General features: G+C 72.5%; 54 protein-coding genes and 3 tRNA genes (2 of these 57 cut by a window edge). 26 read left to right on the top strand and 31 right to left on the bottom strand.

From position 1 onward, the window contains the following. The 3 genes from ppdK to AMK18_RS17315 all read left to right on the top strand — a co-directional run. Window positions 1-910, top strand: the end of a protein-coding gene (gene ppdK, locus AMK18_RS17325) for a pyruvate, phosphate dikinase (RefSeq protein WP_073863466.1). Its footprint begins 1802 nt before the window's first position; only the last 910 of its 2712 coding nucleotides appear in the window; its start codon lies beyond the left edge, outside the window; its stop codon occupies window positions 908-910. A gap of 505 nt (window positions 911-1415) precedes the next feature. Then, window positions 1416-2402: an ArsR/SmtB family transcription factor gene (locus AMK18_RS17320; protein ID WP_198957022.1), complete on the top strand. Its 987-nt coding sequence runs from the start codon at window positions 1416-1418 to the stop codon at window positions 2400-2402. A gap of 114 nt (window positions 2403-2516) precedes the next feature. Continuing rightward, window positions 2517-2921, top strand: a complete 405-nt coding sequence (locus tag AMK18_RS17315) for a VOC family protein (protein ID WP_018103286.1) — start codon at window positions 2517-2519, stop codon at window positions 2919-2921. Between the two features lie 16 nt (window positions 2922-2937). Here AMK18_RS17315 and AMK18_RS17310 read toward each other — a convergent pair whose 3' ends face one another. From AMK18_RS17310 to nirB, 3 genes are all read right to left on the bottom strand, one after another. Next, window positions 2938-3858 (bottom strand): oxidoreductase, encoded by a 921-nt coding sequence (locus tag AMK18_RS17310; protein ID WP_073863465.1) that lies wholly within the window; start codon window positions 3856-3858, stop codon window positions 2938-2940. Window positions 3859-3932: 74 nt separating this feature from the next. Further along, complete coding sequence (nirD, locus tag AMK18_RS17305) at window positions 3933-4292, bottom strand: nitrite reductase small subunit NirD (RefSeq protein ID WP_073863464.1); 360 nt, start codon at window positions 4290-4292, stop codon at window positions 3933-3935. Beyond that, window positions 4292-6886, bottom strand: coding sequence for a nitrite reductase large subunit NirB (nirB, locus tag AMK18_RS17300; protein WP_073863747.1), 2595 nt, complete (start codon window positions 6884-6886; stop codon window positions 4292-4294). The genes nirD and nirB overlap by 1 nt, the downstream gene beginning before the upstream one ends. Window positions 6887-7168: 282 nt before the next feature. Here nirB and AMK18_RS17295 point away from each other — a divergent pair, with 282 nt between their 5' ends. Continuing rightward, window positions 7169-7957 (top strand): sulfite exporter TauE/SafE family protein, encoded by a 789-nt coding sequence (locus tag AMK18_RS17295; protein WP_073863746.1) that lies wholly within the window; start codon window positions 7169-7171, stop codon window positions 7955-7957. A 42-nt stretch (window positions 7958-7999) separates the two neighbouring features. Here AMK18_RS17295 and AMK18_RS17290 read toward each other — a convergent pair whose 3' ends face one another. From AMK18_RS17290 to AMK18_RS17275, 4 genes are all read right to left on the bottom strand, one after another. Next, window positions 8000-8623 (bottom strand): class F sortase, encoded by a 624-nt coding sequence (locus AMK18_RS17290; RefSeq protein ID WP_073863463.1) that lies wholly within the window; start codon window positions 8621-8623, stop codon window positions 8000-8002. Between the two features lie 98 nt (window positions 8624-8721). Further along, window positions 8722-9552, bottom strand: a complete 831-nt coding sequence (locus tag AMK18_RS17285; protein ID WP_241836584.1) for a hypothetical protein — start codon at window positions 9550-9552, stop codon at window positions 8722-8724. A 361-nt stretch (window positions 9553-9913) separates the two neighbouring features. Then, window positions 9914-10387, bottom strand: coding sequence for a DUF5990 family protein (locus AMK18_RS17280; protein WP_073863461.1), 474 nt, complete (start codon window positions 10385-10387; stop codon window positions 9914-9916). Window positions 10388-10389: 2 nt separating this feature from the next. Beyond that, window positions 10390-11190 (bottom strand): aminotransferase class IV, encoded by an 801-nt coding sequence (locus AMK18_RS17275; protein WP_073863460.1) that lies wholly within the window; start codon window positions 11188-11190, stop codon window positions 10390-10392. A 93-nt stretch (window positions 11191-11283) separates the two neighbouring features. Here AMK18_RS17275 and AMK18_RS17270 point away from each other — a divergent pair, with 93 nt between their 5' ends. Further along, window positions 11284-11907 (top strand): NADPH-dependent FMN reductase, encoded by a 624-nt coding sequence (locus tag AMK18_RS17270; RefSeq protein WP_073863459.1) that lies wholly within the window; start codon window positions 11284-11286, stop codon window positions 11905-11907. Window positions 11908-11974: 67 nt separating this feature from the next. Continuing rightward, a complete protein-coding gene (gene cutA, locus AMK18_RS17265) occupies window positions 11975-12316 on the top strand; it encodes a divalent-cation tolerance protein CutA (protein WP_073863458.1) in 342 nt (113 codons plus the stop codon). Between the two features lie 24 nt (window positions 12317-12340). On the opposite strand, the gene AMK18_RS17260 is transcribed toward cutA, so the two are convergent. Further along, entirely contained in the window at window positions 12341-13066 is a 726-nt protein-coding gene (locus AMK18_RS17260; RefSeq protein ID WP_073863457.1) for a SanA/YdcF family protein, read from the bottom strand. Window positions 13067-13199: 133 nt separating this feature from the next. On the opposite strand from AMK18_RS17260, the gene AMK18_RS17255 reads away from it, so the two are divergent. The 6 genes from AMK18_RS17255 to AMK18_RS17230 all read left to right on the top strand — a co-directional run bounded on the left by AMK18_RS17255 (window position 13200) and on the right by AMK18_RS17230 (window position 20813). After that, window positions 13200-14003, top strand: coding sequence for a Cof-type HAD-IIB family hydrolase (locus AMK18_RS17255; protein WP_018103298.1), 804 nt, complete (start codon window positions 13200-13202; stop codon window positions 14001-14003). 99 nt (window positions 14004-14102) lie between these two features. Then, entirely contained in the window at window positions 14103-14894 is a 792-nt protein-coding gene (locus tag AMK18_RS17250; protein ID WP_073863456.1) for a sirohydrochlorin chelatase, read from the top strand. A gap of 36 nt (window positions 14895-14930) precedes the next feature. After that, on the top strand, window positions 14931-16253 hold the full coding sequence (locus AMK18_RS17245) for a deoxyguanosinetriphosphate triphosphohydrolase (protein WP_073863455.1): 1323 nt from the start codon (window positions 14931-14933) through the stop codon (window positions 16251-16253). An 89-nt stretch (window positions 16254-16342) separates the two neighbouring features. Then, window positions 16343-17602 (top strand): NAD(P)/FAD-dependent oxidoreductase, encoded by a 1260-nt coding sequence (locus tag AMK18_RS17240; RefSeq protein WP_073863454.1) that lies wholly within the window; start codon window positions 16343-16345, stop codon window positions 17600-17602. A gap of 106 nt (window positions 17603-17708) precedes the next feature. Continuing rightward, the gene (dnaG, locus tag AMK18_RS17235) at window positions 17709-19616 is read left to right on the top strand and encodes a DNA primase (protein WP_073863453.1); all 1908 of its coding nucleotides are present in this window, start codon (window positions 17709-17711) and stop codon (window positions 19614-19616) included. 153 nt (window positions 19617-19769) lie between these two features. Continuing rightward, entirely contained in the window at window positions 19770-20813 is a 1044-nt protein-coding gene (locus AMK18_RS17230) for an RNA polymerase sigma factor (RefSeq protein ID WP_018103303.1), read from the top strand. 38 nt (window positions 20814-20851) lie between these two features. Here the strand turns inward: AMK18_RS17230 and AMK18_RS17225 are convergent, their stop codons facing one another. The 4 genes from AMK18_RS17225 to AMK18_RS17210 form a co-directional block, all read right to left on the bottom strand. Continuing rightward, window positions 20852-22783, bottom strand: coding sequence for an ABC transporter ATP-binding protein (locus AMK18_RS17225; RefSeq protein WP_026171545.1), 1932 nt, complete (start codon window positions 22781-22783; stop codon window positions 20852-20854). Then, on the bottom strand, window positions 22783-24516 hold the full coding sequence (locus AMK18_RS17220) for an ABC transporter ATP-binding protein (RefSeq protein ID WP_018103305.1): 1734 nt from the start codon (window positions 24514-24516) through the stop codon (window positions 22783-22785). The genes AMK18_RS17225 and AMK18_RS17220 overlap by 1 nt, the downstream gene beginning before the upstream one ends. Window positions 24517-24651: 135 nt before the next feature. Next, the gene (locus tag AMK18_RS17215; protein WP_073863452.1) at window positions 24652-26097 is read right to left on the bottom strand and encodes an FGGY family carbohydrate kinase; all 1446 of its coding nucleotides are present in this window, start codon (window positions 26095-26097) and stop codon (window positions 24652-24654) included. A 69-nt stretch (window positions 26098-26166) separates the two neighbouring features. Then, window positions 26167-26472 carry a hypothetical protein gene (locus tag AMK18_RS17210; protein WP_018103307.1) on the bottom strand — a complete coding sequence of 102 codons (306 nt, stop codon included), beginning with the start codon at window positions 26470-26472 and terminating at the stop codon, window positions 26167-26169. A 180-nt stretch (window positions 26473-26652) separates the two neighbouring features. Here AMK18_RS17210 and AMK18_RS17205 point away from each other — a divergent pair. The 4 genes from AMK18_RS17205 to AMK18_RS17190 all read left to right on the top strand — a co-directional run bounded on the left by AMK18_RS17205 (window position 26653) and on the right by AMK18_RS17190 (window position 28390). Beyond that, window positions 26653-26725: transfer RNA gene (locus AMK18_RS17205), tRNA-Asn, on the top strand. 5 nt (window positions 26726-26730) lie between these two features. Continuing rightward, a tRNA-Asn gene (locus tag AMK18_RS17200) sits at window positions 26731-26803 on the top strand. Between the two features lie 167 nt (window positions 26804-26970). Then, a tRNA-Ile gene (locus AMK18_RS17195) sits at window positions 26971-27044 on the top strand. Window positions 27045-27103: 59 nt separating this feature from the next. Beyond that, window positions 27104-28390 carry an MFS transporter gene (locus tag AMK18_RS17190; protein WP_079199300.1) on the top strand — a complete coding sequence of 429 codons (1287 nt, stop codon included), beginning with the start codon at window positions 27104-27106 and terminating at the stop codon, window positions 28388-28390. Window positions 28391-28396: 6 nt separating this feature from the next. On the opposite strand, the gene AMK18_RS17185 is transcribed toward AMK18_RS17190, so the two are convergent. The 4 genes from AMK18_RS17185 to AMK18_RS17170 all read right to left on the bottom strand — a co-directional run bounded on the left by AMK18_RS17185 (window position 28397) and on the right by AMK18_RS17170 (window position 33384). Continuing rightward, the gene (locus AMK18_RS17185; RefSeq protein ID WP_079199299.1) at window positions 28397-29203 is read right to left on the bottom strand and encodes a VOC family protein; all 807 of its coding nucleotides are present in this window, start codon (window positions 29201-29203) and stop codon (window positions 28397-28399) included. Between the two features lie 44 nt (window positions 29204-29247). Then, entirely contained in the window at window positions 29248-30600 is a 1353-nt protein-coding gene (locus AMK18_RS17180; RefSeq protein ID WP_073863451.1) for a carboxyl transferase domain-containing protein, read from the bottom strand. Then, window positions 30593-32053 carry an acyl-CoA synthetase gene (locus tag AMK18_RS17175; protein WP_073863450.1) on the bottom strand — a complete coding sequence of 487 codons (1461 nt, stop codon included), beginning with the start codon at window positions 32051-32053 and terminating at the stop codon, window positions 30593-30595. Before AMK18_RS17175 ends, AMK18_RS17180 begins: the two co-directional genes overlap by 8 nt. 119 nt (window positions 32054-32172) lie before the next feature. Further along, window positions 32173-33384: a nitrate/nitrite transporter gene (locus AMK18_RS17170; RefSeq protein WP_026171548.1), complete on the bottom strand. Its 1212-nt coding sequence runs from the start codon at window positions 33382-33384 to the stop codon at window positions 32173-32175. A 106-nt stretch (window positions 33385-33490) separates the two neighbouring features. Here AMK18_RS17170 and AMK18_RS17165 point away from each other — a divergent pair, with 106 nt between their 5' ends. Beyond that, window positions 33491-33922: an Lrp/AsnC family transcriptional regulator gene (locus AMK18_RS17165; protein ID WP_026171549.1), complete on the top strand. Its 432-nt coding sequence runs from the start codon at window positions 33491-33493 to the stop codon at window positions 33920-33922. 12 nt (window positions 33923-33934) lie between these two features. On the opposite strand, the gene AMK18_RS17160 is transcribed toward AMK18_RS17165, so the two are convergent. From AMK18_RS17160 to AMK18_RS17145, 4 genes are all read right to left on the bottom strand, one after another. Then, window positions 33935-35494 (bottom strand): sensor histidine kinase, encoded by a 1560-nt coding sequence (locus AMK18_RS17160; protein ID WP_018103314.1) that lies wholly within the window; start codon window positions 35492-35494, stop codon window positions 33935-33937. A gap of 19 nt (window positions 35495-35513) precedes the next feature. Then, a complete protein-coding gene (locus AMK18_RS17155; protein WP_073863449.1) occupies window positions 35514-36551 on the bottom strand; it encodes a rod shape-determining protein in 1038 nt (345 codons plus the stop codon). 257 nt (window positions 36552-36808) lie between these two features. Continuing rightward, complete coding sequence (locus AMK18_RS17150; RefSeq protein WP_073863448.1) at window positions 36809-37372, bottom strand: hypothetical protein; 564 nt, start codon at window positions 37370-37372, stop codon at window positions 36809-36811. Window positions 37373-37400: 28 nt separating this feature from the next. Next, window positions 37401-37826: a MarR family winged helix-turn-helix transcriptional regulator gene (locus AMK18_RS17145; protein WP_073863447.1), complete on the bottom strand. Its 426-nt coding sequence runs from the start codon at window positions 37824-37826 to the stop codon at window positions 37401-37403. Between the two features lie 136 nt (window positions 37827-37962). Here AMK18_RS17145 and AMK18_RS17140 point away from each other — a divergent pair, with 136 nt between their 5' ends. From AMK18_RS17140 to AMK18_RS17130, 3 genes are all read left to right on the top strand, one after another. Next, window positions 37963-38982, top strand: coding sequence for an NADP-dependent oxidoreductase (locus AMK18_RS17140; RefSeq protein WP_073863446.1), 1020 nt, complete (start codon window positions 37963-37965; stop codon window positions 38980-38982). A gap of 90 nt (window positions 38983-39072) precedes the next feature. Beyond that, complete coding sequence (locus tag AMK18_RS17135) at window positions 39073-39501, top strand: organic hydroperoxide resistance protein (RefSeq protein WP_018103319.1); 429 nt, start codon at window positions 39073-39075, stop codon at window positions 39499-39501. A gap of 53 nt (window positions 39502-39554) precedes the next feature. Then, window positions 39555-40349: an EI24 domain-containing protein gene (locus tag AMK18_RS17130; RefSeq protein ID WP_073863445.1), complete on the top strand. Its 795-nt coding sequence runs from the start codon at window positions 39555-39557 to the stop codon at window positions 40347-40349. Here AMK18_RS17130 and AMK18_RS17125 read toward each other — a convergent pair whose 3' ends face one another. Next, a complete protein-coding gene (locus AMK18_RS17125; protein WP_073863444.1) occupies window positions 40350-41342 on the bottom strand; it encodes an aldose epimerase family protein in 993 nt (330 codons plus the stop codon). It lies immediately after the preceding gene. An 11-nt stretch (window positions 41343-41353) separates the two neighbouring features. Next, complete coding sequence (locus AMK18_RS17120; protein WP_073863443.1) at window positions 41354-42268, bottom strand: SGNH/GDSL hydrolase family protein; 915 nt, start codon at window positions 42266-42268, stop codon at window positions 41354-41356. 278 nt (window positions 42269-42546) lie between these two features. On the opposite strand from AMK18_RS17120, the gene AMK18_RS17115 reads away from it, so the two are divergent. Then, a complete protein-coding gene (locus AMK18_RS17115) occupies window positions 42547-43041 on the top strand; it encodes a DUF3145 domain-containing protein (RefSeq protein ID WP_026171550.1) in 495 nt (164 codons plus the stop codon). A gap of 131 nt (window positions 43042-43172) precedes the next feature. On the opposite strand, the gene fabF is transcribed toward AMK18_RS17115, so the two are convergent. The 5 genes from fabF to AMK18_RS17090 all read right to left on the bottom strand — a co-directional run bounded on the left by fabF (window position 43173) and on the right by AMK18_RS17090 (window position 48072). Then, on the bottom strand, window positions 43173-44435 hold the full coding sequence (fabF, locus tag AMK18_RS17110; RefSeq protein ID WP_026171551.1) for a beta-ketoacyl-ACP synthase II: 1263 nt from the start codon (window positions 44433-44435) through the stop codon (window positions 43173-43175). A gap of 77 nt (window positions 44436-44512) precedes the next feature. Then, the gene (locus AMK18_RS17105; protein WP_018103325.1) at window positions 44513-44761 is read right to left on the bottom strand and encodes an acyl carrier protein; all 249 of its coding nucleotides are present in this window, start codon (window positions 44759-44761) and stop codon (window positions 44513-44515) included. Between the two features lie 62 nt (window positions 44762-44823). After that, on the bottom strand, window positions 44824-45855 hold the full coding sequence (locus tag AMK18_RS17100) for a ketoacyl-ACP synthase III (RefSeq protein ID WP_073863442.1): 1032 nt from the start codon (window positions 45853-45855) through the stop codon (window positions 44824-44826). A 13-nt stretch (window positions 45856-45868) separates the two neighbouring features. Then, window positions 45869-46783: an ACP S-malonyltransferase gene (locus AMK18_RS17095; RefSeq protein ID WP_073863441.1), complete on the bottom strand. Its 915-nt coding sequence runs from the start codon at window positions 46781-46783 to the stop codon at window positions 45869-45871. 89 nt (window positions 46784-46872) lie between these two features. After that, window positions 46873-48072, bottom strand: a complete 1200-nt coding sequence (locus AMK18_RS17090; protein WP_026171552.1) for a PucR family transcriptional regulator — start codon at window positions 48070-48072, stop codon at window positions 46873-46875. A gap of 110 nt (window positions 48073-48182) precedes the next feature. Here AMK18_RS17090 and AMK18_RS17085 point away from each other — a divergent pair, with 110 nt between their 5' ends. Further along, window positions 48183-48839, top strand: coding sequence for a pirin family protein (locus AMK18_RS17085; RefSeq protein ID WP_073863440.1), 657 nt, complete (start codon window positions 48183-48185; stop codon window positions 48837-48839). Window positions 48840-48865: 26 nt separating this feature from the next. Here AMK18_RS17085 and AMK18_RS17080 read toward each other — a convergent pair whose 3' ends face one another. Together AMK18_RS17080 and AMK18_RS17075 are read right to left on the bottom strand one after the other, a co-directional pair. Further along, complete coding sequence (locus AMK18_RS17080; RefSeq protein WP_018103330.1) at window positions 48866-49057, bottom strand: hypothetical protein; 192 nt, start codon at window positions 49055-49057, stop codon at window positions 48866-48868. Between the two features lie 104 nt (window positions 49058-49161). Then, complete coding sequence (locus tag AMK18_RS17075) at window positions 49162-49743, bottom strand: GNAT family N-acetyltransferase (protein ID WP_073863439.1); 582 nt, start codon at window positions 49741-49743, stop codon at window positions 49162-49164. Window positions 49744-49994: 251 nt separating this feature from the next. On the opposite strand from AMK18_RS17075, the gene AMK18_RS17070 reads away from it, so the two are divergent. Further along, window positions 49995-52073: an alkaline phosphatase family protein gene (locus AMK18_RS17070; protein WP_073863438.1), complete on the top strand. Its 2079-nt coding sequence runs from the start codon at window positions 49995-49997 to the stop codon at window positions 52071-52073. 18 nt (window positions 52074-52091) lie between these two features. Here the strand turns inward: AMK18_RS17070 and AMK18_RS17065 are convergent, their stop codons facing one another. Then, complete coding sequence (locus AMK18_RS17065) at window positions 52092-52907, bottom strand: serine hydrolase domain-containing protein (RefSeq protein WP_073863437.1); 816 nt, start codon at window positions 52905-52907, stop codon at window positions 52092-52094. Window positions 52908-52998: 91 nt separating this feature from the next. On the opposite strand from AMK18_RS17065, the gene AMK18_RS17060 reads away from it, so the two are divergent. From AMK18_RS17060 to AMK18_RS17050, 3 genes are read left to right on the top strand one after another with little or no spacing between them, the layout of a single operon-like run. After that, entirely contained in the window at window positions 52999-53460 is a 462-nt protein-coding gene (locus AMK18_RS17060; protein ID WP_018103334.1) for a MerR family transcriptional regulator, read from the top strand. Beyond that, window positions 53460-54476 carry an aldo/keto reductase gene (locus AMK18_RS17055; protein WP_073863436.1) on the top strand — a complete coding sequence of 339 codons (1017 nt, stop codon included), beginning with the start codon at window positions 53460-53462 and terminating at the stop codon, window positions 54474-54476. Before AMK18_RS17060 ends, AMK18_RS17055 begins: the two co-directional genes overlap by 1 nt. Window positions 54477-54521: 45 nt before the next feature. Next, window positions 54522-54968: a VOC family protein gene (locus AMK18_RS17050; protein ID WP_073863435.1), complete on the top strand. Its 447-nt coding sequence runs from the start codon at window positions 54522-54524 to the stop codon at window positions 54966-54968. 15 nt (window positions 54969-54983) lie between these two features. Here the strand turns inward: AMK18_RS17050 and AMK18_RS17045 are convergent, their stop codons facing one another. Further along, window positions 54984-55686, bottom strand: partial view of an alpha/beta hydrolase gene (locus tag AMK18_RS17045; RefSeq protein ID WP_073863434.1) — the 3' portion only. It continues 350 nt past the right edge of the window; the window shows 703 of its 1053 coding nt (coding positions 351-1053); the start codon falls outside the window, past its right edge; the stop codon is at window positions 54984-54986.

Genomic DNA, 55686 nt, shown 5'->3' with positions numbered 1-55686 from the left:
CACCGACCAGGAGCGCGAGACGGCCCTGGAGCAGCTGCTGCCGCTCCAGAAGGCGGACTTCATCGAGCTGTTCGAGGCGATGGACGGGCTGCCGGTCACCGTGCGGCTCCTCGACCCGCCGCTGCACGAGTTCCTGCCGGACATCACGGAGCTCTCGGTACGCGTGGCCCTCGCCGAGGCCCGCAAGGACGCCAACGAGAACGACCTCAGGCTCCTCCAGGCCGTGCACAAGCTGCACGAGCAGAACCCGATGCTGGGGCTGCGCGGGGTGCGCCTCGGCCTGGTCATCCCCGGCCTGTTCGCCATGCAGGTGCGGGCCATCGCCGAGGCGGCCGCCGCCCGCAAGAACGCCAAGGGCGACCCGCGCGCCGAGATCATGATCCCGCTCGTCGGCACGGTCCAGGAGCTGGAGATCGTCCGCGAGGAGGCGGACCGGGTCATCGCCGAGGTCCAGGCCGCCACGGGCACCGACCTCAAGCTGAAGATCGGCACCATGATCGAGCTGCCGCGCGCCGCGCTGACCGCCGCTCAGATCGCGGAGGCGGCGGAGTTCTTCTCCTTCGGCACCAACGACCTGACCCAGACGGTGTGGGGCTTCTCCCGCGACGACGTGGAGGCCTCCTTCTTCACCGCCTACCTGGAGAAGGGCATCTTCGGGGTGTCGCCGTTCGAGACGATCGACAAGGACGGCGTCGGCTCGCTGGTGAAGAGCGCCGTCGCGGCCGGCCGGGCCACCCGCCCGGACCTGAAGCTGGGCATCTGCGGGGAGCACGGCGGCGACCCCGAGTCGGTGCACTTCTTCCACGAGGCCGGTCTCGACTACGTCTCCTGCTCGCCGTTCCGCATTCCGGTGGCGCGTCTGGAGGCGGGCCGGGCGGCGGCCGGGGCGCGGGCGAGCGACAGCCGCTGACGCGTCATCCCCTACCGATTCCGCTTCCGCCGCCGGTGATCCCACCCTCACCCGAACCGGCGGCGGACGCGGAATTCCGGAGGCGGCGGCACCCTGTGCGGGGGTGCCGCCGTCTTGGCGTACGCGGCCGGTCGGCGCACAACGTTGTCATGTCCCGGTAAATGCGATGACCGGTGTCCATTGCTTCGTTTAATGCGCAAAGAAATCGAGTTGAACGGACCGGGGTGCGGCCCGTGGATCCCCATCCACGGGCCGCACCCGGCTTACCCCCATCGAGTGCGGAGCCGCACCTTTGCCAACCGCCGCCGAACGAGCAAAACCCCCCACGGCCTTCACTCGCTCTTCCGGTGGCTCCGGAATCGCACCCGACGCCGTACAGCTTTTCGTCCGGCGGGCGGTCCCGGCGAGGCGTTTCACCTCTGGCCGAAACCCCGTGGTGACGTGCTGTTACGATTCGCATACTCTTGCGAGGGGGGAAATTGCAGGTGCAAGGGGTGGGAGTTCGGTGCTGCGTATCCATGTCTCCGGATGGGACCTTTCCAGGGTGCGGATGGCCTCCGGGCCGGACGCGCTGTGGGAGACCATTCTCAGCTTTCACCGGCTGAGGGACCGGAGGGCTTCCGCGGTCTTCGGGAAATGGCGCACCGAAACCCGCCCACGGTTGAGCGGTGAAGTACGTCTGCTGTCCGCGGTGGTCCCGCAGCGCGGATATTTTCCCGACTTCCTGACGCCTTCTCAGGAAAGCGCCGAACCGCTCGGACTCGACGCCGGAATGGAAGCCGTGCGCGCCACCCCGCCCGAGCGTCTGAGCGCCGAGATCGCCCTCCTCGGGGACCCCGGCGCCCGGCGGGCCGCCCGCCTCGACCCCCTGCGCGAGGGCGGCGCCGAACCCGTGGGCCGCCTCGTCGCCGCCTTACGGGACTACCACCGCGCCGCCGTCGAGCCGTACTGGCCGCACATCCGCTCCGCCGTCGAGGCCGACCGGGCGATCCGGGGCCGCGCCCTCCTGGACGGCGGCACCGACGAACTGCTCGCCTCGCTGCCCCCGGTCATCCGCTGGCGGGCGCCCGTCCTGGAGGCGGACTACCCAGTGGACCGCGATCTCCACCTGGACGGACGCGGACTGCTCCTCCAGCCGTCCTACTTCTGCCGGGGCGCCCCCGTCGTGCTGCGCGACCCCCTGCTCCCGCCGGTCCTGGTCTACCCGGTCGCCCACCGGGCCGCCCCCGCCTTCGCCGACCCGGGCCCCTCGCTCGGCCGGCTCCTCGGGCAGACCCGCTCCACGGTCCTGCGGGCCATCGGCGACGGCTGCACCACCAGCGAACTGGCCCGGCGCGCCGGGGTCTCCCTCGCCTCGGCCAGCCAGCACGCCTGCGTCCTGCGCGAGGCGGGGCTCGTCCACACCCTGCGGCACGGCAGCTCCGTCCAGCACACCCTGACCCCGCTGGGCGGCTCGCTGCTGAGGGGAGGGGCGCCGGTCGCGGTTTCGTGAGGTGCCCCGTACGGAAAGGATCCGCGGCCCGCACCGATGAGTTCCGGGCGGCCCCGGCGTCTACCAGTCGAGAAGACGCACACGGAACCAGAGCACCGAGAGAGCGAGACGGCCATGCCCCAGATGATCTTCGTGAACCTGCCGGTCAAGGACCTGGAGACGTCGAAGAACTTCTTCGCGAAGCTGGGCTACTCCTTCAACCCGCAGTTCAGCGACGAGCGCACCGCCTGCCTCGTCATCAGCGACACGATCTTCGCGATGCTCCTCCAGGAGGAGCGCTTCAAGGACTTCACCAAGAAGGACATCGCCGACGCGTCCGCGTCCACCGAGGTGATCCTCGCGCTCAGCGCCGACAGCCGGGAGAAGGTGGACGAGCTGACCGAGGCCGCCCTCGCCAACGGCGGATCGCCCGCCAACGAGACGCAGGACCTCGGCTTCATGTACGGCCGTTCCTTCCAGGACCCGGACCACCACATGTGGGAGGTCATCTGGATGGACCCGTCCGCCGTCGAGGGCTGAGCCGCCGAGGGCCGGGCTACAGCCCCGCGTACGTCACCCCGGTCAGCTGCTCCGAGGCCACCCACAGCCGTTCGCCCGCCACATCGCCGCGCGTCCGGGCCGCCCGCCAGGACGGTCCGGGCGCGCCGCGCCAGCCCAGCACCCGGGGGCCGGTGAACGAGTCGGGGCGCACGCCCGGCGCGGTGGCCGCGTACAGCGTGGGCAGGGCCCCGGCCGACGCGGGCTGTGCGACGACGTTGGCGAGGCTCATGACGCGCTCCGCCACCCTGCGCCGCTCCATCCGGGCCGCCGCCGTGTGCAGGTCGGTCGCGGCGAGGCCCGGGTGCGCGGCGGCGGCCACCAGTCCGCTGCCGGCCGCCGCGAGCCGCCGGGCCAGCTCGTGGACGAAGAGCAGGTTCGCGGTCTTCGAGCGGCCGTAGGCGGTCCAGCGGCGGTAGTTCCGCTCGCTGTTGAGGTCGCCCATGTCGATGTCGGCCAAGGCGTGCAGCCCGCTGGAGACGGTCACCACCCGGGCGCCCCCGGTGGCCGTCAGCCTCGGCAGCAGCAGCCCGGTGAGCGCGAAGTGCCCGAGGTGGTTGACGCCGAACTGGGTCTCGAAGCCGTCGGCGGTCCGCCCGTACGGCAGGGCCATCACCCCGGCGTTGTTGATCAGCAGGTCGAGCCGGTCCGCCCGGAGGCCCTTGGCGAACGCGCGCACCGAGGACAGATCGGCCAGATCGAGCGGGGCGAACTCCACGTCCGCGCCGCGTACCGCGTACCGGATGCGGGCCGCCGCCTCCTCGCCGCGCCGTTCGTCGCGGCAGGCGAGGAGCACCCTGGCCCCGCAACGGGCCAGCTCACGGGCGGTGATGATCCCGATCCCGCTGTTGGCCCCGGTCACCACGGCGGTGCGGCCGCTCTGGTCGGGTATGTCGCGCGCGCTCCAGCCCTGGGTCATGGATCAAGCGTACGACCGGGCACGCGGATGGCCGGAAGCACCCGTTCGGGGGTACTTCCGGCCGCCGGTGCGCGTCAGTCCGCGCGTACCTCGAAGACCGGTACGGAGACCTCGTCGTCGTCCAGGCAGGCCCCCGTCGCCAGGTCGAAGCGCTGCTTGAGCAGGGGCGAGGCGACGAAGGGCTGCCCGCCGTCCGAGCCGACCAGGCCCCGCGAGAGGACGTAGGCCCCGGTGAACGGGTCGCGGTTGTCGATGGCGTACGTCCGCCCTGCCCGGTCCAGGAAGAGCGCGACCTGCCGGCCGTCCGGGAGGAGGGCGGCGACCCCGCGGCCCGGGGTCAGCAGCGAGCGGTCGCACACCGTGAGCCAGCCCTCCCCGGCGGCGAGCCGGACGGTCCGGGTGTCCTGCGCGGTCTCCAGTGTCTGCGTGGTCATCAGGAGGCGGTCCCTTCAAGAGTGCGGATGGCGAGAACCGGGCCCGCGAGGATGTCCAGGTCGGGCTTGACCTGGTCGCGTTCCGGGACGAACTTCACCGACGGGTCGGGCGCGTCGGGCGCGTTGACGAAGGTGACGAACCGGCGCAGCCGCTCCGGGTCGTTGATGGTCTCGGCCCACTCGTCGCGGTAGCCGCGCACATGGTCGGCCATCAGCCGCTCCAGCTCCTCGCAGAGCCCGAGGCTGTCGTGCACGACGACGTCCCGGACGTGCTCCAGGCCGCCCTCGATCCGCTCCAGCCAGGCCGAGGTGCGCTCCAGCCGGTCCGCGGTGCGGATGTAGAACATCAGGAACCGGTCGATCAGCCGGACCAGTTCGGCGTCGGACAGGTCCTGGGCGAGCAGGTCGGCGTGGCGCGGGGTGGCGCCGCCGTTGCCGCCCACGTAGAGGTTCCAGCCGCCCGCCGTGGCGATGATCCCGAAGTCCTTGCCCCGGGCCTCCGCGCACTCGCGGGCGCACCCCGAGACCGCCGACTTCAGCTTGTGCGGGGAGCGCAGCCCCCGGTAGCGCAGCTCCAGGTCGATCGCCATCTTCACGGAGTCCTGCACGCCGTAGCGGCACCAGGTCTGCCCGACACAGGACTTGACCGTCCGCAGCGACTTCCCGTACGCGTGCCCGGACTCGAAGCCCGCGTCGACGAGCCGCGTCCAGATCAGCGGCAGCTGGTCGACCCGGGCGCCGAAGAGGTCGATGCGCTGACCGCCGGTGATCTTGGTGTAGAGCCCGAAGTCGCGGGCCACCTCGCCGATCACGATCAGCTTCTCCGGGGTGATCTCGCCGCCGGGTATGCGCGGCACGATCGAGTACGAGCCGTTGCGCTGGAGGTTGGCCAGGAAGTGGTCGTTGGTGTCCTGGAGGGCCGCCTGCTCGCCGTCCAGGACATAGCCGCTGGCACCGACCGTCGGGGCGAGCGAGGCGATGACCGAGCCGACCGTGGGCTTGCAGACCTCGCAGCCGTCGCCGCCCCGGGCCTCCTCCCGCCCGTGGGAGTCGAGGAGGTCCGCGTACGAGGTGATGCGCAGGGTGCGGACGATCTCGTACAGCTCGCTGCGGGTGTACGGGAAGCAGCCGCACAGGCCCGCGTCCTGGCTCTGCGGGAGCAGCTGGCCGATCACCTTGACGCAACTGCCGCAGCCGGTGCCCGCCTTGGTGCACTTCTTCACCTCGGGGAGCGTGGTGTGCTCGCAGATCGCGCCCTTGGTGACGTTGTGGCAGGAGCAGATCACCGCCTCGTCGGGCAGCGCGGACGGGCCGAGCGCCACCGGACCGCCCGCGCCCGCCGGGAGCACCAGCTGCTCGGGGGCGACGGGCAGCACGCTCCCGGTCATCGGGCGCAGCGTGCCGTACTGGTCGGCGTCCCCCACCAGCACCCCGCCCAGCAGGGTGCCGTCCGCCGCCATTACCAGCTTCTTGTAGACCCCGGAGCGGGCGTCCGAATAGACCACGTCGAGGCAGCCCTCGGCGGTGCCGTGCGCGTCGCCGAACGAGGCCACATCCACGCCGAGCAGCTTCAGCTTGGTCGACAGATCGGCGCCGGTGAACGCGGCCGCCTTGCCGGCGATCACCTCGGCGGCGGTCAGCGCCATCTCGTAACCCGGCGCCACCAGCCCGTACACCCGGCCGTCCGAGGCGAGCGCGCACTCGCCGATGGCGAAGACCGCCGGGTCGGAGGTCCGGCACTCCTCGTCCACGACGATCCCGCCGCGCTCCCCGACCGCGAGCCCGCACTCCCGGGCCAGCTGGTCGCGCGGACGCACCCCGGCCGAGAACACCACCAGGTCCGTGGCGAGCGAGGACCCGTCGGAGAGCGCCATCCCGGTCACCGCGCCGTCCCCGCCCGCGGTCACCTCCTGCGTCCCGACCCCGGTGTGCACGGTCAGGCCCATGTCCTCGATGGTGCGCAGCAGCGCCGCGCCCCCGCCCTCGTCCACCTGGACGGGCATCAGCCGGGGCGCGAACTCCACGACGTGCGTCTCCAGGCCGAGGCCCTTCAGCGCGCCGGCCGCCTCCAGACCGAGCAGCCCGCCGCCGACCACCGCGCCGGTCGTCGCGTTCTTCGCGTACTCCTCGATGGCGAGCAGGTCCTCGATCGTCCGGTAGACGAAGCAGCCGGTGCTGTCCCTGCCGGGGACCGGCGGCACGAACGGATAGGACCCGGTCGCCAGCACCAGCGTGTCGTACGCGAAGACCTCGCCGGACCGCGCGGTGACCGTACGGGCGGCGCGGTCCACGGCCACCGCCGGGTCGCCGAGCCGCAGTTCGAAGCCGTGCCGCTCCATGAAGCCGTCCTCGACCATCGACAGCTCGTCCGGGGTCCTCCCGGCGAAGTACGAGGTCAGCTGGACCCGGTCGTAGGCGGCGCGGGGCTCCTCGCACAGGACGACGACCCGGGCGGTCCCGGCGGCCCCGGTCAGGCCGCGCTCGGCCAGGGCCTCCAGGAAGCGCTGGCCGACCATCCCGTGTCCGACGACCACGAGCGTCGGCACGGCGGCAGGGCCTGAGGTGGGGGCGGTCGGGGGAGTGGACACCGGCATCTCGGGGCCTCCGTCGTCGGTGAGCAGATTCGGCAGGGCCACAGGCGCCGGGCCTGTGTGCTCATGACCACAAGCGTGTCCGGGCGGTGTTACCCGGCCGGTTCCCCGCTGTTTCCCGGGAGGAACCTTGCGCTCAGCACCCGCCCGAAAGGCCTGTGAGGCGGCCGGCGGAGGCCGGAAAGGGGGCCTTGTCCTGCGGAAACCTCAGAGTTGGCTCAACTTTCCCGGTGCGGCCCCGGAACGGTTGGACGGTGCACGCATCCGCTTCATAGGGTCGTGCTCATGCCGGACATCACCCTGACCACCCTTGTCGTGCTGTGCCTCGCCGCCGCCGCGGCGGGCTGGGTCGACGCGGTGGTCGGGGGCGGCGGACTGCTCCTGCTGCCCGCGCTGCTGCTCGGTCTGCCGCACCTGCCGGCCGCGCAGATCCTCGGCACCAACAAGGCGGTCGCCATCGTCGGCACCTCGGGCGCCGCCGTCACCTACGCGCGCAAGGCGCCGGTGAAGGTGGGCACGGCGGTCCGGATCGGGCTCGCGGCCCTGGCCGGGTCGATGACCGGCGCGTTCTTCGCCGCCGGGATCAGCAGCGAGGTGCTGCGGCCGGTGATCATGGTGGTGCTGCTGGCGGTCGCCGGATTCGTGATGCTGCGGCCCCAGTTCGGCCGGGCCGCCGGGGACGGCGTCCCGCCCCAGGTCACCCGGGCCCGCAGGATCACCGCGATCGCCCTGGTGGGCGGCGGCATCGGCCTGTACGACGGGCTGTTCGGACCCGGTACGGGCACCTTCCTGGTGCTCGCCCTGACCGCCGTGCTCCACCTCGACCTGGTGACCGCGTCGGCCACCGCGAAGATCGTCAACGTCTGCACCAACGCCGGGGCGCTCGCGATGTTCGCCTACCAGGGCAACGTGCTGTGGCAGCTGGCGGCGCTCATGGCGGTGTTCAACCTGGCGGGCGGACTGCTGGGCGCACGGATGGCGCTGCGCAAGGGCAGCGAGTTCGTGCGCGGGGTGCTGTTGGTGGTGGTGTTCTCGCTGGTGGCGAAGCTCGGGTTCGACCAGTGGCAGAGCTGACTCTTCGTGCGGTGGCAGAGCCGATTTTCCGTACGGCGGGGCTCAGCGCACGCTCGTGAGGTGGGCGTACGCCACCACGTTCCCCCGGTAGCCGGTCGCGTCGGAGTAGCCGCCGCCGCAGGTGATCAGGCGCAGCGAGGCGTGCTCGGAGGCGCCGTAGACCCGCTGGTCGGGGAAGTCGTCGTTCTCGTACACCTCGATCGCATCGAGCGCGAAGACGGCGGTACGGCCGTCCTGCCGGTCCACCTCGACGGTGCTGCCCTTCTTCAGTGAGCCCAGGTCGTAGAAGACCGACGGGCCCTCCGCGTTGTCGACGTGTCCGGCGACGATCGCGGTGCCCTTGGCGCCGGGCGGCGTGCCGTCCTTCCACCAGCCGACGATGTCCGTGTTCCCGGCCGGCGGCACGTCCAGGCTGCCGTCCGCCCCGAGCCCGAGCCGCATCATCGGCGCGTCGACCCGGATGCTGGGAATCCGGATGCGGACGGGCGCGGAGGGGCGCAGCGGCTCGGCGACCGGGGAGCCGGGCAGCAGGGCGGGCCCGGCGGCGAACGCCTGGGCGGCGGCCGGGCCGGGCGGGGTGAGCCGGGTGTCCGCGCCGTTCTGGATCAGCCAGACACCGGCCAGCGCCACGACGACGAGCAGCCAGCCCTTGGCCTTCTGGGACACGGTGGTCCTCCGGGGTGCGGAAGCGGAAACGGTCCCGTCCCGGTGGCGCGGGGCCACCGGGACGGACACCGGGCGGTACGGAGGGGTGGATGCCTCCGTCAGCCGGCGTCCCGCGTGCCGCTCGCCCGGCGACGCAGGAGCCAGGCTCCGCCGACGGCGGCAGCGGCGAGGACGCCGGCTCCCGCCGCGATCTGGGTGGTGTCGGGGCCGACGCTGCCGCCGACTCCGGTCTTCACGTGCCCCGAGGGGGCGGTGGGCGCGGCCGAGGTCCGGTGCCCGGAGGGCGTCTCGCGGCCTGCCCCGGTCTCGTCGCGGCCGGAGCCCGTCTGGTCACGCCCGGACCCGGTCGGGCGCTCGGTGGGCGTGGAGCGGCCGGCCTCGGCGGGGGCGTCCGGGATGCGGGCGGCTCCGGCGGACTCGGCGTCGAGCCCGTCGAGGCTGTCGAGGCCGTCCAGCCCCTCCGTGTCCTCGTCGTCGCCCAGCCCGTCGAGGTCGGAGAAGTCGTACGTGGGCGCGTCGGTGGTCCCGGTGGGGGCGGCGTCCTCGTCGCGCGAGGAGCCCGCGGCCTTCACCTCGATCTCGCCGGTGGCTTTCTTGCCGTTCGCGCAGTCCACGCCGATGCCGTACGACCCGGGCGCGACGCCGCCGGGCACCCGGAAGGAGCCGGCCAGGGCCTCTTCGAGGGAGGCGGGCGCCAGCGGGAACTCCGGGGCGTCCAGCGCGCTCGCGTCGCCGGTCGCGGCGCTGTCACCCCCGCAGGCGGTGGTGTCCACGGTGACCGTGGCGCCCGGCGCCGCGCTGGCGGGGGTGATCGTCAGTGGCGCCGTCTCGTCCCCGTACGCGGACGGGGCGGCGGCGCTGAGGCCGAGCGCGGCGGCGGCCAGGGCCGCGGCGGCGGTGCCGGTCACGAGTCGGGCAGGACGGCGCATGGGGGTTTCCTCCGAGCAGGGGGCGCTGGCGGGTGTGTCCTGGCTCCGAGCCAACAGCCGGACCGGCCCCCATGCCTGCTGACACCGAGTCAGCTCTCACCCGTCCGGCCCGGCGTGGCCCCCTTGCCAAACGGTGTCGTCGCAGGTCACGGGTGTGGCGGAGGGTGGGGTGCGCGGTCCGCGGCCCCCTGGTGCCGTTCGGGTGACGGACCCGCCCGGCAATGTGGCGTACATCACATGCGTGAGACGTCGTTGAGCGGGAACACGCATCACAACCCCCCACGGGACGGTGCGCACAGCCGCCCCCGGCCGACGCCCCCTCCGGACCTCTCCCCCCTGGGTCCGGAGGGGGCGGACTGCGTCAGGGGCGCCCCGAGGCCGACCACTCGATCACCGGCGGCCGGACGCGCGCGCAGAGCGGCCGCCCCTCGGCGTCCGAGAGCGGAAGCCGGGCGGTGAGATGTCCCGAGCGCACGGCCGCCGCCAGGACGGCCGGGTCGACGTCGGCGAACATCAGCTTGGCCCGCCGGAACATCGTGAACAGGCCGTCCGCGTCGACCGTGCCCCAGGACAGGTACACGAAGCGCCCGCCCAGCCGGTTCTGCACGTACGGCCCCCGGACCGCGACCCCTTCCGCGTCCTCGGCCGCCGTGCACTCCAGGGTCCAGTGGGCGCCCGGCGCGTCCCCCGGGGTCGGGCCGAGGAGTTCGCCGGGGCGGTCCTTGCGCTGGACGCCCACGTGGATGTTCTCGTAGCCGGGGAAGCCGGGCCCGGCCGGGCAGGAGCGCCCGGGCAGGCGTGATCCCTCGATGTGGAGCAGCAGGGGGGCCTCCATGGTCAGACCGCCTCGCCCGGTGCCGCCTCGTACGCCGCCGCCAAACGCTTCATCAGCTCCGCGTCCACCGTGAACGCGGTGTCGTCGATCCGGGCGACCGGGGCCATGCCCAGCGAGTTGGTGAGGAACGCCGAGCGGAACGCCCCGAGCCCGTCCAGGGTCACCGGGCGGCGCAGCGAGGTCAGGCCCGCGCCCGGGAGCTCGCGTTCCAGGACGCCCATGGTCACGCCGGACAGGGCCGGGGCCTGCGGCCAGGTGACCGCCGTGCCGTCCCAGAAGCCGATGTTGGTGACGGCCCCCTCGGTCACCGAGCCGTCGGGCAGGGTCAGCAGCGCGTCGTCGTAACCGGCGCGGCGGGCCAGGTTCGCGTAGTAGGTCTGGCCGAACTCGCCGGGCCGCTTGAGATGCGCGGCGGTCCGGGCGAACGGGACGGACTTGAGGCTCTTCGGGCCGGGGTCCATCCCGCCCGGCTCCCGCACCGTCACCATCACGGTCGTCGCGGTGTTCCCCGGCGGCAGGTACGCGTGCACCCGCACCGAGGCGTCCGCCGTGTCCGCGCTCTCCAGCGCGTGCCGGATCAGCCGGCGCACCAGCTCCCCGTCCAGGGGGAGTTCGAACAGCTCGCGGTTGGCCGCGTCCAGCCGGGCCAGGTGGAGATCGAGACCGCGCACCCGGCCCTCGCGTACCTGCATCGCCGTGAAGTGGCCGTAGTTGAAGAACAGCGCCCGGCCCAGATCGTCCTCGGTGGCGGGCCGTCCGTCGAACTCTGCGTACGGGAGGGCCGTCGCTGCTGGAGTCGTCATACGGCCACGGTATGCGGCCGCCGCCGTCCGGCGGGAGGCCCGTTCCCGATCGCGCTTGACCTCAACCATGGTTGATGGTCGAACGTCTTCGCCATGGACCTCATCACCGCGGAATCCACCGCCTCCGCCCTGCCCGCGAACGCCCCCCTGAAGGTGGCCGTCATCCTCGCCAGCAACCGCGAGGGCCGGTTCGCCCCCGTCATCGCCGACTGGTTCCTCGCCCACGCCGACGCCCATCCCGCGATCGACACGGACGTGGTCGACGTCGCCGGTCTCGATCTGCCCACCGCCCTCTCCTACCGCCTGGAGGGCGACGCCCGGGAGGTGCTGGCCGGGGTCTCGGCCCGGCTGGCCGAGGCGGACGCCTTCGTCGTCGTCACCCCCGAGTACAACCACTCCTACCCGGCGCCCCTGAAGAACCTCATCGACTGGCACCGCGACGAGTGGCAGGCCAAGCCCGTCGCGTTCGTCTCCTACGGCGGGGTCTCCGGCGGACTGCGCGCGGTCGAGCACCTACGCCAGGTCTTCGCCGAGCTGCACACCGTCTCGATCCGCGACACCGTCTCCTTCCACAACGCGGGCGCCCAGTTCGACGACGCGGGCAGGCACCGCGACCCGGCGGGTCCGGACGCCGCCGTGAAGACGCTGCTCGACCAGCTCGTCTGGTGGGGCCGCGCGCTGCGGGACGCGAAGCGGGCCCACCCGTACGGCGGCTGATGGCGCGGCGGGAGGCGGCACCCCACAATCGGTGGGGAACCGCCCACCACCGCGAGGAGAGGCCGACGTGACGACGACGCCCGCATGGCTGACCGTACTGACCACGACGGACAGCGAGGAGAAGGCCAGGGAACTGGCGCGGGGAGTGGTCGAGGCGCGGCTCGCCGCGTGCGTGCAGATCTCCGCGCCCGTCACCTCCGTCTACCGCTGGCAGAACGCCATCGAGGCCACCGAGGAGTGGCAGCTCTTTTGCAAGACGACGGCCGAGCGGTACGAGGAGCTGGAGGCCCACCTCCAGGAGGCGCACGACTACGACACCCCGGAGATCATCGCCCTGCCGGTGATCCGGGGCAGCGCCCGCTACCTGGGCTGGGTCTCGGCCGAGACGGCCCCGGTCACCTCGGTCTGAGGCCGGGCCGGCCCGGCCCTCCGGTCAGCGGGAGGCCGCCGCCAGCGCGTCCTCCACGCCCCGTTCGCGGGGGCCCAGGAAGTGCGGGTCCGGCTCGAACAGGGCGTCGAGCGCCGCCTTCCCCGCCGCGAACACCTCCCGCGTCCCGCCGTAGTACCAGGTGACGTCGTGCTTCGCGTCCACCCCGACCCCGTACGCGTCGATCCCCGCCGCCCGGCACAGCGCGATGGCACGGCGGATGTGGAAGCCCTGGCTCACCAGCACCGCCCGGTCGACGCCGAAGATCTTCTTCGCCCGCACGCACGAGTCCCAGGTGTCGAAGCCCGCGAAGTCGCTGACGATCCGGTCGTCCGGCACGCCCTTCCCGACCAGGAACGCCCGCATCGCGTCCGGCTCGTCGTACTCCACGCGGCTGTTGTCCCCGGTCACCAGGACGACCTTCACCTTGCCGTCCCGGTAGAGCGCGGCGGCCGTCCGCAGCCGGTTCGCCAGGTACGGGGACGGCTTCCCGTCCCACAGCCCGGCCCCGAACACCACCGCGACCTGCCGCGCGGGCACGTCCTCCACGGTCCTGATCCGGGCATCGGCCACCACATGCAGCCAGGTCGCGGGCGCGAGCGCCAGCACGCACGCGGCCATCACCCCCTGCACCGCCCGCCGCCGCCCCCGCCGCGACTTCGGGAGCCGGGGCCGCAGGGCTCTCAGCAGCCGGACGCCCCGCGCCCGCTCGGCCCCCGGTGTCCGCCGCATCCGTACCCTCACTCGCCCGCCCCTGGTTCCCGGGGCCCAGCCGCCCCTGCCCTACTGGACGATCCGGCGGCCGAAAGGGTTCTCGGACCGGCCCGGGCGGTCCGCGTACCATCGGGCGATGTCGCTTCCACGGTTGATCGCCTCCGATCTCGACGGCACCCTTCTGCGCGGGGACGGCTCGCTCTCGCCCCGCACCCTGCGCGCCCTGCGCACCGCCGAGGAGGCCGGGGCGGAGATCGTCATCGTGACCGCCCGGCCGCCGCGCTTCGTGGACCGGCTGGCCGAGGCCACCGGCCTCGTGGGCACGGCGGTGTGCAGCAACGGGGCCCTCGTGTACGACATAGCGAGCCGCAGCGTCGTCTCCTCGCAGATGCTGTCCCTGGCCGTGGCGCAGCAGGTCGCCACCGCGCTCGCCGCCGCCGTCCCCGGCGTCGGCTTCGCCCTGGAGACCGGCAACCAGGTCTTCTACGAACCGGCCTACCGGCTGCGCCTGTCCGAGGACGAGGGCGCCGAACTCCCCGTCGCCTCCCTCGCCGAGCTGTGGCTCACCGAGGCCCCCGTCACCAAGCTCCTCGCCTGGACGGAACGGCTCGACGCGGACACCCTGCTCGCCGCCGCCCGCCAGGGGGCCGGCGACACCGTCCAGCTCACCCACTCCGGCGGGCGCGGGCTGCTGGAGATCAGCGCCCCCGGCGTCACCAAGGCCGGCGCCCTCTCCCTGCTCTGCGCGGAGCGGGGCATCGAGGCGGCGGACGTCATCGCGTTCGGCGACATGCCCAACGACCTCACGGTCCTCGCCTGGGCCGGTACGGGCTACGCCATGGCCAACGCCCACCCGTCGGTGCTGGCCGCCGTGGAGACGCACGCCCGGACCAACGAGGAGGACGGGGTGGCCCAGGTCATCGAGCACCTGTTCGCGGGACGGGGGAGGGGCTGAGGGCCCTCCCGGCCGCCGCGCTTCCCCCGTGAGGCGGCGGAAAACCCGCGTGACCGACCTGCAACGCCCCGGCAACGTGCGTCCGCGACCATCGACCCCATGCACCGCATCCGGCACCTTCCCGCGAACCGCCCGGCGTCCGCCGCCCCCGCCCTGGTCGCCGTCGCCCACGGCAGCCGGGACCCGCGCACCCCGCAGGCCGTCGCCGCGCTCCTGGACCGGGTCCGCGAACTGCGCCCCGGGCTCGACGTCCGCCTCGGCCACATAGAGCTCAACGCGCCGCTCCTGCCGGACGCCCTGGACGCCCTCGGTGCCCGCGAGGCCGTCCTCGTACCGCTGCTGCTCGGACGCGGGCACCACGTCAAGCACGACATCCCCGCGTCCGTCGCCGCCGCCCCCGCGCTGCGGGCCCGCGTCGCCGCGCCGCTCGGGCCGCACCCGCTGCTGGTGGAGGCGCTGCACGACCGGCTCGCCGAGGCCGGCTGGCACGCGTCGGAGCGGGGGAGCGCCGTCGTCCTCGCCGCCGCCGGGTCGCGCGACCCCGAATCGGCCGCCGACGCCCGGCATACCGCGCTGCTGCTCGGGGAACGGCTCGGCGGCGTGCCCGTCGTGCCCGCGTACGCCTCCGCCGCCTCGCCCACCGTGCCCGCCGCCGTGCGCGCGCTCGCCGCCCGGGGCCACCGCCGGATCGCCGTCGCCTCCTACTTCACCGCGCCCGGGCGGTTCGCCTCGGCCGCCGCCGCCCACGCGCCGTGGATCGCCGCCGCCCCGCTCGGCGCCCACCCCGCACTGGCCCGGCTGGTCCTGCACCGCTACGACCAGGCGCGCGCGGCGGCCGGAGCGGCGCTGTGCGACATACCTGTGAACACCCGCTTCGCAGCCTCCGCCTGACCCGCCCTGTCGGCGCGGCCGATTAACCTCGGACGCATGAACGGCACGGATGGCACACAGCACCCCGGTACGGCCCCCTACGGTCCGGCCGACGCCGAGCGCTGGGACCCCGAGCCGGACAAACGGCCCGGCCGCACCGCCTTCCAGCGCGACCGCGCCCGCGTGTTGCACTCCGCGGCGCTGCGCAGGCTCGCCGGGAAGACCCAGGTCGTCACGCCCGGCACCCGCGGCCCCGCCTGGGACGCCAGCCCCCGCACCCGGCTCACCCACTCCCTGGAATGCGCCCAGGTCGGCCGCGAGCTGGGCGCCGCCCTCGGCTGCGACCCCGACCTGGTGGAGGCGGCCTGCCTCTCCCACGACATGGGACACCCGCCTTTCGGCCACAACGGCGAACAGGCGCTCAACGACTTCGCGTCCGACTGCGGCGGCTTCGAGGGCAACGCCCAGTCGCTGCGGCTGCTCACCCGCCTCGAACCCAAGCGCTTCGTCCCCGACACCCGCACCGGCGACCTGGTCAGCGTCGGCCTCAACCTCACCCGCGCCGCCCTCGACGCCGCCACCAAGTACCCCTGGCCCCGGGGCGCCCACCCCACCGACCCCGGCTCGCCCAAATTCGGGGTCTACGAGGACGACCTGCCGGTCTTCCGGTGGTTCCGCGAGGGCGCCCCCCGTGACCGCAAGTGCTTCGAGGCCCAGGTCATGGACTGGTCCGACGACGTGGCGTACTCCGTGCACGACTTCGAGGACGGGCTGCACGCGGGCCACATCGACCCCAACTGTCTGGAGGCCGAGCCGGAGCGCCGCGACATCTGGGACGTCGCCATCGGCCGCTACGTGCCCGCCGACACCGACCCGCAGGAGCTGGCCGACGCGCTCGACCGGCTCATCGCCCAGGAGTGGTGGCCGCACGGCTACGACGGGTCCGCCGTCGCCCAGGCCCGCCTGAAGGACGCCACCAGCCAGCTGATCGGCCGCTTCTGCCTCGCCGCCGAGACCGCCACCCGCCAGGCGTACGGCACCGGACGCCTCACCCGTTACGCCGCCGAGCTGGTCGTCCCGCGCGACGCGCGCAACGAGTGCGCGGTGCTCAAGGCCATCGCCGACCGTTACGTGATGCAGCGCGCCGAGCAGGAGGAGATCCGCGCCGACCAGCGCATCGTCATCGCCGAGCTGGCCGCCGCGCTCACCGCCCGCGCCCCCGAAGGGCTCGAACCGCAGCTGCGCGCGCTGTACGAGGCGGCGCCCGACGACCGCGCCCGCAAGCGGGTCCTCGTGGACCAGATCGCCGCCCTCACCGACGCCTCCGCCCGCACCCTGCACACCCACCTCACCCGGGGGCCCGGCCGCCACCGGGAGTGACCTGATCGGGCCACACCCCCTTCCCCCACTACGCTGCGTGCGGGACGCTCGCAGTTGGCGCCGCGCAGCAAGCACCGAGGAGGCATCACGTGGTCGACGCACATCGGACGTTCGTCATCGTCGGCGGAGGGCTGGCCGGGGCGAAGGCAGCCCAGACGCTCCGGTCGGAGGGATTCAGCGGCCGGGTCATCCTGATCGGCGACGAGCGCGACCATCCGTACGAACGCCCGCCGCTGTCCAAGGGGTACCTGACCGGGAAGGAGGACCGCGACAGCGTCTTCGTCCACGAGACCGCCTGGTACGCGGGCGCCGAGATCGAGCTCCACCTCGGCCAGTCCGTGACCGACCTGAACCGCGAGGCGCGCACCGTCGAGACGGGCGACGGCACCGTCATCCACTACGACAAGCTGCTCCTCGCCACCGGCGCCGAACCCCGCCGCCTCGACGTCCCGGGCACCGACCTGGTCGGCGTCCACCACCTGCGCCGCCTCGCCCACGCCGACCGGCTGCGCAACGTCCTCGCCGCCCTCGGCCGGGACAACGGCCACCTGGTCATCGCCGGAGCAGGCTGGATCGGCCTGGAGGTCGCGGCCGCCGCCCGCGGCTACGGCGCCGAGGTCACCGTGGTCGAACCGGAGGCGACCCCGCTGCTCCGGGTCGTCGGACCGGAGGTCGGCCAGATCTTCACCGAGCTCCACAGCGACCACGGCGTCCGCTTCCACTTCGGCGGCCGGCTCACCGAGATCGTCGGCCAGGACGGCATGGTCCTCGCGGTGCGCACCGACGACGGCGAGGAGCACCTCGCCCACGACGTGCTCGCCGCCATCGGCGCCGCCCCCCGCACCGCGCTCGCCGAGGCGGCCGGTCTGGAGATCGCCCCGCGCGAGCAGGGCGGCGGCATCGCCGTCGACGCCTCGCTGCGCACCAGCGACCCGCACATCTACGCCGCCGGTGACGTGGCGAACGCCGCCCATCCGCTGCTCGGGACCCGGCTGCGGGTCGAGCACTGGGCCAACGCGCTGAACGGCGGCCCGGCCGCGGCCCGCGCCATGCTCGGCCAGGACGTCGCCTACGACCGGGTGCCGTACTTCTTCTCCGACCAGTACGACCTGGGCCTGGAGTACTCCGGCTGGGCCCCGCCCGGCTCCTACGACCAGGTGGTCATCCGGGGCGACGCGGGCAAGCGCCAGTTCATCGCGTTCTGGCTGAAGGACCGCACCGTGCTGGCCGGGATGAACGTCAACGTGTGGGACGTCACGGAGCACATCCAGAAGCTGATCCGGGCCGGCCGCCCCGTCGACCCGGACGCCCTGGCCGACCCCTCGGTGCTCCTGGAATCCCTGGTCTGAGCGGTCCCGGGCCGGTGCGCGGGATCCCGCTCCCGCCTCCGCACCGGCCCGGGGCGGACCCCCGCCCCGGCCGTTCCTGTCCGAGCCCACCCGTAGACTTCAACGCGTGGCAGGCAGGATCAATGACGACGATGTGAAGGCGGTACGGGACGCGGTCCCGATCGACGCCGTCGTTTCCGAGTACCTCCAGCTGCGCAACGCGGGCGGAGGCAACCTCAAGGGCCTCTGCCCCTTCCACGACGAGAAGTCCCCCTCCTTCCAGGTCAGTCCGAGCAAGGGTCTCTTCCACTGCTTCGGCTGCCAGGAGGGCGGCGACACGATCGCCTTCGTGCAGAAGATCGACCACCTGACCTTCGCGGAGGTGGTCGAGCGGCTCGCCGCCAAGGCCGGCATCACCCTGCGCTACGAGGAGGGCGGCTACAACCCCTCCCACCAGCGCGGCGAGCGGATCCGGCTGGTCGAGGCGCACAAGGTGGCCGCCGAGTTCTACGTGGAGCAGCTGAACGGCCCCGAGGCCGAGATCGGCCGGAAGTTCCTCGCGGACCGGGGCTTCGACCAGGCCGCCGCCGCCCACTTCGGCGTCGGCTACAGCCCGGCCGGCTGGGACCACCTCACCCGCTTCCTGCGCGGCAAGGGCTTCAGCGACAAGGAGCTGATCACCTCCGGCCTCTCCCAGGACGGCAGGCGCGGCCCCATCGACCGCTTCCGGGGCCGCCTGATGTGGCCCATCCGCGACACCGCCGGGGACGTCGTCGGCTTCGGCGCCCGCAAGCTCCGCGACGACGACAACGGCCCGAAGTACCTCAACACCCCCGAGACCCCGATCTACAAGAAGTCCCAGGTGCTGTACGGCATCGACCTGGCCAAGAAGGACATCGCCAAGTCCAGCCGGGCCGTCGTGGTCGAGGGCTACACCGACGTGATGGCCTGCCACCTCGCCGGGGTCACCACCGCCATCGCCACCTGCGGCACCGCCTTCGGCGGCGACCACATCAAGATCCTCCGCCGCCTCCTCATGGACAACGGCAGCGCTCGCGTGATCTTCACCTTCGACGGCGACGCGGCCGGCCAGAAGGCCGCCCTGCGCGCCTTCGAGGACGACCAGAAGTTCGCCGCCGAGACGTACATCGCCATCGCCCCGGACAACATGGACCCGTGCGACCTGCGCCTGGTCAAGGGCGACGACGCCGTCCGCGACCTGGTCGAACCCCGCACCCCGCTCTTCGAGTTCGCGCTGCGCCAGATCGTCGGGCGCTACGACCTGGAGACCCCGGCCGGCCGCGCCGCCGCACTGGACGAGGCCGCCCCCGTCGTCGCCAAGATCAAGACGGGCAGCGTCCAGCGCGAGGTCGCCGTCCAGCTGGCCGGCTTCATCGGCATCCTGGACCAGGAGTACGTCGTCCACCGGATCAACCAGCTCGCCCAGTGGGCCCGCGGCCGGGGCGGCGACCGGCGCGGACCCGCCCCCGCCGCCCGCGGTGGCGCCCGGCACCAGCAGGTCCAGGCCGCGCCCGTCCCCTCGGGGCCCGCGCTCAACCTCCGCAGCCCCGCCCACCGCACCGAGCGCGAACTGCTCAAGCTCGCCCTCCAGCGCCCCGAGCTGGTCGCGCCCGCCTTCGACGCCTACGGCTCCGACGAGTTCACCGCACCGCCCTACACCGCCGTGCGCGAATGCATCGCGGAGGCGGGCGGCGCCGAGCAGGGCCTCGCCGACAGCCGCGAATACCTCGTCCGGGTGCTCGACGCCACGCCCAACGAATCCGTCCGCAAGTTGATCACCGAGCTCGCGGTCGAGGTCTTCCACGGCAAGTCCATCGACGAGACCTACGCAGGCGAGCACCTGGTCAAGGTCCGCCTGCGCGCCGTCGACCGCCGGATCAACGACGTCCAGAGCAGCCTGGCCCGCCTCGGCAGCAACGTGGCCCCCGACCACCTCGCCGCCGCGCAGAACGAGGTCTGGGTCCTCCAGCAGTACGCCCAGACCCTGCGGAACCACGGCGCCGACGCGCTCTGACGTGACCTCCGCGTCACGGCACGGATTCAGAAAGTCACCGCACGCCCCTCGTGGCAGCTGTGTGTCGTACCCCACACTGAAGGCGGTGCCCTGAGTCATCGGAGCGCGGCCCCACCCCCGCGGTCCGGCAGCGATCACCTGGAGGTCGCCCCCGTGCAGACCCGGACCGTCACCGAAGCCGAGCGCGCCCCGGCCGTCCCCGTACAGGCCCGGGCGGCGCACCACCCCGAGGGGGTCATGGAGGAGCCGGACGAGCCCCCGGAGCCGCGCGGGAGACCGGAGGCCGGGCCCACCTCGGACCTGTTCCGCCAGTACCTGCGCGAGATCGGGCGCATCCCGCTGCTCACCGCCGCCGACGAGGTGGAGCTCGCCCGGCGCATCGAGGCCGGCCTGTTCGCCGAGGAACGCCTCGCCCGCACCCCGGACCCCGACACCCGCCTCGCCGTCGACCTGGACCGGCTCGTCGTCATGGGCCGCATGGCCAAGCGCCGCCTCATCGAGGCCAACCTGCGCCTCGTCGTCTCCGTCGCCAAGCGCTATGTGGGCCGCGGCCTGACCATGCTCGACCTCGTCCAGGAGGGGAACCTCGGGCTCATCCGCGCCGTCGAGAAGTTCGACTACGCGCGCGGCTACAAGTTCTCGACGTACGCGACCTGGTGGATCCGGCAGGCCATGTCCCGCGCCCTCGCCGACCAGGCCCGGACCATAAGGGTCCCGGTCCACGTCGTGGAGCTGATCAACCGCGTCGTCCGGGTCCAGCGCCGCATGCTCCAGGAACGCGGCTACGAGCCCACCCCCGAGGAGGTCGCCGCCCACCTCGACCTCACGCCCGAACGGGTCGGCGAGATCCTGCGCCTGGCCCAGGAACCCGTCTCGCTGCACGCCCCGGTCGGCGAGGAGGAGGACGTCTCGCTCGGCGACCTCATCGAGGACGGGGACGCAGCCTCCCCCGTGGAGTCCGCCGCCTTCCTGCTGCTGCGCCAGCACCTGGAGGCGGTCCTCTCCACCCTGGGCGAGCGCGAACGCAAGGTGGTCCAGCTGCGCTACGGGCTGGTCGACGGACGGCCCCGCACCCTGGAGGAGATCGGCCGCATCTTCGGCGTGACGCGCGAACGCATACGCCAGATCGAGTCCAGGACCCTCAGCAGACTCCGCGACCACGCCTCCGCCGACCAGCTCCGCGGCTACCTCGACTAGAACTCGCGCCCGAGGCAGCCGCGGAGCGGCCGTACCGCTCAGTCGACCTCGGCGACCGCCTGGGCGAACTGCGCCGCGTACAGCCGGGCGTAGGCGCCCTTCGCGTCCAGCAGTTCGTCGTGCGTGCCCTGCTCCACGATCGAGCCGTTCTCCATGACCAGGATGACGTCGGCGTCCCGGATGGTGGAGAGCCGGTGCGCGATCACGAAGCTCGTACGGCCGTGCGCCAGGCCCGCCATCGCCTTCTGGATCAGCACCTCGGTCCGGGTGTCGACGGAGCTGGTCGCCTCGTCCAGCACGAGTATCACCGGGTCGGACAGGAACGCCCGGGCGATGGTGATCAGCTGCTTCTCGCCCGCGCTGACCCCGGAGCCCTCGTCGTCGATCACCGTGTCGTAACCGTCCGGCAGGGTCCGGATGAAGCGGTCGGCGTGGGCCGCCCGCGCCGCCTCCTCGATGCGCTCGCGGCTGACGTCCCCGGAGGCCCCGTAGGCGATGTTCTCCGCGATGGTCCCGCCGAACAGCCAGGTGTCCTGGAGGACCATGCCGATGCCCGCGCGCAGGTCCGCCCGGGACATCTTCGCGATGTCCACGCCGTCCAGCGTGATCCGGCCGCCCGTCACCTCGTAGAACCGCATCAGCAGGTTGACCAGCGTCGTCTTGCCGGCGCCCGTCGGGCCGACGATCGCGACCGTGTGGCCGGGTTCGACGCTCAGCGACAGGTCCTCGATGAGCGGCTTCTCCGGGTCGTAGCGGAACGACACGTGCTCCAGCGCGACGCTGCCGCGCAGGATGCCGGGGTGCTCGCCCTCGCCCTTCGCCGGGTCGGCCTCCTGCTCCTCGGCGTCCAGCAGCTCGAAGATCCGCTCCGCCGAGGCGACACCGGACTGCACCAGGTTGGCCATCGAGGCGACCTGGGTCAGCGGCATCGAGAACTGCCGCGAGTACTGGATGAACGCCTGCACATCACCGATCGACAGCGAGCCGGACGCCACCCGGAGCCCGCCGACCACGGCGATCAGCACGTAGTTCAGGTTCGACACGAACATCATCAGCGGCTGCATGATCCCGCTGTTGAACTGCGCCTTGAACCCGGCCTCGTACAGCGCCTCGTTCTGCTCGGCGAAGTCCTTCGCGGACTCCTCCTGCCGGCCGAAGACCTTCACCAGGGTGTGGCCGGTGTACATCTCCTCGATGTGGGCGTTGAGCTTGCCCGTCACCTTCCACTGCTGCACGAACTGCGGCTGCGAGCGCTTGCCGACCTTCGTCGCCACGACCACCGACAGCGGCACGGTCACCAGCGCGACCAGCGCAAGGAGTGGCGAGATCCAGAACATCATCACCAGCACGCCGATGATCGTCAGCAGCGAGTTGATGAGCTGGCCCATCGTCTGCTGCATCGTCTGCGAGATGTTGTCGATGTCGTTCGTCGCCCGGCTCAGCACCTCGCCGCGCTTGGCGCGGTCGAAGTACGAGAGCGGCAGCCGCGACAGCTTCGTCTGGATGTCCTCGCGCAGCTGGAACACGACCCGGTTGATGATCCGGATCGACAGCCGCGTCGACACCAGCATCAGCAGCCCCGCGCCGACGTACACCGCCAGCGCCATCAGCAGGATGTCGCCGACCGCGCCGAAGTCGATGCCCTGCCCCGGCGTGAAGTCCACCCCGGACAGCATGTCGGCCAGGCCGCTGTTGCTCCTGCGCAGGCCCTCCACGGCCTGTTCCTTGGTCGTCCCCGCGTCCATGGACCGGCCGACGACCCCGGCGAAGACCAGGTCCGTCGCCTTGCCGAGGATCTTCGGGCCGACCACGGAGAGCCCGACGCTGCACGCGACCGCGACCAGCATCACGTACAGGGTGTTCTTCTCGACGGCGAAGCGCTTCAGCAGCCGCTTCGAGGACCCCTTGAAGTCCATGGACCGCTCGGTCGGCGCCCCGCCCGCCATCATGCGTCCGCCAGGCCCGGCCATTACGCGGCCTCCGCTTCCGTCAGCTGGGAGAGCACGATCTCCCGGTATGTGTCATTGCCGTCCATCAGCTCGTGATGGGTGCCGGTCCCGACGACCCGCCCCTCGTCCAGCACGATGATCCGGTCGGCCTCCCGGATGGTGGAGACCCGCTGCGCCACGATCACCACGGTCGCCTCGGCGGTCTCCCGCCCGAGCGCGGCCCGCAGCGCCGCGTCGGTCGCGTAGTCCAGCGCCGAGAACGAGTCGTCGAAGAGGTAGATCTCCGGGCGCTGCACCAGCGTCCGTGCGATCGAGAGCCGCTGGCGCTGACCGCCGGAGACATTGGTGCCGCCCTGCGCGATCGGCGCGTCGAGCCCGTGCTCCAGGGCCTGGACGAACTCCTTCGCCTGGGCCACCTCCAGCGCGTGCCACAGCTCCTCGTCGGTCGCGTCCGGATTTCCGTACCGCAGGTTCGTCGCCACCGTCCCCGAGAAGAGGTACGGCTTCTGCGGGACCAGGCTCACGGTCTTCGCCAGCAGCACCGGGTCCAGCGTCCGCACATCGGTCCCGTCGACCAGGACCTGCCCGTCCGTCACGTCGAACAGCCGGGGTACGAGCCCGAGCAGCGTCGACTTCCCGCTGCCCGTCGACCCGATGATCGCGGTCGTCTCGCCCGGCCGCGCCACCAGCTCCACCGCCCGCAGCACCGGCTCCTCGGCGCCCGGGTAGCGGAAGTCCGCGCCGCGCACCTCCAGGTGCCCGTGGGCCCGCAGCTCGCGCACCGGCTCGACCGGCGGGACGACGCTGGACTCCGTCTCCAGGACCTCCTGGATGCGCTCGGCGCACACCTCGGCGCGCGGCACCATCATGAACATGAAGGTCGCCATCATCACCGACATGACGATCTGCATCAGATAGGCGAGGAACGCCGTCAGCGCGCCGATCTCCATCCCGCCGCTGTCGATGCGGTGCGCGCCGAACCAGACCACCGCGATGGACGACACGTTGACCACGGTCATCACCGTCGGGAACATCAGGGCCATCAGCCGGCCCGTGGACAGCGCCACGTCCGTCAGCTCGGTGTTGGCACCCCGGAAGCGCCCCTCCTCGTAGCCGTCGCGCACGAACGCGCGGATGACGCGGTTGCCGGTGATCTGCTCGCGCAGCACCCGGTTCACCGTGTCGAGCCGCTTCTGCATCTGCCGGAACAGCGGACGCATCTTCCGCACGATCAGGCTGACCGAGATCCCGAGGACCGGCACCACCGCGAGCAGCACGGCCGAGAGCGGCACGTCCTGGCCCAGCGCCATGATGATGCCGCCGACACACATGATCGGCGCCGACACCATCAGCGTGAACGTCATCAGGACCAGCATCTGTATCTGCTGGACGTCATTGGTCGTACGGGTGATCAGCGACGGGGCGCCGAACCGGCCGACCTCGCGGGAGGAGAAGGACTGCACCCGGTCGAAGACCGACGCCCGCACGTCCCGCCCGAGCGCGGACGCGGTGCGGGCGCCGATGTAGACGGCCCCGATGTTGCAGACCACCTGGGCGATGCTGACGACGATCATCACGCCGCCGTACTGGAGGATGTAGCCCGTGTCCCCCTTCACGACACCGTTGTCAATGATGTCGGCGTTGAGGGTCGGCAGGTACAGCGTGGCGCAGGTCTGCAACAGCTGGAAGACGACCAGCACCGCGATCGGTTTCTTGTACGGGCCGAGATAGGTCCGCAGGAGTTTTATGAGCACGCGTGTCTCTCGGAGTCGGCGTAGGTCGGGGGAGCCGACCCATCTTCCGGCACCGCTCACCGGGACCGCGAACGTTTTTATTCAAGTCCAGGTCAAAAAACGGACCCGGTCCATAATTTCGCGGTCCCTCCGCACTCACTGTGCCGGGTCGAACGCTCCCGGGTGAATCTGGTCCCGCGTCGCGATGTACTGCTGGCGCACCGCCTGCCCCACGGGCAGCTCCTCGCCGGGCTCCAGCACCTGCGCCGCCGCGCCCTGCCAGGCCGGGGGAGTGCGCCCGTCGAGCGCCCCCTGCGAGACCCCGAGCGCCCATGCCGCCTGCCGGGCCGCGCCCAGCGCCGCGTACTGGGCGGGCTGCGGCACGACCACCTGCGTCCCCAGCAGCGCGGGCGCCAGCTGCTGCACCGCGGGCAGCTCGGCCGCCGCGCCCAGCAGGAACACCCGCCGCACCTCCACGCCCCGGCCGCGCAGCACATCGAGCGCGTCCGCGAGCGAGCAGAGCATCCCCTCGAACGAGGCCCGCGCCAGGTGCTCCGGCTTCATCGACTCCCGCCGCAGCCCGCACAGGGTCCCGGCGGTGTGCGGCAGCTGCGGGGTCCGCTCACCCTCCAGATACGGCAGGAGTACGAGCCCCGAGGAGCCGGGCGTCGACTTCAGCGCCAGCGCGGACAGGGCATCGAGCCCCTCCACGTCCAGCATCTCGGCGGTCCCGCGCAGCGCGCGTACGGCATTCGACGTGTGGACCACCGGCAGGTGCATGCCCGTCGCGTCGGCGAACGACGTGATCATCCCGGTCGGATCGGCCAGCGCCTCGTGGTGCACGGCCATCACGGAGCCCGAGGCCCCCAGCGACACGACCGCGTCCCCGACCCCGACGCCCAGCCCGAAGGCCGCCGCCATCGTCTCGCCGGTCCCCGCGGAGATCAGCAGCCCCTCCGGCGTCATCCCGGCGGCGTCGGACGGACCGAGCACCTCCGGCAGCGCGGCCTCGTGCCCGAGCGCCAGCTCCACCAGGTCCGGCCGGTAGGACTCCGTCCCCGCCGACCAGTAGCCCGTGCCGGACGCGGCACCCCGGTCGGTGGTCCGCCGGGCCGGCCGCCCGAGCAGCTGCCACACCAGCCAGTCGTGCGGCTGGAGCACCGCCGCCACCCGCTGCGCCTGCTCCGGCTCGGACCGCGCCAGCCAGCGCAGCTTCGCCACCGGCTGCGCGGACTGCGGCACCGCGCCGACCGCCTCGGCCCACGCCTGCCGCCCGCCCAGCCCGTCGATCAGATCGGCCGCGGCGGCCTGCGCCCGCTTGTCGTTGCCGAGCAGCGCCGGGCGTACGAGATTGCCCTGGTGGTCCAGGGGGACGAGCCCGTGCTGCTGCGCGGACACGCCGATGGCCTGCACCCCTTCGAGCAGCCCGCCGGTGGCGGCCTCCCCCAGGGAGAGCAGCCACGCCTGCGGGTCGGCCTCGGTGGCCTTGGCCTCGACGGGGTGCGGGGCGTACCCCTCGCGCAGTACGGCGCCCGTGTCCGTATCGCAGACCACGATGTGTGTGAACGCGGAAGAACTGTCCAAGCCGGCGACTATGCCCATACACAGATTCTGCCGCACCCCCGGAGGTTTCCCGTACCGGTGGTGCGGCAGAAGCGACGGCGGGGCCGGCTAGGTGTTGGTCGTCCCCCAGTCGTCCTCCACGCCGTTCCCGTTCCCGCGTCCCCGGAAGGACCGGACCCGGTCCGTCACGGACGCCGGCACCTTGTCGCCGACCTTCTCGCCCACGGCGTGGTACGCCTTCCCCGCGAACTCCCGGCCGCTCTGGGCCGCGGTCTCGCAGGTGTTGCGCACGGCCGGGTTCTGGGCGAACTGGCGCGCGGACTTCTTCAGCTGCTCGTAACGCTCGCGCCCGGCCCGCGTGCCGAGCACGTAACCGAGGGCCACTCCGGCGATGAACGTGAGCCGGTACCGCATGGCTGCCACCCTTCCTTCGCTCCGTGCGACGTGTGCTGCCCGCCTACCCGCAGACGCCCGAGATCACCCCGGCCGATACCGATTGGCAAAGCACCCCCCTGCTTGCGCTAATGTATGTGTCGCAGCGAGCGCGCGCCGCCCGGCATCCGCCAGGCAGGTACGTTCGAGGCACCGCAGCAATCCCCTGTAGCTCAATTGGCAGAGCAGCCGGCTGTTAACCGGCAGGTTACTGGTTCGAGTCCAGTCGGGGGAGCGCGATCCCCTGTAGCTCAATTGGCAGAGCATTCGGCTGTTAACCGGAGGGTTACTGGTTCGAGTCCAGTCGGGGGAGCGATCGGAAGAGGACCCCCTTCGGGGTCCTTTTTCGTGTGCCCGGAACCGGTCGGCGAGCGGCGCCGTCTTCATGGTCATCAGCAGCCGGGCAGCCGCAGCGGGAGATCGTATGACCGGCTATGCTGCGGCAGACGGTGCGCACACTTGTACGCGCCACGCCGAGACGGGGCGGTAGCTCAGCCGGTTAGAGCAGCGGACTCATAATCCGTCGGCCGTGGGTTCGAGTCCCACCCGCCCCACCGAGCAGAATCGATCCGACCGGCGCATACGCGCCGGTGGGTGGTCGATACCATTCCGCGTGACCGAATCCCTGACCGAATCCGCCGAGAGCGCCGATGAACCGGCGCCCCGTGGGCGAATATTCGCCGATCTGACCCCTTTGCGGACCTCGCCCGACTACCGGCGGCTCTGGTTCGGGAACACCGTGTCCTGGATCGGGCAGGGGATGACCGCGCTCGCGGTCTCGTTGCAGGTGTACGACCTGACCGGGTCGGCGTTCTCCGTGGGGCTCATCGGGGCGTGTTCGCTGGTGCCGCTCGTGGTGTTCGGGCTGTACGGCGGGGCCATCGCGGACACCGTGGACCGGCGGAAGCTGGGGCTGGCCAGTGCGTTCGGGTCGTTCCTGCTGTCGGTGGCGCTCGTCGGGGTGACCGTCGCCGGGGTCGAGCAGGTGGGGGTGTTGTACGGGGTCGTCGCGCTCCAGGCCGTCTGCTTCGCGCTCAACTCGCCCGCCCGCTCCTCGATGATCGCCCGGCTGCTGCCGGCCGAGCAGCTGCCCGCCGCCAACGCGCTGAACTCGATGACCAGCACCACCGGCACGCTCGTCGGGCCCATGCTCGGCGGCCTCATCGTCGGCTGGTGGGGCTACCGCGCCGCGTACGGGGTCGACGCCGTGACCTTCACGGCCTCCCTCTACGCGATGTGGCGGCTGCCCTCCATGCTGCCCGAGCGGGACGACGCGGGTGACCGGAAGCGGGCCTCCGTGCTGGACGGGCTGCGGTTCCTCGGGACCCGGCCCAATCTGCGGATGACGTTCCTCAGCGACCTGTGCGCCATGGTGCTCGCCCAGCCCCGCGCGCTCTTCCCCGTCGTCGCCGTCCTCTGGTACGGGGGCGACGCGAAGACCACCGGGCTGCTCGTCGCCGCACCGGCGCTGGGGGCGCTCCTTGGCGGGGTGTTCTCCGGGTGGCTCGGGAGCGTCCGGCGGCACGGGCTCGCGGTCCTGGTCGCCGTCGCCTGCTGGGGCGCCGCCGTCGCCGTCTTCGGGCTCACCCGGCAGCTCTGGCTGGGGATCCTGTTCCTCGCGCTCGCCGGGGCCGCCGACACCACGTCCATGGTCTTCCGCAACACCATGCTCCAGGCGGCCGTGCCGGACGAGCTGCGCGGCCGGCTCCAAGGCGTCTTCATCGTGGTCGTGGCCGGCGGGCCCAGGCTGGGGGACTTCCTCGCCGGGTCCGCCGCCGACCTGACGTCCCCGGGTCTCGCCGTGACCGGGGGCGGTATCGCGTGTGCCGTCGCCGTGGGGCTGCTCGCGCTGCGGTGGCCCGGGTTCGCCCGGTACGACGCGCGCCACCCCGAGGCGTGAGAAGACCTACGCCTCCCGCTCCAGCTTCGGCATCTCGCCGGCCGTCGTACCGCTGTCGAACACCGAGAACGGCGCGCCCTGCGGGTCCGTGAGCGCGGCGAACCTGCCGAACGGGATGGTCATCGGGCCGAACCGCAGCGTCGCGCCCAGCGACTTCGCCTTCTCCACCGCCGCGTCGCAGTCGTCCACCGCGAAGTACACGTTGATGTACGCCGGGACCTCCGGCGGGAAGTCCTCCGTCATCCTCATGCGGCCCAGGACCGGGTCGGCGCCCAGGTCGTAGAGCGTGAAGTCGGCCCCGTCGTCCACCATGCGCTGCACGCCGTACCCGAAGACCGCCGGGAAGAAGGAGTCCGCCTTCTCCGGGGCGCGGGTGAAGACCTCGGCCCAGGTGAAGGCGCCGGTGACCATGCCGGTCTCGAAGCCCTTGTGGCTGCCGGGCTGCCAGACGCCGAAGGTCACCCCGCCGGGGTCGGTGGCCAGCACCATCGTGCCGAACTCACCCACCCGCATCGGCTCCACCAGGACGGTGCCGCCGTTCTCACGGATCTTCGACGCGGTGGCGGCCGCGTCCGGCGAGGCCAGGTACAGGCACCAGCCGGTCGGCATCCCGCCCGGTCCCGGCGGCATCAGCGCGGCGACCGCCTTGCCGTCCACATGGGCCTGGGTGTAGTTGCCGTACTCCGGCAGCGAGTCGCCGAACGTCCAGCCCAGCAGCTCACCGTAGAAGTGCTTCGCGCCCTCCAGATCGGCGAACGTCGCGTCGGCCCAGCACGGTGTGCCCTCGCTCATCTCTGCGGGCATCGTGGTCATCTCCTCGTACGAGTGAATGCCCCCTTGTTCACGCTAGCCAGGCTTCACGCCCCCTGCCCGTCGGCTCGCGGGCCCACGACCGAGCGGGCCACGCCCAGCTCCACCAGGTCCTGCGGGCGCAGCCGCAGTTGGCCGGCGGTTTCCCGGACCCGTTCCGGGGAGCGCTTCAGGATCGCGGCGGCGAGTTCGGGCGCGATGACCGAGAAGTAGCTGTCCGGGGTGACGTGGGTGTTGTCCGGTGCGGCCAGCGCCAGCGCCCCGCCCGAGCCGCCCTCGCCGATCACCAGCGTCGTGACCGGGACCCTCGCCGCCGCCACCGCCGCGAAGGCGTCCGCGATGGCCGCCCCCGCGCCCGCCCGCTCCGCCTCCGCGTCGTTGGCCGCGCCCGGCGTGTCGACCAGCGTGAGGACCGGGACGCCGAGGCGGTCGGCGAGCCGGATCACCCGGGCCGCCGTCCGGTAACCGGCCGGGCGCGTCGCCGTACCGCACTGCGCCACGTACGCCACCGCACGCCCCTCGCGCACCCCGAAGCCGCACAGCAGCCCTGGGTCCGTGCCGCCGCAGCGGTCACCGCTCAGCGGCAGGCGCGCGTCGAAGTAGGCATCCAGATACGCCCCGGCGCGCGGCCGGTCCGCCGCCCGGGCGCGGAGCACCGCGTCCCAGCCCGTCTCCGGCGGATCCGTCGCCGCGAGCGCCGCCGGGACCGGGGCGGGGGATGGGGCGTCCCCGGCGGCGAGCAGGCCGAGCCAGCGGCCGACCGTGCCCGGCAGCTCCCCGGGCGCCACGACCGCGTCGACCGAACCGGCCGCGAGCTGTCCCTCGGCGGTGTACGCGGCGGGGTCGGCGTCCACCGGACGCACCCGCGACCCGGCGAACCCGATCTGCGCCCCGGGCACCGCCAGGATCACGTCCGCGCCCGCGCCCAGCGTGGCCCAGCCGCCGCCGGTCGTCGGGTCGCGCAGGACCGCGAGCTGCGCCGGGCCCGCCGCCCGCAGCCGGGCCGAGGCACGGGCGACCCGCTGGAGCTGGGTCAGCGCGATCATGCCCTCCTGCATCCGGCTGCCGCCCGTGGCGATGAGCGAGACGAGCGGCAGCCGCCGGGTGATCGCCTCCTCGTACGCCGCTTCGAGGCGGTCCCCGGTGCGCTGCCCGAGCGACCCGCCCAGGAACCCGAACTCGAAGGAGAGCAGCACGCAGAGGTGTCCGCCGACCGTCGCGGTGCCGTGCACGACGGACTCCTGCTCGCCGGTACGGGCGGTGGCCCGGGCCCGTGATGCGGCGTATCCGGTCCAGCCGAGCGGGCCGTCGCCGTCGGTGTCCCCGGCGGGGGCGGGCAGCTCCGTGAAGCCGTCGGTGAGCGCGGCGACGGCCTCGCGTGCCGTCAGCCGCTCAGCCATGGAGCGCCCGCTTCATGATCTTGCCCAGGTCGTTGCGCGGCAGCGCGTCCAGGTAGCGGACGGTGCGGGGCCGCTTGTGCGGGGCCAGCTGGGCGGCGACATGGTCCGCCAGCTGCTCGGCGGTGGGCGGGGCGGCCGGGTCGGCGGGCACCACCCAGGCCACGATCCGCTCGCCCAGGTCCGCGTCGGGCTCGCCGGTGACCGCCGCCTCCCGCACACCGGGGTGGTCGAGCAGCGCGTTCTCGATCTCACCGGCGCCGATCTTGTAGCCGCCGCTCTTGATCAGGTCCGTCGCCCTGCGGCCGACGATGCGCACATAGCCGTCCGGGTCGAGCGTGGCCATGTCGCCCGTGCGGAACCAGCCGTCGGCGGTGAGCGCGGCGGCCGTCGCGTCGGGCCGGTTGAGGTAGCCGGTGAACAGGTTCGGGCCGCGCACCTGGATCTCGCCGATCGCGTCCGCGCCGGTGAGCGGGGTGCCGTCCTCCTCGACCAGGCGCAGCTCCACCCCGCGCAGGGGCGGGCCGACCGTGCCGGGGCGCGGGGCCCCGTCGGCCCGTACGCCCGTGTTCATCAGGGTCTCCGTCATGCCGTACCGCTCGATGACCCGGCGCCCGGTCGCCGCCGCGATGCGCTCGTGGTCGTGGACCGGCAGCGCGGCCGACCCGGAGACGAGCAGCCGGGCGCCCGCGAGGGCCTTCGCGAGCCCGGCCGACGCGTCCGGGTCCGCCAGCGCCTCGGCGAGCCGGTGGTACATGGTCGGTACGCCGAACAGCATCGTGGCACCCGCGCCCAGCTCCCGGGCCACGCCCTCCGGCGAGAACCGGCCCAGATGGCGCACCGAGCCGCCCCGGCGCAGGGGGCCCAGGACGCCGAGGATCAGCCCGTGCACGTGGAACAGGGGGAGCGCGTGCACCAGGACGTCGTCGGCGGTCCACCCCCAGGCGTCCTCCAGCGCGTCCAGCGACGCGGCGAGCGCCCGGCGGGGGAGGACGGCGCCCTTCGGCGGGCCGGTCGTCCCGGAGGTGTACACGACGAGCGCGGCGGACTCCGGGTCCGGTTCCGGGAGGGCGGCGACGGGCGCGGGGTCCGGGGGCGCGGTGGTGACGTCCAGGCGTGCCAGTCCGGCCAGGGCGGGCGGAAGCACGTCGTCGGGCGCGGCGAGGACCAGGGAGGGCGCGCTGTCGGCCACGATGTGCGCCAGCTCCCGTTCCCCGGTCTTCGGGTTCAGCGGGACGGCCGGTACCCCGGCGCGGAGCGCGGCGACCACCGCGACGACGGTGTGCGCGGTCGGGGTGGCCCAGACGGCGACCCGGCCCGCGCCGGTGAGGCGGGCCGCCAGGGCGTCGGTGACCCGGGCCAGCTCGGAGTGGGTGAGGGTGACGTCGTCGAACCGGACGGCCTCGCGGGCGGCTGCCGGACCGGACGCGTCCTGGAGTGCGGGCAGAAGTGGCATCACCCTGCGCACCCTAGATCGCGCCGGTTCCCGGGGCCCCGGGAACCGGCGCGAATGAGGCCCGCCTCACGCCCCGGCGCGCGCGGTCCGCCTCAGGCCCGATGTGCGTGCCCCGCCCCTCACCCGTCCCGCTGCACGTTCCGCATGCGCCCGTACGCGTACACACAGCCCGCCAGCGCCAGATCGGACAGGAGCATGAAGCCGATCGAGTACGAGTCCTTCGCGCTGTAGATCGCGCCCATCACCAGTGGCGGCACGAACCCGCCGAGCCCGCCCATCGCGCCGACGATGCCGGTTACGCTGCCCACCTTCGCCTGCGGGGTGACCTGCGAGACCAGCGCGAAGACACTGCCGCTCGCCGTGCCCAGGCCCGCCGCCATGACCAGCAGCGCGATCGTGCCGGTCGGGTCGAGCCGCGGGTCGAACGCCTGGACGATCGCCATCAGGGCGGCCACCCCGAGCGCCACGGAGGTGACCAGCGCCGGGTGGATCCGGTCCGAGAGCCAGCCGCCGATCGGCCGGAAGATGACCGTGACCAGGGCGAACCCGGCCGCCTTCGTGCCCGCGTCGGTCGGCGTCAGCTCGTACCACGTCTTGAGGTACGTCGGCAGGTACACGCCGAACGCCACGATGCCGCCGAAGCCGATCGCGTACAGCGCCGACAGCTCCCAGGTGACCCGCAGCCGTCCCGCCGAGCCCAGCCGGTGTGCCAGCGAATCGGTCGGCACCTTGCGGCCCGGGTGGTCGTTGATGAGCACCGTCGAGAGCGCCGCGAACACCACCAGGGCGCCCGCGACCACGTAGAACGGCAGGTTGTCGCCGTGCTTGGCGATGCGCGGGGTGAAGTAGCCGGACAGCGCGACGCCGCCCATGCCCATGCCGAAGACGCCGAGCGCGAGACCGCGCTTGGCGGGCGGGAACCACGAGTTGACCAGCGGAATGCCGATCGCGAACGTCGTGCCGCCGATCCCCAGCAGGAACCCGACAGCGAGCATCGCCCCGTACGAGTCCTTCGCCGGGATCAGCAGCAGCACCGGCAGGATGGTCAGCGCCGAGGTCGCCGGGAACATCAGCCGCGCACCGAACTTGTCGGTCAGCGCGCCCACCGGGATGCGGCCCAGCGAACCGACCAGCACGGGCACCGCCACCAGCAGCGACTGCTGGAACGAGCTCAGGCCGAGCCGGTCCTTGTAGTCCCCCGACATCGGCGCGATCAGGTTCCACGCCCAGAAGGTGAGGGTGAAGCCGATCGTGGCGACGATCAGGTTGCGATAGGCGGCGGAGCCCGGCGCGTCCACGGGTGCGGGTGACTGCTTCGCGGCTGTGTCCACACGGCCAGTCAAGGACGGCCACGGGCCGTGGGCCCGTCGGCCTGCTCCGTACGGGGGACACCTCCCCGTTCTTCGCATATGCGCCGAAACTGCCACAATGGGGACCATGGATCGTCTGGACAGGGAAATCCTCGGTGTCCTCCAGGAGGACGCCCGGATCTCGTACCGCGACCTGGGCGTACGGGTCGGACTCAGCGCCAACGCGGCGGCCGACCGGGTCCGGCGGCTGCGCAAGGACGGCGTCATCCGCGGCTTCACGGTGATCGTGGACCCGGCCGCCGACACCCGCACCGGGCTCGTCGTCTTCATCGACGTCACCCTGCGGATGGACACCACCAACGAGACGTTCGAACGGGCCGTGCTGACCCTGCCCGGCATCACCGAGGTCGTGCACGTGACGGGCGGCCACGACTATCTCGTACGCGCCACCGCCGCCGACACCGCGGCCCTCGACACCCTCCTGCGCCGCCTCAAGCGCGAGGCGGGCGTCGCGCACTCGAACACCCGGGTCGCCCTGCGGGCCGCGCCGGGCCCGTGACGTCCGGCGCCCTCACAGCGGCGCCTCCCAGATCACCGTCTCCGCCCGCGCACCGTCCGGCTCGTGCCCGTCGTCCGCCACCGTGAGGCGGACCGCGCCCCGCCCGTCCGGCAGGGTGGCCGTCGCGTCCACCTCCACCTCGATCGCCGAGACCCCGGCCCGCCGGTGCGCCGCCGCCAGCGCACCCCGCAGCGCCGCGAGCAGCCGCCCGGCGACCGGCTCCGCCACCAGCGCGTCGACCGCCCCGGCGAACCGCACCGACGGCTGGAAGCCGAGCACCGCCGCCGCGCCCCCGGTCTCCCGGAGCACCTGGCCCCGGAAGGTGGTGGGGGCCTCGGCCGGCGGCTGCTGGAGCGCGAAGATGGCCGTCCGCACCTCCTGGATCGTGGAGTCCAGCTCGTCCACGGCCGTCCCGAGCAGCTCGCCCGTCTCCCCGGCACCGGCCCTGCGGCGCGTCGACTCCAGCATCATCTCGGTGGCGAACAGCCGCTGGACGACCAGATCGTGCAGGTCCCGCGCGATCCGGTCGCGGTCCTCGTACACCGCCAGCCGCTCCCGGTCCTGCTGTGAGTCCGCCAGCACCAGCGCCAGCGCGGCCTGCGAGGCGAACTGGGCGGCCAGCAGCCGGTCCACGCCGGTGTACGGGCGGGCTCCGCGCCGCCGCGGCAGTGCGAGCGTCCCGATCAGCCGGCCCCCGCTCTGCAGCGGCAGCATCATGCTCGGCCCGAACCGCGACCGTACCGGCGTCGTCATCCGGGGATCGGTCGCCGAGTCCTCGATGAACACGGCCTCGCCCCCGAGCAGCTGCTCCAGGACGGGGGAGCCGGGGGCGATCGCCGTGCCCACGAGACCGGCCGGGTCCTCGTGCGTCGAGGCGACCACGATCTCCATCCCGCCCGCGTCGGTGGGCTGGAGGATCACCCCGGCCGCGGCGTCACTGAGCAGCCGCGCCCGCTCCGCCACCGTCGTCAGCGCGTCGGCCGGGTTCGCGCCGGTGAGCAGGGTGTTCGTGACGGCCGCCGCGCCCTCGATCCAGCGTTCCCGCTGGCGGGCGCTCTCGTACAGCCGGGCGTTGCCGATCGCGATGCCCGCCTGCGCGGAGAGGACCTTCAGCAGCCCCGAGTCGGTCTCCGTGAAGTGCCCGGTGTGCTTCTCGGCGAGGTAGATGTTGCCGAAGACCTCGTGGCGGACCCGGATCGGGGCGCCGAGGAACGAGCGCATCGGGGGGTGCCCGGGCGGGATGCCGGTGGCGCGCGGGTCGGCCGGCAGGTCGTCGGAGCGCAGCGGGCCCGGCGCGTCCACGAGCGCGCCGAGCAGGCCGGTGTGCCCGTCCGGGAAGTCCCCGATCGCCGCCCGCTCGTCCTCGGTCATCCCGCACACGTACAGCTCGCGGATGGTGCCGCGCGCGGGGTCCAGTACGCCCAGCGCCCCGTACCGGGCGTCGGTCAGGGCGGTCGCGGTGTCGATGATCTGCTGGAGCGTGGCCCGGAGTTCGAGGTCCGAGCCGACGCTCAGCACGGCTTCCAGGAGCCGGGGCAGCAGCGGCGACCTGGGCAGGCCGCGGTCCGTCATCCCGCCGCTCCCGCCGGGGTCAGCTCGCCAGCGGATCGAGCACCAGGGGGCTGATCTCGCCCTCCATCATGGCGCCCAGGCCGAGGATCGAGCAGGTGTCGGGCCGCTCCGCGATGTGCACCGGCACGCCGGTCGCGTCCCGCAGCATCTGGTCGAGCCCGGGCAGCAGGGCGCTGCCGCCGACCATCATGATCCCGCAGTCGGCGAGGTCGGCGACCAGGTCGGGCGGGCAGTCCCGCAGCACCTTGCCGACGCCGTCCAGGACGGCGGTGAGCGGGCGGTGGATCGCCTGGCGGATCGCGGCGGTGTCGACCTGGACGGACCGGGCGAGTCCGGTGGCGACGTCCCGGCCGTGGATCTCGGTGACCGAGGGGCCCTGCGCGGTCAGCCCGTTGCCGCTGAGGGCGAGCTGGAGGGGGCGCACGGACTGGCTCGGCAGCATCAGTTCGTGGTTCTGGCGCAGGTGCTGGATGATCGCGTGGTCGATGGCGTCACCGCCGACCGGGAGGCGGACCGCCGTCACGATCGAGCCGAGCGAGAGCACCGCGATCTGCGTCGTGGCGGCGCCGCACACCATGATCATGGTCGCGGTCGGCTGCTCGACCGGCAGCCCGCAGCCGACGGCCGCCGCGATCAGGGTGTCGACCAGCTCCACCCGGCGGGCGCCGAGGCCGACCAGGGTCTCCACGGAGGCCCGGCGCGCCAGCGGGTCGCTGTCGTGCGGGGTGCAGGCGGCGGCGCGCAGCCAGGGCTTGCGGCGCAGCTGGCGCCGGAGCTTCTCGCCGAGCAGGTGGCGCAGCATGCGCTGGGCCATCTCGATGTCCACGACGGTCCCGCCGGACACGGGCCGGGCCACCCGGATGTAGTCCGGGGTGCGGCCCGTCATCTGCTCGGCGAGCGCGCCCACGGCGATCAGTGAGCCGGTACGGGTGTTGACGGCGGCGACACTCGGCTCGTCCACGACGAGGCCGGGCCCCTTGACGTACACCCGGGTGCGGGCGGCCCCCAGGTCGACGGCGACATGGCAACGGCGCAACTGCTCAAGGCTGACGGTCACGGCGGGTTCCTCCCGAGAGCGTTGAGGGCGACCGACGAACAGCCGGCTCACCTGAAAGCCTGCGCCGTTCGGGGACGCGCCGCCCGCTGGGCTGGTCCGGAGGAGGGACAACCTGACGGCGTGTCGAGCGCGCCACGCGCACGAAGCGCGCGAAGCCGTACGAACCCGCCGCACGGCGGACGCCCCACCCCAGCCCGTCCGGCGCTTGAGGACGCCCGGACGGCAAGGCCAACGAGCCCGCCGGCGATTGAGGCCCCTCAGCCCCCCGGAACCACCCGCTGCAACAACCCCCACGTGAACTCCACGACACACGCCCCCGCCCCGGACCCCACCCCCAGCGCGAACCGTGTCGGCGCGCTCCCCTCCATCGGCCGGACCGGGGCGAAGGCCCGGGCGACCTCGTCCACCGTGCACGACCACGGCACCAGGTCGTCCACCGTGCGGAGCACCGGCGCGGCAGCGCCCCGCGCCCGTACCAGCCACTCGTTCCACACCGCCCCGCCCGGCGCCACCATCACCTCGAACCGCAGGTCGGGCCAGAGCGGCACCGGCCACAGCAGCACATCGCACTCCAGGTCACCGATGACCCGCCGCCCCGTCGACTCCGGCTCGCCGAGCACCGACCGGTAGCGCCGCAGCGCGCCCCGCCCGCGTGGCGCCCGGACCATGGCCTGCCAGCGCCGGTTCGCCTCCCGCATCTCCGCGAGCGTCGCGCTCAGCTCGTGCCGGGCGTCCTCCACCAGATCCGGCTGGTGGTCCGCCATCCGGCGCAACAGGACGAGCTGGAACTCACGGGGCCCGAAGGGGGCGGAAGCGCTCATGCCCCCATCGTGCCCGGACGCCCGCCGCTCAGGCGCTCAGCATCCGCCGCAGCAGATCCCGCAGCACCGTCCGGTCCGCCGCGGGCAGCCCCGCCAGCGGCTCCCGCGCGAAGTCCAGCGCGTCCCGCAGCTGCGCGGCCGTCGCCGCACCCCGCTCGGTCGGCGCGGCCAGCTTCACCCGGCGGTCGGCCGGGTCGGGCCGTCGTTCCACCAGGCCACGCGCCTCCAGCCGGTCCACGATCCCGGTCACATTGGACGGCTCGCACTTCAGCTTCTGGGCGATCCGGCGCATGGGAAGCGGCTCGACGGACAGCAGTCCCAGGACCCTGGCCTGCGCGCCGGTGAGGTTGTGCGCGGCGGCGGCCTGGTCGTACTCCTCGTAATAACGCGCGACGACGCTGCCGATGAGCTCGATGACTTCGAGAGTCAGGGGATCTGTGCGCGAGGTGGCCATGACACCCAGGATACCCAGTTGCTTGACAACATGAAATATCCAGGAGCATGGTTGTTTCAGGTAGTGAAGCTTTTCCCCGCCGAGCCACCGAAATACCGAGACACCCGCACCCCCACACCGAGGAGACCCCGAGCCCATGTCTGCAGCTCTTCCCGCGTCCGGCCGCGAATGGCACCTCACGGCCCGCCCGCACGGCTGGCCGAAGGCCGAGGACTTCGCGCTGCGTGAGGCCCCGGTCGCCGCCCCCGCCGAGGGCCGGGTCCTCGTGCGCAACCTGCACTTCTCCGTCGACCCGTACATGCGCGGCCGGATGAACGACGTGAAGTCGTACACCCCGCCGTTCAAGCTCGACCATCCCATGGACGGCGGCGCCGTCGGCGAGGTCGTCGCCTCGAACGCCGAGGGCTTCCAGGTCGGCGACCACGTCCTGCACGGCCTCGGCTGGCGCGAGTACGCGAGCGTCCCCGCGAAGCACGCGGTGAAGGTCGACGGCTCGCTCGCCCCGCTCTCCGCCTACCTCGGCGTGCTCGGCATGCCCGGGCTCACCGCCTACGCCGGACTGTTCGACGTGGCGTCCTTCAAGGAGGGCGACGCGGTCTTCGTCTCCGGCGCGGCCGGTGCGGTCGGCAGCCAGGTCGGCCAGATGGCGAAGATCAAGGGCGCGTCCCGGGTCATCGGCTCCGCCGGCTCCGACGAGAAGGTCAAGCTCCTCACCGAGGAGTACGGCTTCGACGCCGCGTTCAACTACAAGAACGGCCCGGTCAAGGAGCAGCTTGCGGCGGCCGCTCCCGACGGCATCGACGTCTACTTCGACAACGTCGGCGGCGAGCACCTGGAGGCCGCGCTCTCCTCGTTCAACGTGCACGGCCGCGCCACCATCTGCGGCATGATCGCCCAGTACAACGCCACCGAGCCCACCCCCGCCCCGCGCAACCTCGCGCTGGTCATCGGCAAGCGGCTGCGCCTCCAGGGCATGCTGGTCGGCGACCACGCCGACCTCCAGCAGCAGTTCGTCCAGGACGTGGCCGGCTGGCTGGCCTCCGGCGAGCTGAAGTACCGCGAGACGGTCGTCGAGGGCATCGAGAACGGCGTCGACGCCTTCCTCGGTCTGCTCCGCGGCGAGAACACCGGGAAGATGATCGTCTCCCTCGGCTGAACCGCCGTTCCCCGCACCCGTTAGGCTCAACCCCAGGCCGTCGCGATCGTGGGCGCGAGTCGCGGCGCATCAGCAGGAGGAATCCTCAGCATGACCATTCAGGACATCGCCGTCGCGTACACCGCCGTCGCCACCGCCGAGAACGGCCGTGACGGCCGCGTGGCCTCGGACGACGGCAAGCTCGACGTCATCGTCAACCCGCCGAAGGAGATGGGCGGCAGCGGCGCCGGCACCAACCCGGAGCAGCTCTTCGCCGCCGGATACAGCGCGTGCTTCCAGGGCGCGCTGGGCGTTGTGGCCCGCCAGGAGAAGGCTGACATCTCCGGCTCCACGGTGACCGCGGCGGTCTCCATCGGCAAGACCGAGGCCGGCGGCTTCGGCCTGGAGGTCGCCATCACCGCGACCATCCCGAACGTCGACAAGGCGACCGCGCAGGCGCTCATCGAGAAGGCCCACCAGGTCTGCCCGTACTCGAACGCCACGCGCGGCAACATCAAGGTGGAGCTCGCGGTCGCCTGACCGTCCCGCACCACTGAACCGAGCCCCGTCCCGGACCCCGCTAGGCTGGCGCCATGCGTGATCTCGGGGCGGGGCTCGGTTTTCTGATCAAGGGCCAGCGCTGGGTCCTCGGCCACGGCAAGTGGTTCGGCATAGGACTGCTGCCCGGTCTGATCACCCTCGTGCTGTACGCGGGTGCCCTCGTCGGCCTCGGCTACGGCGCCGACGACCTGGTGGCCTGGTCGACGCCGTTCGCCGACGACTGGTCCTCGCCCTGGCTGGGCCTGCTGCGCAACACCCTGACCGTGCTGGTCTTCGTCCTCGGCCTGTTCCTGGCCGTGATCACCTTCACCGCCGTGACCCTGCTGGTCGGGCAGCCCTTCTACGAGTCGCTGTCCGAGGAGGTCGAGCGCACCGAGGGCGGCACGGTCCCCGAATCCGGACTGCCGCTCTGGCGGGAGCTGTGGATCTCCGCCCGCGACAGCGTGCGCATCCTGGTGCGGGTCGGGCTGTACGCGATCCTGCTCTTCGCCCTCGGATTCGTGCCCGTGGCCGGGCAGACCGTCGTCCCCGTCCTCGGCTTCTGCGTCACCGGATACTTCCTGGCCGAGGAGCTGACCGCCGTCGCGCTCCAGCGCCGGGGCATGGTGCTGAAGGACCGCCTCGCCCTGCTGCGCGGCCACCGCCTGCGCACCCTCGGCTTCGGCGTACCGCTGGGACTGGCCTTCATGCTGCCGTTCGTCGCCGTGTTCCTCATGCCCGGGGCCGTCGCGGGGGCGACCCTGCTGGCGCGGAGCCTGGTGGACGACGAGGTGACGGACGAGGACCCGGACGATGCGGGCAAGGGCGAGACGGCCGCCGAGGGCTGATCAGCGCACCGAGAACCCGTACACCGTCGTGGACGTGTACTCCTCGCCCGGCCGCAGCACCGTGCTCGGGAACTCCGGGCGGTTCGGCGAGTCCGGGAAGTGCTGGGTCTCCAGGGCGATCCCGGCGCACGGGCCGAACGGCCGCCCGTCGAAGTGGTCCGCCGTGTACAGCTGGAGCCCGGGCTCCGTCGTCGTCACCGTGAGCACGCGCCCGGAGCCCTCGTCGTACAGCTCCGCCGCCGGGTCCGTGCCGTCGAGCACGAAGTTGTGGTCGTACTCCTTGCTCACCGGCCGGGGCTCGCGGAAGTCGAAGCGCGTGCCCTCCACGGGCAGGAACTCACCGGTCGGCAGCGACTCCGCGTCCACCGGGGTGACCGCCCCGGCCGCGATCCGCAGCCGCTGACCGAGGGCGCTGCCGCTGTCGGCGCCCGCGAGGTTCCAGTAGGTGTGGTTCGTCAGGTTCAGCACGGTCGGCGCGTCCGTCACCGCCCGGTACGCGATGCGCAGCGCCCCGTCCTCGTCCAGCGTGTACGCCGCCGTCAGCTCGACGCGGCCCGGGAAGCCCTCCTCGCCGTCCGCCGAGACGAGGGACAGCTCCACCCCGTCCGGGACCGCCCGCGCGTCCCACACCCGCTTGCCGAAGCCGTACGCCCCGCCGTGCAGGTGATTGCGGCCCTCGTTGCGCGTGAGGTGGTGCGTACGGCCGTCCAGCTCGAAGGACGCCCCGCCGATCCGGTTCGCGTACCGGCCGACGAGCGCGCCGAAGTGCGGCCCGGCGTACTCCTGGTACGAGGCCAGGTCCGGCAGCCCGAGCGCGATCCCGTCCCGCACGCCGTCCCGGTCCGGCACCTCGGCCGACTGCACGATCCCGCCGTACGTCAGGACGCGCACCCGCGTGCCGCCCCGCTCCAGCGTCCAGCGGTGCACCGCGGTGCCGTCCGCCAGGGTGCCGAAGTGCTCCGTACCGATCACCGTGCCCGAACCCGTCTGCATGATCAGCGACTCTACGCGGGCGGCCGGACCGCCGTGACGTTGCGGTAGGCGATCTCGGCGAGCCTGGCCTGTCCGTTGCGGCCGGGGTGGAACCAGTCCCACTGGCTGAGCTGCTTGCCGGTGAACCGGTAGTCGAACACCGCCCCGCCGTCGTACCGGCAGCGGCGGTCCTTCGCGCACACCTCGCGCAGCACCTCGTTGTACGCCACGACCCGCTCCTGGACCGCGGTGCGCCGGGCCACCGCCGCCGCGCCCATGTCGTCCGCGTCGGACAGCATCGACTTGCAGATGCCCAGCTTCCAGATCTGCTTGCCCAGCGGATTGCCCCGCCCCTGCGACCACAGCCGCTTCAGGTCCGGCACGCTCGACACGTACACCTGCGCCTTCGGCGCCGCGGCGCGCAGCTCGCGCAACGACGTCTCGAACGACCTCCGGAAGTCCGCCACTGGGGTCATCGACCGCACCGAGTCCCGGCAGGCGTCGTTGGCGCCGATCATCACGGTCACCAGATCCGGGTCCTCGTCCGCCGCCAGCGCCATCTGCTCCGGCAGTTGCGCCATCCGGGCGCCCGTCACCGCGTGGTTCCAGCTGTGGTCCACCGCGCCGGACGCGCCCAGGAGCCGTACCGCCAGGCTGCGGACCGAGCTGTCCGTGCCGGTCGACCACGAGACCTCCGGGCAGTCGGCCAGCACCGAACACGCGTCGAAGCCGCGCGTGATGGAGTCCCCGACCGCCGCGATCGACTTCGGGCGCGGGTCCCAGACCGGGCCCGCCGCCGGGGACGGACGGCGCTCGGCCGCCGAGCCCTTCGTCGTCCCGTCGGACCCCGAGCCGCAGCCGGCCAGCGCCGCCGAGCCGAGGCAGGCCAGAGCGGCCAGCCCCGCCAGTGCGGTGCGCGAGCGGTGCCGTACGGACCGATCCGGCATTGCCTGGTCTCCTCCCGTTCGTGCCCCGCCGCTCCGCCGGGTGAAGACTGAGCGAAGAAGGGCCCCGGGACCGACGGTACGTCACACCTCCGGCACCGGGGCGCGGTAGCTTTTCCCCGTCGAACCAGTGGCATTCGCGGCTCCCGGCTCCACTCGGGTGGCATCCGAACATCACACCGCGTCACATACTGTCGCTTTTCCGGAGAATAACTCCCGATGCTGTTTACTGATGACAGGCCGCTGGGGAAGGCGAACCTCGTCCCACACTGGAGGTCCCGGTGACGACACGTGGAGTCCTGTACGTTCACTCCGCACCGCGCGCGCTCTGCCCACACGTCGAATGGGCGGTGGCGGGAGTCCTCGGCGGGCGGGTGCAGCTCGACTGGATCAGACAGCCGGCCGCGCCGGGCACCTGGCGCTCCGAATTCTCCTGGCAGGCACGGCCCGGCACGGCGTCCAAGCTGGCGTCCGCGCTGCGCGGCTGGGACCTGCTGCGCTTCGAGGTGACGGCGGAGCCGTCGCCCACGGCGGAGGGCGAGCGCTACAGCTCGACGCCCGCGCTGGGCATCTTCCACGCCGTCACCGGCATGCACGGCGACATCCTGGTCCCCGAGGACCGCCTCCGCGCCGCGCTGGCCCGCTCCGCGGGCGGTGAGACCGACCTCGCGGCGGAGGTCGCCAAGCTCCTGGGCAAGCCCTGGGACGACGAACTGGAGTCCTTCCGCCACGCGGGCGAAGGCGCGCCGGTCCGCTGGCTGCACCAGGTCGTGTGACCAGGGGCAAATCAAGCCCCTCCGGCGATTGAGGAGCGGGGGTTCGGGGGCAGCGCCCCTGACACAACGACGAAGCCCGCACTCTCACACGGAGGGCACGGGCTTCACGCTCGAGCGACGCGCTTCGAGCGTCAGACGCTGCGGAACGCCAGCACCACGTTGTGGCCGCCGAAGCCGAACGAGTTGTTGATCGCCGCGATCGGCCCCTCCGGCAGCGCCCGCGGCGCGTCCCGGACGATGTCCGCGTCGATTGACTCGTCCAGGTTGTCCACGTTGATCGTCGGCGGAGCCATCCGGTGGTGCAGCGCCAGGACCGTCGCCACGGTCTCGATGCCGCCCGCACCGCCGAGCAGGTGACCCGTCATCGACTTCGTCGCGGAGATCGCGACGTGGTCCAGGTCCTCGCCCAGCACCGCGCGCAGCGCCTTGACCTCCGCGAGGTCACCCTGCGGGGTGGACGTCGCGTGGGCGTTCAGGTGGGCGATCTCCGACGGCTTGAGGTCCGTCTGGTCCAGCAGGTTCTGCATCGCCGCGGCGATACCGCGACCCGTCGGCTCCGGCTGCGCGATGTGGTGGGCGTCGGCCGAGAGACCCTGGCCCAGCACCTCGCAGTAGACCCGGGCGCCACGCTTCGCCGCGTGCTCCGCGGACTCCAGGACGACGACACCGGCACCCTCGCCGAGGACGAAGCCGTCGCGGGCCACGTCGTACGGGCGGGAGGCCTTCTCCGGCTCGTCGTTGCTCTTGGACATCGCCATCATGTTGGCGAACGCGGCGATCGGCAGCGGGTGGATCGCCGCCTCGGTGCCGCCGGCGAGGACCACGTCGGCGCGGCCGGTGCGGATCATCTCGACGGCGTACCCGATCGCCTCGGCACCCGAGGCGCAGGCGGAGACCGGGGTGTGGACGCCCGCCTGGGCGTTCACCTCGATGCCCACGTTCGCGGCCGGGCCGTTGGGCATGAGCATGGGCACGGTGTGCGGGGAGACGCGGCGTACGCCCTTCTCCTTCAGCACGTCGTACTGGTCGAGCAGGGTGATCACGCCGCCGATGCCGGAGGCGATCACCGAACCCAGCCGCTCGGGCTGGATCGTTTCGTCCTCACCGGCCTTGCCGGTGAAGCCCGCGTCCGCCCACGCCTCACGGGCCGCGATCAGCGCGAACTGCGCCGAGCGGTCGAGCCGACGGGCGAGCGGACGGGGCAGGACATCAGCGGGATCGACGGCCGCCAGGGCCGCGATCCGTACAGGCAGTTCGGCGAAACGTTCGCCCTCGAGAGGCTTGACGCCGGAACGCCCGGCCATCAGACCTTCCCAGGTCGATGCGGAATCGCCACCCAGCGGAGTGGTTGCGCCGATACCGGTGACGACCACGGTGCGATTGGTCGAGTTCACTGGAAAATCTTCTCCACGTGTAGGGGGTCGTGAATCAGCGGCGCCACCGCCGGGTGGCGACACACGAACCGGCTGGATCAGTCCTGGTGCTTGAGGATGTAGTCCGCGGCGTCGCCGACGGTCTTGAGGTTCTTGACGTCCTCGTCGGGGATCTTCACGTCGAAGCGCTCCTCGGCGGCGACGACGACCTCGACCATGGACAGCGAGTCGACGTCCAGGTCGTCCGTGAAGGACTTGTCCAGCTGGACGTCCTCGGTCGGGATCCCGGCGATCTCGTTGACGATCTCGGCGAGACCTTCGACGATCTCTTCCTGCGTGGCGGCCATTTCGGCGCTCCTTCGATGTATTTCTGCTGGGTTCGGGCGTCCGGGCGAAAAGCCCGGTGTGCCTAGGGGAGAGTAACGACCGTCGCGGCGTAGACGAGACCCGCCCCGAAGCCGATGACGAGCGCGGTGTCGCCGCTCTTGGCCTGACCGGTCGCCAGGAGCCGCTCCATGGCGAGCGGGATCGAGGCGGCGGAGGTGTTGCCGGTGGTCTCCACGTCACGGGCGACCATGACGCTCTCCGGCAGCTTCAGCGTCTTCACCATCGAGTCGATGATCCGCATGTTGGCCTGGTGCGGAATGAAGACGTCCAGGTCTTCCGGGGAGATCCCGGCCGCGTCCAGCGCCTGCTGGGCGACCTTCGCCATCTCGAAGACGGCCCAGCGGAACACCGCCTGGCCCTCCTGCGTGATGGCGGGGAACTTGATCTCGCCGCGGTCGTTGAGGGGCAGCTTCGTGACGTCGCCGACCTGGAAGTCGTTCCACGCCACGGTCTGCTTGATCGTCTCGGACTTGTCGCCCTCGGAGCCCCAGACGGTCGGGCCTATGGCGGGCACCTTGGAGGGGCCGACGATGACCGCTCCGGCGCCGTCGCCGAACAGGAAGGCGGTGGCCCGGTCCGTCAGGTCGGTGAGGTCGCTCAGCCGCTCGACGCCGATGACGAGCACGTACTCCGCGGAGCCCTCGACGATCATGCCCTTGGCCAGGGTCAGCCCGTAGCCGAAGCCCGCGCAGCCGGCCGAGATGTCGAAGGCGGCGGGCTTGCCGGCGCCGACCTTGTGGGCGATCTCGGTCGCGATGGCCGGGGTCTGCTTGAAGTGCGAGACGGTGGAGACGATGACCGCGCCGATCTGCTCCGGGGCGATCCCGGCGTCGGCGATGGCCTTGCCGGACGCCTCGACGGACATCGCGGCCACGGTCTCCTCCTCGGAGGCCCAGTGGCGGGTCGCGATGCCGGAGCGGGAGCGGATCCACTCGTCGGAGGAGTCGATCGTCTCCAGGATGACCTCGTTGGGCACCACCCGGGTCGGGCGGTAGCCGCCGACGCCCATGATCCGCGCGTACGGAGCGCCCTGGCTGGGCTTGATCTTCGACATGCTCTCGGGCTCCTTAGGCGCCCGCGTGCTCAGCGATGAGCGCGCGGGCCGCGTCGAGGTCGTCGGGGGTCTTGAGCGCGAGGGTCGGGACGCCTGGCAGCGCCCGCTTGGCCAGGCCGGTGAGCGTGCCGCCGGGGCAGACCTCGATGAGGGCGGTGACGCCCATCGCCTTGAAGGTCTCCATGCACAGGTCCCAGCGGACCGGGTTGGCGACCTGGCCGACGAGCCGGGTGATGACCTCGTGGCCGGTGGCGACGGTCTTGCCGTCGGCGTTCGAGACGTACGTCACCGAGGGGTCGGAGACGTCCAGGTCCCCGGCCGCCGCGCGCAGCCGCTCGACGGCGGGCGCCATGTGGTGCGTGTGGAAGGCGCCGGCCACCTTCAGGGGCACCACGCGGCGCACACCCTCCGGCTTGTCCTCGGTGAGCGCGGCGATCTGCGCGGCGGTGCCGGCGGCGACGATCTGGCCGCCCCCGTTGACGTTCGCCGGGGTCAGCCCGAGCTTCTCCAGGTGGACCACCGTGACCTCGGGGTCGCCGCCGAGCAGCGCCGCCATCCCGGTCTCGGTGACCGCGGCGGCGTCGGCCATGGCGAGCCCACGCGTCCGGACGAAGCGGAGCGCGGCCTCCTCGCCGATGACACCGGCGAACGAGGCGGCGGTGATCTCACCGACGCTGTGGCCGGCGACGGCGTCCGGGGAGGCGTCGAGCGCGGCGGCCGACAGCAGACCGGCGGCGACCAGCAGCGGCTGGGCCACCGCGGTGTCGCGGATCTCCTCCGCGTCCGCCTCGGTGCCGTAGCGCAGGAGGTCGAGCCCGATGGCGTCGGACCAGGCCGCGATGCGGTCGGTGGCACCGGGGAGGTCGAGCCAGGGAGTCAGGAAGCCGGGCGTCTGAGCGCCTTGGCCGGGAGCGACGAGTACGAGCACCCTCACACTCTCTCTTGTGAACGGTCCGGAACACCCGTGGGGACAGGGACGAAGAACCGTAGGGGGAATTGTTGATGTCCGACAAAAGTCTAGGACTGCGTATCCCGGTCGGCCAGACGCCCCAGGATCAGGGCGATTCGCAGAGTGAACGCCGAGCGCACATCGGAAGGTGACCAGCCGGTGACGTCTGTCACACGTCGAAGCCGGTAGCGCACGGTGTTGGGATGCACGAAGAGCATCCGGGCCGCGCCCTCCAGGCTGCTCGCCTGTTCCAGATACACACTCAGCGTTTCCAGGAGCGCGGAGCCCGCCTCTTCCAGCGGTCTGTAGATCTCCTCCACCAACTGCTCGCGCGCGGCGGGGTCGCCCGCCATCGCCCGCTCCGGCAGCAGGTCGTCCGCGAGCACCGGCCTCGGCGCGTCCTGCCAGGCGCCGCACGCCTTCAGTCCGGCGGCCGCGGCCTGCGCGGACCGGGTCGCGGCCAGCAGGTCCGCCACCACGGGCCCGGCCACCACGGGGCCCGCCGCGTACGGCCCGATCAGGGCCTTCGCGACCTGGAGGGGGTTGTCGCTGCCGCCCGCGATCACGACCAGGCGGTTGCCGAGCACCCCCGTGAGGACCTGGAGCTTGGCGTGCCGGGCGGCGCGCCGGATCGCCTCCACGGTCAGCTCGCTGTCCCCGTCCGGGGCGGTGCCGAGCAGCACGCAGACGTGCTCGGGGGAGTTCCAGCCGAGGGCGGCGGCCCGGGAGACGGCGCCCTCGTCGGCCTCGCCGGACAGCACCGCGTTCACCACGAGCGATTCGAGCCGGGCGTCCCAGGCGCCCCGGGCCTCGGCCGCCTGCGCGTACACCTGGGCGGTCGCGAACGCGATCTCGCGGGCGTAGACGAGCAGCGCCTCCCGCAGCACCGATTCGTCGCCGGGGGCGGCGACCTCGTCGATGGCGGCCTCCATGACCTCGATCGTGGTCCGCACCATCTCGACGGTCTGCCGCAGCGTGATCGCCCGGGTCAGCTCGCGCGGGGCGGTCCCGAAGACATCGGTCGAGATCGCCTGCGGGGTCTCCGGATGCCGGAACCACTCGGTGAACGCGGCGATACCGGCCTGGGCGACCAGGCCGATCCAGGACCGGTTCTCCGGGGGCATCGCCCGGTACCACGGCAGCGACTCGTCCATGCGGGCGATCGCGTTCGCGGCCAGCCGGCCGGAGGACTGCTCAAGCCGCTTCAGGGTCGCGGCATGGAGATGGGCGTCGTTCGCAGCGGGCTGCTCAGGATCGGGTCGGGGCACGGACACAAGACTGCCTTATCGGGACGGACGGGCGGAGGGCCGGGGCCGGTGGCGGGCCGGTTCGGTGTCCGGCGGGGGCTCCCCGGGGGTCGGCGGGCTACCGTGGACGGGTGATTTCCGTACACCGCGCGGGCGACCGGTTCGAGGGCGGGGACGCGGCGGCCGGCATCGCCTCCCGGCACGCGTTCTCCTTCGGCACCTTCTACGACCCCGACAACCTCCGCTTCGGGCCGGTCCTGGCCTGCAACGAGGAGCGGCTCGCGCCCGGCGCGGGCTTCGAGGAGCACCCGCACAGCCATACGGAGATCGTCACCTGGGTCGTCGAGGGCGAGCTGACGCACCGCGACTCGGCGGGTCACGCCACGGTGGTCCGGCCCGGCGACGTCCAGCACCTCAGCGCCGCCTCCGGCGTCCGCCACGTCGAACGCAACGACGGAGAAAGCCAGCTGACGTTCCTTCAGATGTGGCTCGCGCCCCTGGAGCCCGGCGGCGAGCCCTCGTACACCACCGTCCCGGGCCTCGCCGACTCCACTCCGTACGCCCTCCCCGAGGCGGGCGCCATGCTGCATGTGCGGCGCCTCGCGGAGGGCGAGCGCGCGGCGGTCCCCGACGCAGCCCGGGTGTACGCGCACGTGGTGCGCGGCACGGTGCGCGTCGGCGGCGAGGAGCTGACGGCGGGCGACGCGGCCCGGATCACCGGGGAGACGGGGCTCGAACTGGTCGCCGCGGACACGGCCGAGGTGCTGGTCTGGGAGTTGGGCGACTGACCGGCACCCCGGCCACCGGCTCCGCGTCAGCGGGCGTGGTGCCGGTCGAACTGCTGCCGCGGGATCTCACTCAGTCGTACCGCCGACGGACGCCGACGGGTCCGGCCGCTGCTCCGGCCGGGAAACGCGTTGCGCCGCGCGGGCACCTTCGGGGCCAGGGCCACGAAGGCGAGCGGGGCGAGGACTGCGACGAGGATCAGCACGATGACGACGTTCATGTTCCTGCCTTTCGTCCGGCACTGATGGTCTGTCACTACTTGTCGTAACCGGAAATCGGCCCCGTAAACACGCGGGGTGACGGAGATCGCGGCTGCGGGGGCCGCTACCGCCGCCACATCGACCACATCGGCGGCCCCGACCGGAACGTCATCTCCTCGCGGACCTCGAAGCCGTGGCGGCGGTAGAACGTGAGGTTGCGGCTGTTGCTCGACTCCAGGAAGACCGGGCGGCCGTCCGCGTCCGCCCGTTCCAGCAGGCCGCCGAGGACCACCGAGCCGCGTCCCGTACCGCGTGCGTCGGCGTGGGTGCCGAGGTACTCGACGTACCAGTGCGCGGGGCGGGCCGGGTGCCGGTGCTCCAGGGCGAGCAACCTCCCTGCGGTGCGGGGGAGTTGCGTCCGGGCCGCCCGCAGCAGCGTGCCCGCGTTGCGCAGCAGGTAGCTCGCCGGGAGCTTCCAGGCGCCGGGCTCCGCCCAGACCGCCGCCACCGTGCGGTCGCCGTCCGTCCACACCCGCCCCGCCGGGACCTGCTGCGCCAGATGCGCGGTGAACAGCAGCCGCAGCCGCCGGTCCCGGTCCCGGGGCATCAGCCAGGACCAGACGGGGTCCTCGGCGTACGCGCTGGCCAGCACGCCCGCGAGCGCGGGGACGTCGGACGCGGTGGCGCGGACTATGTCGTCGGTCATGGGCGGGGAGCGTAGCGGCCGCCCGTGACCGGCGGCCAGGGTCGCGGCAAGACCGGCGGACCGGCCATCGGGGCGCGATTTTCGGCTATCACCGTGCGGGATCTCGACTGCATGTCGGGGCCATGTAAATCTGCCGGTGCCTCAGGAATACGTCCACGGTTCGCCCGCCGTTCGTACCGGCGGCCTAGTTTTCGCAGGCGCGCAGACGTCCCTCCCCCCTTGTGAACCACTCTCCCCCCAGAGGTGCCCCGATGACCCTTCAGACCAGCGAGATCCCCTGCCCGGACACCGACGCCGACGACACCGGCGAGGTCACCAACGACCTGCGCATCAGCCGCCGCCGGATGCTTCAGACGGCCGCCGTGTCGCTCGGTGCCCTCGCCGCGGGACCGGTGGCCGAGGCGGTCGGCGGAGCGCAGGCGGAGGCGGCCGAATACCGCCTGCCCAGAGGCTTCAAGGGCGATATCTCCGACCTGAGGCACGTGGTGATCCTCATGCAGGAGAACCGTTCATTCGACCACTACCTCGGCCAGTTGAAGGGGGTGCGCGGCCACGACGACAAGCAGGTCCTGACCTTCCAGGACGGCACCAGCGTCTTCCAGCAGCGCGATGCCACCGGCGCCATCGTGACCCCCGCCGTCTCGACCGCCACCTGGAGCGACAAGCACAACTTCTACGGCGCCAACGGCGGGCGCTGGGACACCTGGGTGCAGGACAAGGGCGACCACTGCATGTGGTACTACACGCCCGACTACATGCCGTGGATGTACTCGCTCGCCTCGCAGTACACCGTCTGCGACATGAACTTCTGCTCGCTGCACGGGCCCACCATCCCCAACCGCTACTACCTGATGAGCGGCACGGCGGGCGGCGAGACCACCAACGCGGGCCAGAACGACTACACCCGCCGCTGGACCACCGTCCCCGAGCAGCTCCAGCAGGCGGGCATCGACTGGCGGGTCTACTCCGACAACAGCGGCAACGGCGTCGGCAAGAGCCTGCAGAGCGGCTACGTCGGCGAGTACGGCTGCAACGTCACCAACAGCTTCGCCGCCTTCGACCCCCGCACCACCGACCCGGCCGAGCTCGAACCGGGCACCGGCCGGGTCTGGAAGGCCAACTCCTTCGTCTACGCGGGCGCCACCACGCCCAACGACGACTCCGACGCCAATCTGGACGCCGTCCTGCGCGACCTGATCGCCGCCTGCGAGCCGGGCGCCGAACACCCCCTGCCCGAGGTGTCCTGGGTGGTCATGCCCGCCGCCTGGAGCGAGCACCCGGGCTTCGACACGGTGCACGGCGAGCGGTACATGAACAAGGTGCTGAAGACCCTCCAGAGCAACGAGGACATCTGGAACCACACCCTGGTGATCATCACGTACGACGAGAACGACGGGAAGTTCGACCACGTCCTGCCGCCGCGCCCGGAGGCCGGCACCCCCGGCGAGTTCTCCGGCACCACCCCGTACGGCTTCGGGCCCCGCGTCCCGATGGTGCTGGTCTCCCCGTGGACGCGCGGCGGCTACGTCGCCTCGGAGGTCTTCGACCACACCTCGACCGTGAAGTTCCTGGAGACCTGGGCCGCGCACCTGGGCAAGCCGTTCACCTGCCCGAACATCACCCCGTGGCGCCGCTCCATCGCCGGGGACCTGACCAGCGCCATCGACTTCGCGCACCCGCGCCCCGGCCCGGTCGTCATCGCCGACCCGGTCACCGGCACCCCGCCGAGGCCGCCCCGCGACCGGCTGGAGCCGCGCGGGCTCTCCTACCACCCGCACGCCGTGCTCACCGAGGACCGGGCCGCCGGAACGGTGACCGCCGCCATGACGCTCACCGGCGGTCCGGAGGGCAAGGCGGTGAGCCTCCAGGTCTTCCCGGACCGGTACCTCCCGTTCGAGAACATCCCGCACACGGTGAGCGAGGCGGCCCCGCGCACGTACACCTGGGACACGACCGCCACCGACGGCCGGTACGCCTTCTCGGTGTACGGCCCGGACGGGTTCCTGCGCTCCTTCGCCGGGCAGCTGCTCCCGGAGGACGCGAGCACGCGCCACATCGGCCTGCCCCGCGTCGAGCCGCGGCTGGTCCGGGGGTGGCGCCCGGTGGTCCGCCTGGGGCTGCACAACGACGGCCGCCACCCGGTCCGCTACACCCTGAAGGCCAACGACTACGCGGGCGGCACCCGCAAGGTCACCGTCCCCGGCGGCCACTCGGCGGTCGTGGACTGGCCCACCGAGCACGGCTACTACGACGTGGTCCTCACCGCCGACACCGGCACCGGCTGGACCCAGCGGTACGCGGGCCGGGTGGCGACGGTGAACGACCACTGACCGCCGAGGCGGGTCCGGTCAGCCCGCCAGCTCCGCCAGGACCGCGTCGGTGAACGCGGGCCACACCTCGACCGCCCACGGGCCGAAGGACCGGTCGGTGAGCGCGACGCAGGCCGCGCCCGCCGCCGGGTCGACCCAGAGGAAGGTGCCCGACTGCCCGAAGTGCCCGAAGGTCGCGGGCGAGGAGGAGGCCCCCGTCCAGTGCGGGGACTTGGAGTCGCGGATCTCGAAGCCGAGGCCCCAGTCGTTGGGGTTCTGGTGGCCGTAGCCGGGAAGGACGCCCTTCAGGCCCGGGTGGACCACGGTCTGCGCGGCGGCGACCGTGCGCGGGTCGAGCAGGCGGGGGGCCTGCACCTCGGCGGCGAAGCGCGCGAGGTCGGCGACCGTGGAGACGCCGTCCTTGGCGGGGGAGCCGTCCAGGGTGGTCGCGGTCATCCCGAGCGGTTCCAGGACCGCCTGTCGAACGTATTCCGGGAACGGGATCTCGGTGGCCTTCGCGATGTGGTCGCCCAGCACCTCGAAGCCCGCGTTGGAGTAGAGGCGCCGGTTGCCGGGCGGGGCCATCACCCGGTGCTCGTCGAAGGCGAGGCCGCTGGTGTGGGCGAGGAGGTGGCGCACGGTCGAGCCCTCGGGGCCCGCCGGTTCGTCCAGCTCCACGGCGCCCTCCTCGTACGCCACCAGCGCCGCGTAGGCCGCGAGCGGTTTGGTGACGGAGGCGAGCGGGAAGCGGTGCGCGGTCGGGCCGTGCGTACCGGCGACCGTGCCGTCGGCTCGTACGACGGCCGCCGCGGCGGTGGGGACGGGCCAGTTCTCGATCATCGCCAGGCTCTGCATGCGTACGAGAGTAGATTCCAGGTCCCGCCTGTTGGAAACCGCACCCGGTCACGCTTGCTTCGAGTGCACTCCAAGGTCTTAGCGTGGAGGCATGACGGTGATGGAGACCACTTCGACCCGGGCCGATATCTGCGCCTCCGCCCCCTCGGCGCACCCGCGCCCCGACGGGCAGGACCGCTACACGATCAGCGAGGTCGCCGCGTTCACCGGCCTGACCGCCCACACCCTGCGCTGGTACGAGCGGATCGGGCTGATGCCGCACGTGGACCGGTCGCACACCGGCCAGCGCCGCTTCAGCAACCGGGACCTCGACTGGCTCGCCTTCGTCACCAAGCTGCGGCTGACCGGGATGCCGGTCGCCCACATGGTCCGGTACGCCGAGCTCATACGCGAGGGCGACCACACCTTCGAGGAACGGCAGGAACTGCTGGAGGCGACCCGCCGTGACGTGAGGACGCGGATCGCGGAGCTCCAGGACACCCTGGCCGTACTGGACTACAAGATCGACTTCTATGCGGGCGCCCGTGCGGCGCCGGAAGGGCCCAGTGCCTGATGACTGACAACAAGATCGCCACCGTCGAACTCGGCCGCGGCGGCCCCCGGGTCGGGGTCCAGGGCCTCGGCTGCATGGGCATCAGCGAGTTCTACGGCGACACCGACGAGGCGTCGGCCCGCGAGACGCTGGAAACGGCGCTGACGGCGGGCGTCACCCTCTTCGACACCGCCGACATCTACGGCAGCGGCGCCAACGAGACCTTCCTCGCGCCGTTCGTCGGGGCCCACCGCGACGAGATCACCCTCGCCACGAAGTTCGGCATCGAGCGGCGCGAGGACGACCCCGACTACCGGGGCGTCAACAACAGCCCCGCCTACATCCGCAAGGCCGTCGAGGCGAGCCTGCGCCGCCTGAACACCGACGTCATCGACCTGTACTACATGCACCGCCACGACACCGCCGTCCCGTTCGCGGAGTCCGTCGGCGCCATGGCCGAGCTGGTCCGGGAGGGCAAGGTCAAGCAGCTCGGGCTCAGCGAGGTCACCGGCGCCGAACTGCGCGAGGCGCACGCCGTGCACCCGATCGCCGCCCTCCAGTCCGAGTGGTCCCTCTTCAGCCGGGACGTGGAACGCAGCGCGGTGGCCGCCGCCGCCGAGCTGGGCGTCACGGTTGTGCCGTACTCGCCGCTGGGCCGGGGCTTCCTCACCGGGTCCTTCGCGGACGCGGGCAAGGAGCTGTCCCAGGGCGACTTCCGCGCCTCGCAGCCCCGCATGACCGGCGAGAACGCGAAGACCAACGCGGCCCTCCTGGAGCCCGTTCACAAGATCGCCGCCGCCCACGGCGCGACCGCCGGGCAGGTCGCGCTCGCCTGGGTGCAGCAGCGCGCCCAGGTCCACGGCATCACCGTCGTCCCGATCCCGGGCACCCGCAAGAGCCACCGCCTCCTGGAGAACGTCGGCGCCACCCGCCTGACGCTCACCGACGACGAGCTGGCCCTCCTCGAACCGATCGCCGGACAGGTCGCGGGCGACCGTTACCAGGACATGAGCCTGACCTCCCTCGCGCGCGAGTAGCGCGGAGTAGCGTCCGTACGAGGAAGCGACAGAGGAGGCAACCGCATGGCGATCAAGCGGATGGACAACGTCGGCATCGTCGTCGAGGACCTGGACGCGGCCGTCGCGTTCTTCCAGGAACTCGGCATGGAGCTGGAGGGCAAGGGCGAGGTCCAGGGCGGCTTCGCCGACCAGTGCACCGGCCTCGACGGTACCCACTGCGAGATCGCCATGCTCCGGACCCCGGACGGGCACAGCCGCCTGGAGCTGGCGAAGTACCTCAGCCCCGCGCTGATCGACGCCCCGCGCGACCGGCCGCACAACGTGCTCGGCACGCACCGCGTCATGTTCGCCGTGGACGACGTCGAGGACACGGTCGCCCGGCTGCGCCCGCTCGGCGGCGAAGTCGTCGGCTCCATCGCGCGGTTCGAGGACACCTACCTGCTCTGCTACCTGCGCGGCCCGGACGGCGTCATCGTCGGGTTGGCGGAGGAGCTGGGCGGGAAGAGGTAGGGCCTGCCCGCTGGATCAGCCCTGGGCGTACGCGCCTTCGGCGATCGACGCGAACGCGCTCAGTGACTCGGTGCCCGGGGCGAAGTAGCCCGTGTGCCCCTCCGCGTCGTCGGCGGGCACCCGGCGGGCGCCGAACCCCGGCGACGCGGGGTCCGCGCCGTGGCCGAGCCCGGCGAACTCGACGTGCGGGACCTTGCCGATCCAGTCGCCGGGGTCCTTCGCCGCCCACACCCGCGCCCCGGTGCGCAGACCGGCCACGCTGTCCGCGCGCATCCCGGGAGAGCCGAGGACCACCAGGTCGGCGACGCGCAGCCGGTGCGCCGCCAGGCCGCAGACGACCGAGCCGTAGCTGTGGCAGAACACCGCGGCGACCGGCACCCCGGCGGCCTCCAGCCCGTCCGTGAACCGGGTCAGCCGCACCGAACCGGCCTCCGCCAGCGTCCCCCGGGCGGCATCGAGCCCGAGGCCCACCGGGGTGGTGTACCCGGCCCAGGCGATGACGGCGGTGCCCGGACCCGTACGGGCGTACAGCGACCTGGCCATACCGGCGGGGGTGCCGTACACGTCGGTCGTACGGTCGAAGGTTCCGGCGTCGATGTCGGAACCGGGCACCACCACGGACACCCGCCGGGCGGTCGCCAGGTCGCCGAAGACCTCCGCGACCTGGCCCCGGCCGCGCGGGTCGAACGCCAGGAAGCGGCGGGCCGGGTCGTCGGCG

It is taken from the genome of Streptomyces sp. CB01249 (assembly GCF_001905735.1).
Taxonomy (GTDB): Bacteria; Actinomycetota; Actinomycetes; order Streptomycetales; family Streptomycetaceae; genus Streptomyces.
Note: the sequence above shows the minus strand (reverse complement) of the source record. Positions and strands in the feature narration are given on the sequence as shown.

Bases quoted from the DNA above. Each gene is read 5' to 3' on its own strand.
- AMK18_RS17315 (WP_018103286.1), top strand. From the start codon at position 2,517: ATGCCCCAGATGATCTTCGTGAACCTGCCGGTCAAGGACCTGGAGACG.
- AMK18_RS17310 (WP_073863465.1), bottom strand. From the start codon at position 3,858: ATGACCCAGGGCTGGAGCGCGCGCGACATACCCGACCAGAGCGGCCGC.
- nirD (WP_073863464.1), bottom strand. From the start codon at position 4,292: ATGACCACGCAGACACTGGAGACCGCGCAGGACACCCGGACCGTCCGG.
- nirB (WP_073863747.1), bottom strand. From the start codon at position 6,886: ATGCCGGTGTCCACTCCCCCGACCGCCCCCACCTCAGGCCCTGCCGCC.
- AMK18_RS17295 (WP_073863746.1), top strand. From the start codon at position 7,169: ATGCCGGACATCACCCTGACCACCCTTGTCGTGCTGTGCCTCGCCGCC.
- AMK18_RS17285 (WP_241836584.1), bottom strand. From the start codon at position 9,552: ATGCGCCGTCCTGCCCGACTCGTGACCGGCACCGCCGCCGCGGCCCTG.
- AMK18_RS17280 (WP_073863461.1), bottom strand. From the start codon at position 10,387: ATGGAGGCCCCCCTGCTGCTCCACATCGAGGGATCACGCCTGCCCGGG.
- AMK18_RS17275 (WP_073863460.1), bottom strand. From the start codon at position 11,190: ATGACGACTCCAGCAGCGACGGCCCTCCCGTACGCAGAGTTCGACGGA.
- AMK18_RS17270 (WP_073863459.1), top strand. From the start codon at position 11,284: ATGGACCTCATCACCGCGGAATCCACCGCCTCCGCCCTGCCCGCGAAC.
- AMK18_RS17260 (WP_073863457.1), bottom strand. From the start codon at position 13,066: ATGCGGCGGACACCGGGGGCCGAGCGGGCGCGGGGCGTCCGGCTGCTG.
- AMK18_RS17250 (WP_073863456.1), top strand. From the start codon at position 14,103: ATGCACCGCATCCGGCACCTTCCCGCGAACCGCCCGGCGTCCGCCGCC.
- AMK18_RS17245 (WP_073863455.1), top strand. From the start codon at position 14,931: ATGAACGGCACGGATGGCACACAGCACCCCGGTACGGCCCCCTACGGT.
- AMK18_RS17225 (WP_026171545.1), bottom strand. From the start codon at position 22,783: ATGGCCGGGCCTGGCGGACGCATGATGGCGGGCGGGGCGCCGACCGAG.
- AMK18_RS17215 (WP_073863452.1), bottom strand. From the start codon at position 26,097: ATGGGCATAGTCGCCGGCTTGGACAGTTCTTCCGCGTTCACACACATC.
- AMK18_RS17210 (WP_018103307.1), bottom strand. From the start codon at position 26,472: ATGCGGTACCGGCTCACGTTCATCGCCGGAGTGGCCCTCGGTTACGTG.
- AMK18_RS17185 (WP_079199299.1), bottom strand. From the start codon at position 29,203: ATGACCACGATGCCCGCAGAGATGAGCGAGGGCACACCGTGCTGGGCC.
- AMK18_RS17180 (WP_073863451.1), bottom strand. From the start codon at position 30,600: ATGGCTGAGCGGCTGACGGCACGCGAGGCCGTCGCCGCGCTCACCGAC.
- AMK18_RS17175 (WP_073863450.1), bottom strand. From the start codon at position 32,053: ATGCCACTTCTGCCCGCACTCCAGGACGCGTCCGGTCCGGCAGCCGCC.
- AMK18_RS17165 (WP_026171549.1), top strand. From the start codon at position 33,491: ATGGATCGTCTGGACAGGGAAATCCTCGGTGTCCTCCAGGAGGACGCC.
- AMK18_RS17160 (WP_018103314.1), bottom strand. From the start codon at position 35,494: ATGACGGACCGCGGCCTGCCCAGGTCGCCGCTGCTGCCCCGGCTCCTG.
- AMK18_RS17150 (WP_073863448.1), bottom strand. From the start codon at position 37,372: ATGAGCGCTTCCGCCCCCTTCGGGCCCCGTGAGTTCCAGCTCGTCCTG.
- AMK18_RS17145 (WP_073863447.1), bottom strand. From the start codon at position 37,826: ATGGCCACCTCGCGCACAGATCCCCTGACTCTCGAAGTCATCGAGCTC.
- AMK18_RS17140 (WP_073863446.1), top strand. From the start codon at position 37,963: ATGTCTGCAGCTCTTCCCGCGTCCGGCCGCGAATGGCACCTCACGGCC.
- AMK18_RS17135 (WP_018103319.1), top strand. From the start codon at position 39,073: ATGACCATTCAGGACATCGCCGTCGCGTACACCGCCGTCGCCACCGCC.
- AMK18_RS17130 (WP_073863445.1), top strand. From the start codon at position 39,555: ATGCGTGATCTCGGGGCGGGGCTCGGTTTTCTGATCAAGGGCCAGCGC.
- AMK18_RS17125 (WP_073863444.1), bottom strand. From the start codon at position 41,342: ATGCAGACGGGTTCGGGCACGGTGATCGGTACGGAGCACTTCGGCACC.
- AMK18_RS17120 (WP_073863443.1), bottom strand. From the start codon at position 42,268: ATGCCGGATCGGTCCGTACGGCACCGCTCGCGCACCGCACTGGCGGGG.
- AMK18_RS17105 (WP_018103325.1), bottom strand. From the start codon at position 44,761: ATGGCCGCCACGCAGGAAGAGATCGTCGAAGGTCTCGCCGAGATCGTC.
- AMK18_RS17100 (WP_073863442.1), bottom strand. From the start codon at position 45,855: ATGTCGAAGATCAAGCCCAGCCAGGGCGCTCCGTACGCGCGGATCATG.
- AMK18_RS17080 (WP_018103330.1), bottom strand. From the start codon at position 49,057: ATGAACGTCGTCATCGTGCTGATCCTCGTCGCAGTCCTCGCCCCGCTC.
- AMK18_RS17075 (WP_073863439.1), bottom strand. From the start codon at position 49,743: ATGACCGACGACATAGTCCGCGCCACCGCGTCCGACGTCCCCGCGCTC.
- AMK18_RS17070 (WP_073863438.1), top strand. From the start codon at position 49,995: ATGACCCTTCAGACCAGCGAGATCCCCTGCCCGGACACCGACGCCGAC.
- AMK18_RS17065 (WP_073863437.1), bottom strand. From the start codon at position 52,907: ATGCAGAGCCTGGCGATGATCGAGAACTGGCCCGTCCCCACCGCCGCG.
- AMK18_RS17060 (WP_018103334.1), top strand. From the start codon at position 52,999: ATGACGGTGATGGAGACCACTTCGACCCGGGCCGATATCTGCGCCTCC.
- AMK18_RS17055 (WP_073863436.1), top strand. From the start codon at position 53,460: ATGACTGACAACAAGATCGCCACCGTCGAACTCGGCCGCGGCGGCCCC.
- AMK18_RS17050 (WP_073863435.1), top strand. From the start codon at position 54,522: ATGGCGATCAAGCGGATGGACAACGTCGGCATCGTCGTCGAGGACCTG.